44 protein-coding genes (1 of these 44 running past the window's edge) are annotated in these 57,671 nt (G+C 67.3%); 28 read left to right on the top strand and 16 right to left on the bottom strand.

Annotated elements, in window-relative coordinates:
• The 9 genes from DB30_RS32580 to corA form a co-directional block, all read left to right on the top strand.
• Window positions 1-552: the 3' portion of an NAD(P)/FAD-dependent oxidoreductase gene (locus DB30_RS32580; RefSeq protein WP_052556425.1), read on the top strand. Its footprint begins 537 nt before the window's first position; 552 of the gene's 1,089 nt are visible here — the last part of the coding sequence; its start codon lies beyond the left edge, outside the window; the stop codon is at window positions 550-552.
• A 99-nt stretch (window positions 553-651) separates the two neighbouring features.
• The gene (locus DB30_RS32575; RefSeq protein WP_146661635.1) at window positions 652-1,842 is read left to right on the top strand and encodes an FKBP-type peptidyl-prolyl cis-trans isomerase; all 1,191 of its coding nucleotides are present in this window, start codon (window positions 652-654) and stop codon (window positions 1,840-1,842) included.
• A 93-nt stretch (window positions 1,843-1,935) separates the two neighbouring features.
• Complete coding sequence (locus DB30_RS32570; protein ID WP_052556423.1) at window positions 1,936-2,949, top strand: DUF2169 family type VI secretion system accessory protein; 1,014 nt, start codon at window positions 1,936-1,938, stop codon at window positions 2,947-2,949.
• Window positions 2,950-3,093: 144 nt separating this feature from the next.
• The gene (locus DB30_RS32565; protein WP_052556422.1) at window positions 3,094-3,618 is read left to right on the top strand and encodes a hypothetical protein; all 525 of its coding nucleotides are present in this window, start codon (window positions 3,094-3,096) and stop codon (window positions 3,616-3,618) included.
• Window positions 3,615-4,856, top strand: a complete 1,242-nt coding sequence (locus tag DB30_RS32560; RefSeq protein WP_240480385.1) for a DUF4150 domain-containing protein — start codon at window positions 3,615-3,617, stop codon at window positions 4,854-4,856. Before DB30_RS32565 ends, DB30_RS32560 begins: the two co-directional genes overlap by 4 nt.
• Complete coding sequence (locus DB30_RS32555) at window positions 4,838-5,602, top strand: SMI1/KNR4 family protein (RefSeq protein ID WP_165704057.1); 765 nt, start codon at window positions 4,838-4,840, stop codon at window positions 5,600-5,602. Before DB30_RS32560 ends, DB30_RS32555 begins: the two co-directional genes overlap by 19 nt.
• Before the next feature lie 270 nt (window positions 5,603-5,872).
• Window positions 5,873-6,325, top strand: coding sequence for a hypothetical protein (locus DB30_RS32550; protein ID WP_052556415.1), 453 nt, complete (start codon window positions 5,873-5,875; stop codon window positions 6,323-6,325).
• A gap of 26 nt (window positions 6,326-6,351) precedes the next feature.
• Window positions 6,352-6,786, top strand: coding sequence for a hypothetical protein (locus DB30_RS32545; RefSeq protein ID WP_052556413.1), 435 nt, complete (start codon window positions 6,352-6,354; stop codon window positions 6,784-6,786).
• A gap of 39 nt (window positions 6,787-6,825) precedes the next feature.
• Window positions 6,826-8,082, top strand: coding sequence for a magnesium/cobalt transporter CorA (corA, locus tag DB30_RS32540; RefSeq protein ID WP_052556410.1), 1,257 nt, complete (start codon window positions 6,826-6,828; stop codon window positions 8,080-8,082).
• Here the strand turns inward: corA and DB30_RS32535 are convergent.
• The 3 genes from DB30_RS32535 to DB30_RS32525 form a co-directional block, all read right to left on the bottom strand.
• A complete protein-coding gene (locus DB30_RS32535) occupies window positions 8,077-10,194 on the bottom strand; it encodes a hypothetical protein (protein ID WP_052556408.1) in 2,118 nt (705 codons plus the stop codon). The genes corA and DB30_RS32535 overlap by 6 nt on opposite strands.
• Before the next feature lie 65 nt (window positions 10,195-10,259).
• Window positions 10,260-11,414, bottom strand: coding sequence for a site-2 protease family protein (locus DB30_RS32530; RefSeq protein WP_146661631.1), 1,155 nt, complete (start codon window positions 11,412-11,414; stop codon window positions 10,260-10,262).
• A 117-nt stretch (window positions 11,415-11,531) separates the two neighbouring features.
• Window positions 11,532-12,707 carry a hypothetical protein gene (locus tag DB30_RS32525; RefSeq protein ID WP_052556406.1) on the bottom strand — a complete coding sequence of 392 codons (1,176 nt, stop codon included), beginning with the start codon at window positions 12,705-12,707 and terminating at the stop codon, window positions 11,532-11,534.
• A gap of 201 nt (window positions 12,708-12,908) precedes the next feature.
• Between DB30_RS32525 and DB30_RS42550 the strand changes: the two genes are divergently transcribed.
• From DB30_RS42550 to DB30_RS32505, 4 genes are all read left to right on the top strand, one after another.
• Complete coding sequence (locus DB30_RS42550; RefSeq protein WP_146661629.1) at window positions 12,909-13,670, top strand: phosphoribosyltransferase; 762 nt, start codon at window positions 12,909-12,911, stop codon at window positions 13,668-13,670.
• A gap of 8 nt (window positions 13,671-13,678) precedes the next feature.
• A complete protein-coding gene (locus DB30_RS42545) occupies window positions 13,679-14,329 on the top strand; it encodes a dienelactone hydrolase family protein (RefSeq protein ID WP_146661627.1) in 651 nt (216 codons plus the stop codon).
• Between the two features lie 479 nt (window positions 14,330-14,808).
• Window positions 14,809-15,897 carry a hypothetical protein gene (locus DB30_RS32510; protein ID WP_052556400.1) on the top strand — a complete coding sequence of 363 codons (1,089 nt, stop codon included), beginning with the start codon at window positions 14,809-14,811 and terminating at the stop codon, window positions 15,895-15,897.
• A 183-nt stretch (window positions 15,898-16,080) separates the two neighbouring features.
• Window positions 16,081-17,169: a hypothetical protein gene (locus DB30_RS32505; protein WP_146661625.1), complete on the top strand. Its 1,089-nt coding sequence runs from the start codon at window positions 16,081-16,083 to the stop codon at window positions 17,167-17,169.
• 18 nt (window positions 17,170-17,187) lie between these two features.
• On the opposite strand, the gene DB30_RS32500 is transcribed toward DB30_RS32505, so the two are convergent.
• Entirely contained in the window at window positions 17,188-18,261 is a 1,074-nt protein-coding gene (locus DB30_RS32500; protein WP_240480384.1) for an AgmX/PglI C-terminal domain-containing protein, read from the bottom strand.
• Between the two features lie 223 nt (window positions 18,262-18,484).
• Here DB30_RS32500 and DB30_RS32495 point away from each other — a divergent pair, with 223 nt between their 5' ends.
• Both DB30_RS32495 and DB30_RS32490 read left to right on the top strand, forming a co-directional pair.
• A complete protein-coding gene (locus DB30_RS32495) occupies window positions 18,485-20,038 on the top strand; it encodes a hypothetical protein (RefSeq protein ID WP_052556392.1) in 1,554 nt (517 codons plus the stop codon).
• A 238-nt stretch (window positions 20,039-20,276) separates the two neighbouring features.
• A complete protein-coding gene (locus DB30_RS32490) occupies window positions 20,277-21,794 on the top strand; it encodes a hypothetical protein (protein WP_165704055.1) in 1,518 nt (505 codons plus the stop codon).
• Window positions 21,795-21,906: 112 nt separating this feature from the next.
• Here DB30_RS32490 and DB30_RS32485 read toward each other — a convergent pair whose 3' ends face one another.
• Together DB30_RS32485 and DB30_RS32480 are read right to left on the bottom strand one after the other, a co-directional pair.
• The gene (locus tag DB30_RS32485) at window positions 21,907-22,821 is read right to left on the bottom strand and encodes a M14 family metallopeptidase (RefSeq protein WP_052556431.1); all 915 of its coding nucleotides are present in this window, start codon (window positions 22,819-22,821) and stop codon (window positions 21,907-21,909) included.
• A 131-nt stretch (window positions 22,822-22,952) separates the two neighbouring features.
• Window positions 22,953-23,954: a terpene synthase family protein gene (locus DB30_RS32480; RefSeq protein ID WP_052556387.1), complete on the bottom strand. Its 1,002-nt coding sequence runs from the start codon at window positions 23,952-23,954 to the stop codon at window positions 22,953-22,955.
• Between the two features lie 251 nt (window positions 23,955-24,205).
• Here DB30_RS32480 and DB30_RS32475 point away from each other — a divergent pair, with 251 nt between their 5' ends.
• The 4 genes from DB30_RS32475 to DB30_RS32460 all read left to right on the top strand — a co-directional run bounded on the left by DB30_RS32475 (window position 24,206) and on the right by DB30_RS32460 (window position 26,279).
• On the top strand, window positions 24,206-24,484 hold the full coding sequence (locus DB30_RS32475) for a hypothetical protein (protein ID WP_052556385.1): 279 nt from the start codon (window positions 24,206-24,208) through the stop codon (window positions 24,482-24,484).
• Window positions 24,485-24,532: 48 nt separating this feature from the next.
• On the top strand, window positions 24,533-25,207 hold the full coding sequence (locus DB30_RS32470) for an RNA polymerase sigma factor (RefSeq protein WP_240480383.1): 675 nt from the start codon (window positions 24,533-24,535) through the stop codon (window positions 25,205-25,207).
• A gap of 207 nt (window positions 25,208-25,414) precedes the next feature.
• Window positions 25,415-25,900, top strand: a complete 486-nt coding sequence (locus DB30_RS32465) for a hypothetical protein (RefSeq protein WP_146661617.1) — start codon at window positions 25,415-25,417, stop codon at window positions 25,898-25,900.
• A gap of 85 nt (window positions 25,901-25,985) precedes the next feature.
• Entirely contained in the window at window positions 25,986-26,279 is a 294-nt protein-coding gene (locus tag DB30_RS32460) for a hypothetical protein (RefSeq protein WP_146661615.1), read from the top strand.
• Window positions 26,280-26,475: 196 nt separating this feature from the next.
• Here DB30_RS32460 and DB30_RS32455 read toward each other — a convergent pair whose 3' ends face one another.
• Window positions 26,476-28,056 carry a sodium bicarbonate transporter family protein gene (locus DB30_RS32455; RefSeq protein WP_146661614.1) on the bottom strand — a complete coding sequence of 527 codons (1,581 nt, stop codon included), beginning with the start codon at window positions 28,054-28,056 and terminating at the stop codon, window positions 26,476-26,478.
• Window positions 28,057-28,230: 174 nt separating this feature from the next.
• On the bottom strand, window positions 28,231-28,515 hold the full coding sequence (locus tag DB30_RS32450; protein ID WP_146661612.1) for a hypothetical protein: 285 nt from the start codon (window positions 28,513-28,515) through the stop codon (window positions 28,231-28,233).
• Between the two features lie 219 nt (window positions 28,516-28,734).
• On the opposite strand from DB30_RS32450, the gene DB30_RS32445 reads away from it, so the two are divergent.
• Window positions 28,735-29,610, top strand: a complete 876-nt coding sequence (locus tag DB30_RS32445; protein ID WP_052556374.1) for a calcium-binding EGF-like domain-containing protein — start codon at window positions 28,735-28,737, stop codon at window positions 29,608-29,610.
• Window positions 29,611-29,944: 334 nt separating this feature from the next.
• Here the strand turns inward: DB30_RS32445 and DB30_RS32440 are convergent, their stop codons facing one another.
• Entirely contained in the window at window positions 29,945-30,304 is a 360-nt protein-coding gene (locus tag DB30_RS32440) for a hypothetical protein (protein WP_146661609.1), read from the bottom strand.
• Between the two features lie 120 nt (window positions 30,305-30,424).
• Complete coding sequence (locus DB30_RS32435) at window positions 30,425-31,051, bottom strand: RNA polymerase sigma factor (RefSeq protein WP_052556372.1); 627 nt, start codon at window positions 31,049-31,051, stop codon at window positions 30,425-30,427.
• A 284-nt stretch (window positions 31,052-31,335) separates the two neighbouring features.
• Between DB30_RS32435 and DB30_RS32430 the strand changes: the two genes are divergently transcribed.
• The 6 genes from DB30_RS32430 (at window position 31,336) to DB30_RS32405 (ending at window position 43,898) form a co-directional block, all read left to right on the top strand.
• Window positions 31,336-32,340, top strand: a complete 1,005-nt coding sequence (locus tag DB30_RS32430; protein ID WP_052556370.1) for a hypothetical protein — start codon at window positions 31,336-31,338, stop codon at window positions 32,338-32,340.
• Window positions 32,341-33,213: 873 nt separating this feature from the next.
• Window positions 33,214-36,522, top strand: a complete 3,309-nt coding sequence (locus DB30_RS32425) for a WD40 repeat domain-containing serine/threonine protein kinase (RefSeq protein WP_165704056.1) — start codon at window positions 33,214-33,216, stop codon at window positions 36,520-36,522.
• A gap of 95 nt (window positions 36,523-36,617) precedes the next feature.
• The gene (locus DB30_RS32420) at window positions 36,618-39,644 is read left to right on the top strand and encodes a carboxypeptidase regulatory-like domain-containing protein (RefSeq protein WP_052556367.1); all 3,027 of its coding nucleotides are present in this window, start codon (window positions 36,618-36,620) and stop codon (window positions 39,642-39,644) included.
• Window positions 39,645-39,687: 43 nt separating this feature from the next.
• Window positions 39,688-40,044 carry a DnaJ domain-containing protein gene (locus tag DB30_RS32415; protein ID WP_052556364.1) on the top strand — a complete coding sequence of 119 codons (357 nt, stop codon included), beginning with the start codon at window positions 39,688-39,690 and terminating at the stop codon, window positions 40,042-40,044.
• Between the two features lie 13 nt (window positions 40,045-40,057).
• Window positions 40,058-41,665 (top strand): Eco57I restriction-modification methylase domain-containing protein, encoded by a 1,608-nt coding sequence (locus DB30_RS32410; RefSeq protein WP_052556362.1) that lies wholly within the window; start codon window positions 40,058-40,060, stop codon window positions 41,663-41,665.
• Window positions 41,666-41,999: 334 nt separating this feature from the next.
• Window positions 42,000-43,898, top strand: coding sequence for an anaphase-promoting complex subunit 10 family protein (locus DB30_RS32405; protein ID WP_052556360.1), 1,899 nt, complete (start codon window positions 42,000-42,002; stop codon window positions 43,896-43,898).
• A gap of 437 nt (window positions 43,899-44,335) precedes the next feature.
• On the opposite strand, the gene DB30_RS32400 is transcribed toward DB30_RS32405, so the two are convergent.
• The 4 genes from DB30_RS32400 to DB30_RS32385 form a co-directional block, all read right to left on the bottom strand.
• Window positions 44,336-45,172, bottom strand: coding sequence for a sterol desaturase family protein (locus DB30_RS32400; protein ID WP_052556359.1), 837 nt, complete (start codon window positions 45,170-45,172; stop codon window positions 44,336-44,338).
• A gap of 77 nt (window positions 45,173-45,249) precedes the next feature.
• The gene (locus tag DB30_RS32395) at window positions 45,250-48,177 is read right to left on the bottom strand and encodes a protein kinase domain-containing protein (protein WP_146661601.1); all 2,928 of its coding nucleotides are present in this window, start codon (window positions 48,175-48,177) and stop codon (window positions 45,250-45,252) included.
• 169 nt (window positions 48,178-48,346) lie between these two features.
• Window positions 48,347-49,942, bottom strand: coding sequence for a low-density lipoprotein receptor class A repeat-containing protein (locus tag DB30_RS32390; protein WP_146661599.1), 1,596 nt, complete (start codon window positions 49,940-49,942; stop codon window positions 48,347-48,349).
• 29 nt (window positions 49,943-49,971) lie between these two features.
• Window positions 49,972-50,952 (bottom strand): hypothetical protein, encoded by a 981-nt coding sequence (locus DB30_RS32385; protein ID WP_153258437.1) that lies wholly within the window; start codon window positions 50,950-50,952, stop codon window positions 49,972-49,974.
• A 221-nt stretch (window positions 50,953-51,173) separates the two neighbouring features.
• Here DB30_RS32385 and DB30_RS32380 point away from each other — a divergent pair, with 221 nt between their 5' ends.
• Entirely contained in the window at window positions 51,174-51,677 is a 504-nt protein-coding gene (locus DB30_RS32380) for a hypothetical protein (protein ID WP_052556350.1), read from the top strand.
• Between the two features lie 73 nt (window positions 51,678-51,750).
• On the opposite strand, the gene DB30_RS32375 is transcribed toward DB30_RS32380, so the two are convergent.
• Window positions 51,751-52,548, bottom strand: coding sequence for a hypothetical protein (locus DB30_RS32375; RefSeq protein ID WP_052556348.1), 798 nt, complete (start codon window positions 52,546-52,548; stop codon window positions 51,751-51,753).
• Window positions 52,549-52,914: 366 nt separating this feature from the next.
• On the opposite strand from DB30_RS32375, the gene DB30_RS32370 reads away from it, so the two are divergent.
• Window positions 52,915-53,994: a sigma-54-dependent transcriptional regulator gene (locus DB30_RS32370; protein WP_052556346.1), complete on the top strand. Its 1,080-nt coding sequence runs from the start codon at window positions 52,915-52,917 to the stop codon at window positions 53,992-53,994.
• A 3-nt stretch (window positions 53,995-53,997) separates the two neighbouring features.
• Here the strand turns inward: DB30_RS32370 and DB30_RS32365 are convergent, their stop codons facing one another.
• Window positions 53,998-57,435, bottom strand: a complete 3,438-nt coding sequence (locus DB30_RS32365) for a P-loop ATPase, Sll1717 family (protein WP_052556344.1) — start codon at window positions 57,433-57,435, stop codon at window positions 53,998-54,000.
• Between the last annotated feature and the right edge of the window lie 236 nt (window positions 57,436-57,671).

Genomic DNA, 57,671 nt, shown 5'->3' with positions numbered 1-57,671 from the left:
ACGCTCGAGATGATCTGGGATCCGCTGACCCTGCCCTACTACGGCTGGCTGTTCCCCGAGACCTCGACGCGGGTCAACATTGGGATCACCTACGAGGACGGGACCGAGCGAAAGAACCCGCGCGACCTGTTTGCCGCCTTCTTGCACAAGCACTACGCGGCGCGGCTGTGCGGCGCGACGCAGATCGGCAAGTGGAAGGGCCACCCGATCGTCTACACCTACCGGACCGGCCCGCTGTCGAGCCCCGGCCGCGTGATCGTGGGCGAGGCCGGCCGCATGACCCATCCGGCGACCGGCGAAGGGATCAGCCAAGCGATGCGCTCGGGCATGTTCGCTGCCGATGCGATCGCGGAGATCACCAGCGGTGCCGCGAGCGAGCGGCAGGCCCTTGGGCGCTACGATCGTCGCTGCGCGAACAGCTTCATGCCGTCGTTCTGGGCCGGGGGCCTGTTTCGGAGCGTGCTTCGCACACCGCTGCTCGATTGCTTGGTGCGGGCCAAGAACATGCCCGTGGTCAAGGCTGCGACCGCGCGGATGCTCGCGCATATGTGAGAAAAGCCCGGCGACCGCCAGGTTTGCGGGGTCCTGGAGGCCTCCCAAGCGGCTGCCCACGGTCGTGACACGGACGAAAATTCTGTATCTTGCGCCGCAATGAGGAAGCTCGAGATTCGCGTCTTGTCGCTGACCGGCGTGTTCGCCACCGCGCTGTTGGGGACCGCCTGCTTCACCCCCGCCGACTTCGGCGCGGACGTGGCCGCCGAGCACGGCGACCCCGAACACCCGGACGCCGCTGGTGCCCACGAGGCCGGCGCCGAAGCGGGTCATGACGCGGGTCATGACGCGGGCCACGAGCACGCCGAGGCCGAGTACATCATCGAGGGCATCCAGCCGGGCACCGAAGGGCACAAGCTCGAGATCAAGGCGGCCGAGATCCCCTACGAGGCCCCGTTCGACGGCAAGCCGCTGAGCTCGAAGACCCTCGCCAGCGGCGTGGTCGTTGACGATTTCGTGCTGGGCAGCGGCGCCCCGGTCGTCGACGACATGGTCATCGAGTTCAACTTCAAGGGCTACGCCAGCGCCAACGGCCGTCAGGTCATGGGCTCGCGCGGGGCCCCGGCCAAGCTCGTGATCAACCAAACGACCCGCGACCAAGATCCAATCGCCAAGTCGATGGCCGAGGGCCTCGCCGGCATGAAGCCCGGCGGCAAGCGGCGCATCAAGGTCCCGTCCGAGATCGTCGAAGAGGGGGCCCCTCCCGGTCGCCCAACCGTGGGCGACCTCATCATGACCGTGGAGCTCATCGGCGTGTCGGAAGCGATCGCGCTCCACCCAGCCAGCGACTTCGAGGGCGAGCCAATCGCCACGAGCAAGCGCCCCGACGGCCTGACGATCTACGACTACGCCGAAGGCGAGGGCCGCGAGTCCAAGGCGGGCGATCAGGTCGTGACCCACTACATCGGCCAGCTGACCGACGGCACCGTGTTCGACAGCTCGCACACGCGGACCGAGGGCATGCCGGTCGTCGTCGGTGGCGGCGGCGTCATCAAGGGCTTCGGCGACGCGCTCGAGGGCGTGCGCCCGGGGATGCTGCGCAAGGTCGTGATCCCGCCCGAGCTTGGCTACGGCGACCGCGACCAGGGCAAGATCCCGCCCAACTCGACGCTGGTGTTCATGCTGCAGATCATGGAGGTCAAGGACGGTCCCGTTGGCGGACAGGCGCCGATCGACATCCCGATCCCCAAGCCCGAAGCCAAGGGCGACGACGGCAAGGGTGATGATCCCAAGCCGGCCAAGCCCGCCAAGCCCGCCAAGCCGGCGGACGAGCCCGCCGACGGGGAGTAGCCCGTTCGGCTGGGGTCGCGCGCCGCAGCTGCTCGCGCGACCCCCAGCAACGAGCTCGCTCAGCCGCTCGGAAGGCTGATACCGTGGGGGCGCGTGTGGGCCCTCCACAACCAAACCGCGTACGCGGCCGACCGCAACTGGACCCGCGATGAGCATGGTGTCCACTGGTGGGTGGTGGCCGTCCGCGCCACGTTCATGATCGCTGCTGACGGCAAGCTGAGCCTGTCGGACGAGCAGCTCCCCCCACTCCTCGCGCCCGAGCACTACGGCGTACCAGGCGACTCGAGCCTTCGCTACGACTCCGAGCTGTTGGGGCGCAAGCCCTCGACCGACGTAGTCGTGCTCGGCAGCGCCCACGCGCCCGGAGCCAAGCCGGCCCCAACGGTCCCGGTCACCCTGCGGATTGGATCGATCGACAAGACCCTGCTCGTCCACGGCGCCCGCATCTACCACCACAGCTGGGGCGGTCTTTCGCTCACCGAGCCACGCCCGTTCACCAGACAGCCCATCCGCTACGAAGTCGCATTTGGTGGAAGGGACAGCTCGGATCCAGACCCGCGTCAACACAGCCTCGATGAGCGCAACCCGATTGGGCGTGGCTTCGCCCGCCGCAGCGCGTTGCTGGCCAACACACCCGCTCACGCGATCGAGTACCCGCGCGGCAATCCGGCAACAATGGGCCCCGCGGGCTTCGGGCCGATCGATCGCCACTGGCTGCCACGCCGCTCGCTCGCCGGCACCTACGACGCCGCGTGGGCCAAGACCAAGCAACCGCTGCTGCCTGACGACTACAACCCGCACTTTGCCATGTGCGCCCCCGCCGATCAGCGCACGTCCACCGCCCTGCGTGGTGGCGAGCGCTTGGGCTTGTTCAACCTCAGCCCGCACGGCGCGTTGGTGCTCGAGCTGCCCCACATCCAACTCGTGCTCGAGAGTCACTTCGGTCAGCGCGTCCACCCCCACGAGCCCCCCGTGCTCACGACCGTGCTCGCCGAGCCCGACGACGGCCGGCTCTCCCTCGTCTGGCAGAGCGTGCTGCGTGTCCCCGCAAGCGACACCGACTATCTCGACGAGACCAGGATCGTCGAAAAGAGCGACGCGACATGAGTCATTCAATTGAGGTTGTCGCTATTGGTGCACGAACCCCGGTGGGCCTGGTGGCGGAGACGGCGGCCGCCGCGGTACGTGCGGGCATCTGTACAATCTCCGAATATCCATCCAGAAACCCTGACTTGGCTCGAGCATGAGCGCGTGTTTGGCCCCGACGCCCGCAACGGCTTTCACCCGGGGGAAGCCGCCGGCTGCTTGGTGCTCGTCAGTCCGCGGCTGCGTCACGCCCTGGGTGTGCCTTGCCTGGCCACGATCACTGGCGTGGCCACGGCGCAAGAGCGCCGCCTGCCGGGCAGCGAGACCGGCTCGTTCGGCGAGGGCATGGCTCGAGCCTTGCGCGACGCGGTTGCGGGCTTGCGGTTCCCCGACCAGGCGATCGACACGGTATATTGTGACATCAACGGCGAACGATACCGTAGCGAGGAGTGGGCCTTCGTGAACCTCCGCGAACCCACGGTCATTCGCGCGCCAGGCTACGAGGCGCCAGCCGATTGTTGGGGTGACGTCGGAGCGGCCAGCGGCGCGCTGTTCGGCGTGCTCGCCGTACGTGCCTGGGCCCGCGGGTATGCTGCCGGGCCGCGTGTGTTGGCCCTGACCGGTTCGACCAGCGGACTGCGCGGGGCGATACTCTTCGAACAACCATCGCGCCAAGGACCAAACGCGTGACCGTATCGATCAACCCTCCCAAGACACCGGTGACTGCCGGCAGCGGCGGTATCGCTGCGGCCACCATCCCGAACGTGTGCAAGATGCCCGGCCCGCCCGCGCCCTTCGTGCCCACGCCCTTGCCCAACATTGGCAAGAGCGGCGACTCGCCGAATAATTTCAGCAAGAGCGTGGTCATTGGGGGCAAAAAGGTTGCGATCAAGGGCGCCACGTTCAAATCGATCGGCGACGCCGCGAGCAAGGGGACCGGCGGCGGCGTGGTCTCGGCCACCACGCATGGTGTGACCAAGTTCGTCGGGCCCGGCTCGATGAACGTCAAGATCGAGGGCAAGAACGTCCAACTCCTCAGCGACCCCATGCTAAACAACTGCGGGCCAAACGGCACACCGAGCAACGCCGCGACGGTGGTCGGCATCATACAGAAAACCGGGCTCGTGACCGCGGTGGAGGCCCAAAAATGCGTCGTCTGCCAAAAGGAACACGAAGCACTCGAGGAGACCGAGGTCACCAAGACCAACGTCGGGGTGCTCCGGACTCAGTTCGAGGCCCAGATCAAGGCCCTCGAAGCTCGGCGGGCGATTGAGAAGGCAGCGCTGCGGCTGGAGTGGTTGGCGAAGCGCGACAAGGAGCCGCCCGCGGACATGATGAAATCGAAGGTCAGCGTTCGAACCATGCTTGGGGTGGTCAGGTGCCAGTGCGGCAAGATATATGCCGATCAGTCGGGGATGACGACTGTCGAGTTGTGCGCGGCTGCGGCGAAGTCCGGCATGCGTCACGCGAACGGCGTCACCGCGTCCTACGGAAGCGGCAAGAAGGCCAAAGCACACGCGCGGCAAGCTCAGAGTTCGGCCGTCGCCTTGGGCTTGCGCCGCTTCACGGGGAGTGCTGCGCAGGTCTTATCGCGCTGGCAGAAGGCCGAAGAGCACGCTGAGGTGAGTGATCAGACTCGTGACAGCGCGGCATCCTACCCGCCCGGAAACTGCGCCGCGCAACGGGCTCTGTTGCTAATGATCAATGACAACGCGCTGCCGGCAGCTATGACGGAGGAATGGTATCACGATCAAGGCCAAACAACCCAATCGCCGGTAGAGTACATCGATGCAAGGGGCGCCACGCGCAAATTGAAAACTGAGCGATTCGCGGATCGCGATACAGTCCCTCCCTGCAAAACTTGTAGCATTCTGGTCCCGATGGCGATCTGCTCACAGGGAAAGGCCGCATGCAACCACCAAACCTAGAACCGGAGATGGAGGCGCTGCTCCACCGTGTGCATCCCGGATTCGACGATCAAGTCGAGGGAGCATCGCCGGAAGAGATCGCTGCTGTCCGCGCCATCGTGGGTCAACCTCTCCCGCATTTTTATGAGTGGTTCCTCAGCCGAATGGGGCGCAGCATGGGCCCGTTCGCGTACCCTCGTCACGACTTCAGCGCAAGTCGCGTGATATGGTGTTACGACCAGGGCTTGGCCACACCGGATCCCGAAGATCTCCTGATAGGCTACGATGCCTCCGGCGACCCCGCGGACCTCCACCTGTTCTACGATTTCACGCAACCGTGCCGAAATGACGCGGGAATCGGCAAGGGTGAACCTGATGCAGGTCCGGTCTATCCCAGGTTCGAAACGTTCAGGGAACTCCTGGCATGGGGCTTGGTACTGACGCACGTGGTGATGACCTCACGATCATACTGCAATGGCATCGTTCGGAGCCTCACCCACCTCAACGCTGTGGACCAACTCCGCCAATTCATGCTCGAGCGTGGGTTTGAGCAACCCGTTCCCACGGGCGACCATTGCGCGATCTTCATGCGAACAGATATGACGATGATTTGTTATCGAGGGCTCCTGGTAGAAACCGACAACACTGCCTTCCGCTTGGGCGGGCAGAGTCAGGCTTGGCTGCGACGTTTCTTGGGTGAAATCGCACTATCAGACGAAATGGAACTAGATGAGAACTCACTCGAATGGGGCGGGTCGCAAGGGTGAGGCTACCTCGTCAGGCCCGCCCCTTGGCCGTCCCCGGGCACTGTCAGCCCGCCGCGCGAGACCATCGCAGCCCAGTGCGCGGATCCCTTGCTCGAGCACCGAACGGACAGACACAGCTCATCCTCCAACTGCTCGCAGTCCCAAACTCGCGCAGCCTCGCCAAGGGCGACGCTGCCACCAAGACCCCCGACCCCCCTCCCGGTGAGCGCCCCCGCGCTCGCAAGCCACGAAAGTGTTGAGCTGTCAGGTCGCATCGCGTAGGCTAGTCGCATGGATCATGCCTGCCGTGCCTGCGGATCGCCGTCTGGCGGCACCTACGTGTGTCACTACTGCGGCGCCGCGACCCAGTTGATGAGCGATCCGGCTCAAGAGCGCATGGCCCTCGACGAGCTCCACGGCCGCCTCGCCTCGGGGGGCGAGAGCGAAAAGATCCTCCAAAACGCGTTCGTGCCCACCAGCACAGAGGTCCTGATCGAGGCCGGCCTGCGCCTGCTGCCAGTGCTGGAAAAGGGCGTCGCAGAAGACGGCGCGGCCGGTCGGATGCGGGCGATCATCATCAAGCTCGAGCTCACCGGCCACGACAAGTCCGCGACGATGGCCGCCGCCCAGCTCAAGCAGGCGCTCGAAGACTACCGACGCAGTGACCGGGTCACGGGCTACTGGGTCATGGCGCTGTTCTTCGCCACGCTGGCTGCGATCGGATACTGGATCTGGGGCGATTGAGCGGCGCGTTTGGGGTATCAAAATCCATGGCCGAGGTCGTCGACATCGCAGCACGCATTGCCCCGTATTTTCCGCTTGGCGGGCGGCCGTTCTCACTCGAGGTCGTGCCCGGCGCGACCGGCCAGTGGGTCAGCACGACCGAGCCGGCCGCGGTCGCGGCGATCCGGTTGGTCGTGTGGGACATCGACGACGCTGGCGTCGAGTCGATCCGCGACGTCAAAGAGCAAGAAGTTCACATGGGCTGGCCGGTCTCCTACGACAATGAAGCGCGGGTCGCCGCCTTCTTTGCGGCGTGTGCCAAGCTCATCGATCTGATCGGGCAGACCGCTACAGAGTTCGATTCGCTGATGCCCGCAGATCTGATTCACATCGACGCGCTGGGGCTGGCGCGGGCGAACACGGCAGAGGAGTTCGAGGCGGCGCTGCGCGCCAAGGGCCGCTTGGGTCGGCTGCTCGGATAGCCGGGTTTGCCGCGCAGATCTGGCCTATAACAGCCGGGTATGGCCGTCGACCCCACCACCGGACTCGTCAAGCTCGTCGACCGCGCCGTCGGCAACGTCGCCGCGGTCGGCCGCGCGCTGGGAACCGTCCTGCGATTGCCCGGCTCGAACCGCCCCGTCACCTCCGCGTATCACCAGCCCGGCGCCCCACCAGGTATCGAGCATCTCCCGGACATCGAGATCCGCCCCGAGCCCGGTGAGGTCCGCGTGCGGGTATTGCAGTTCTCACCCAGTCGGGTCGAAGCCGTCTCGGTCCCAATCGACGAGCTCGAGTCATGGCTGGCCACGCCAACCCCCGACTGGGTCAGCGTGCGCTGGATCAACGTCGACGGCCTGCACCCGTGGGCGGTCGAGCGGCTGCGCAAGGCTCTGGGCTTTCACACCCTCGCGGCCGAAGACGCCCTGCACGTGCCCCAGCGCCCAGGTGTCGAGGCCTACGACGAGCACCTGTTCGTCAAGACCCGCCTGTTGATGCTGCAAGCTGCAGCCGACCAAGCGGCCGCCGCCGCGCGCTCCCAAGCCAGCCCGAAGGTCACCACCACCCCCGACATGCCCGAGGGTCTGCTGGTCTCGGAGCAGGTCTCGATGTTCGTGTGGCAGGACCTGCTGCTCACGATCCAAGAGCGCGCGGGCGACGTCTGGGAGCCGCTGCGGTCCCGGATCTGGCGTGACGGCTCGCGCGTGCGCCAGGCAAACGCGGGGTTCTTGATGTACGCGCTGCTCGACGCCGCGATCGACCACTGCTTCCCGCTGCTCGAGCACTACGGCGATACGCTCGAGGATCTCGAGGACCAAGTGCTCGAGGATCCCGAGCCCGAGACCCTGCTCCGCGTCCAACGAATTCGCCGCGAGCTCAACGCGATCCGCCGGGTCATGTGGCCAACCCGCGAGCTGATCGACGGGCTGTTTCGCGACGAGTCCGGGCTGATCTCCAGCGACACCCACACCTACCTTCGCGACGTGCACGCCCACACGATCCAGCTGCTCGACATCATCGAGGCCCAACGTGAGATGTGCACGAGCCTGACCGATCTCTACATGTCTGGGGTCTCGACCCGCATGAACGAGACGATGCGGGTGCTGACGGTGATGGCCTCGCTGTTCATCCCGATCACCTTCTTGGCTGGGGTCTACGGCATGAACTTCGAGCACATCCCCGAGCTGAAGTGGGCCTGGGGCTACCCGGCGTTCTGGGGGATCTGCGTGGCGGTCACGATTGGCTTGTTGCTGCTGTTTCGCCGCAAGGGCTGGTCATAGGGCGAGCGCCACCAGCGTCGCGCGGGTCGCCTCGATCCGCGAATCAACCGTGACCTTGGCGGCCGCGAGCTCGCGGCGGCGGATCTGCAGCTGGTCTTCGGTGCTGAGCAGGCGCGTGACCAGTGGCCCCTTCTCGCCGGCGCTGTCGCCCGACATCGCTTGCAAGTGCCCGCGCAGGCGCTCGATGTCGGCGGTGATCGTGGCGATCTCGGCGTCGAGGCGGGTGACCTCGGCCTCGGCCGCGCGCAGCTCGATGAGCTTGGCCTGGGTCGCCGTGATCGCCGTGCGCTCGGCCTCGGTCAACGAGCGCGCCGTCGACAGGCGCTCGATCCGGGGCAGCGAGAGGCTGGTGACCGCGTTGGTGCGCGACAGCCCTTCTTTGATCACCAGCTTGCGCGCGTCGATCCGCCCGTTCGGCGCGAGCTCGAAGATCGCCACGGGCTGCCCGCGGTCGACGTCGAAGTCCACCTTGTCCGCGCCTTCGATCGTGGTGTTGCTGCCGGCGGCGACCAACACGTGAACGTGCCGGGCCTGCCCGCTGCGGTTGGCGAGATCGAGCGTGATCGTGGTGGTCCGCAAGAAGTGCTCCTGCAGATCCCCGTTCCCCCCCTCCAGGTAGACCAGCTGCTTGGGGAGGTCGTCCGACTCGCGGTCGACGATCGTCAGCTCGGTGTCGGGATCGTCGCCGATCTCGAGGAAGCGCCGCTCGCCGGGCTTGAGCCGCGGCAGCACGGTCTCGCCCGCGAACCCGCCGTCGCCGAACACCGACAGGGTGCCCTCGGGCAGGGTCTGCGAGGTGCTGTTGAGCACCTGGACCGCGTGGCGGGCCGGGCCCGACGAGAAGCCACCGAACCAAGTCACCGCCGCCGACTCGAGCGAGGACTGAAGAAACGGCACCATCGCCGAGCGGCCCGCGGCCAGATCCAGCGGCTCGCCAGCGCCGTACACGAACGCGGTCTTGGTCTCGCGGCCCTGCCCAACCGCGAGCTCGGCGAGGTTGCCAACCGCGACCAGCTCGCTGTTGCCCAGCTCGATCCGGGCCCCGCGACCGCTGGACCGACTGCCAAGGCTGCCGTGCCCGCTGCCGTAGCCGTAGCCAGTGCTCGTCCCCCCGCTGCCGTAGGTGACCAGATCCGTGTCCAGAAAGTCGCCCCACATCGCGTCCGGGGTGGTGTCGAGCAGCTGCGGCACGCTGGACAGCTCACGATCGGGCACGACCAGATCCCGCCGCTCGTAGCGAGGTGCGGCGAGCGGAAACAAGAACGAGTCGGGCCGGCCGTTGACCAGCTCGAGGGTGATGTCGTCCCAGTCTTCCTCGGTGTCGTTGTGGACCAGCGCCCAGCCCTGCAGCGCGCTGGGCTTGCTCGGGTCGAGCACCAGGCGGTAGCTGGCCCGCCACACCGGAGACTCGGCCAGGTAGCCCAGGCGCACCGACGCGCCCTCGCCCTCGACCTCGAGCTGCCCGCGGGCGTTGCTGTGCAGGGCCACGGTGGCGTCGAGCGCCGCCTGCATGCGCGAGCGAACCCCGGGGTCGACCGGGGTGATCTCGTGGATCGTGGCGACGTCGACCCGGCGGTAGCGACCGGTCGCGGTGACCACCAGCGCGAAGGTCTTGTCTGGCGTGGCGCCGGCCTGCTCGGCGGTGGTCGGGCCGGGGTTGTCTTCGGTTGGCTCGACGCCAAGGCGGTCCGCGTCGGGGACCCCGATCACATCGACGAGGCGGCCACGCACGCGCTTGCGACCGCTCGTGAGCACGAGCTCGTGGCCGCGCAGTCCCAGCAACACATCGTGCACGCGGATCGGCGCGTCCGACTCGGGTGGCAGCCCCGCGCGGGCCCGCGCGACGGCCGGGCTCTGGCGGCTATCGAACGCGATCGAGCGCACGCTGCCGTCCTCACCAAGCACGACCAAGCTCTTGAGCGCGTCGTCGAGGTGCCCGGACGGGACCGGCAGTGAAGCGCCGCTGGGGCCACCGAGCTGGCCTGCGCGCTCGTAGTAGCCGACGCCCGTCTCGTACAGGCGCAGCTTGGTCAGGGGCAGCGGGCGCTCTTGCGAGAGCGTGGCGCAGCCACTGACGGCGAGGATGATGGACAGACTTGCGAGGCGGCGCATGGGGATTCACGGGGTGCCCGCTTTGGCGATGCACCCCGCCACACTGTGCCACAAGATCCGCGACCTCAGCCATCGACCGCCATCTCGAGCATGCGCACGGCTGGAATGTCCGACAGGCCGACGCCTCGGGCTTTGCGATCGTTGATCGCCTCGCGAACCAGCAGCAGCTCCGCCACGCTCTCGCTGGTCAGCACGCCCACGAGCCGCTCGCTCGCGTCGATCACCGGCAGCGCCTCACCGCCGGTCAGAACCTGCAAGAACGCGTCATTGAGATCGTCGCTTGGATGCAGGCGCTTGGGCTCGCGGCGCATCACCGCCCCGATCGGGACCTCTGGCCCATGAGCCGCCAGCGCGCGCAACATCGCGTCGCGCCCGAGCATGCCCACCACCCGGCCGTTCGCGACGACTGGAAAGTCGTGCTGAAAGGTCTCGAGCACCCGACGCAGCGGCACGGCGACGGGCAGCTCGGGGCTCACGGCCTCGAACTCGCGGATCATCGCGGCGGCGACGGGGACCCCCTGCGCCACGTACTTCGCCTCCGCCAGCCGCGCCTCACCCGACGCCCCCATCCACAAGAACAGCGCGATGAACACCAACACCGGGTTGATGAACAGACCCACGATCCCGAACATCAAGGCCATGCCCTGGCCAAGGCCGGCGGCGATCCGGGTCGCGCGAATGTCAGAAAAGCGCAGGGCCAACAACGCCCGCAGGACCCGGCCCCCGTCCATGGGAAACGCCGGCAGCAGGTTGAACGCGCCCAAGGCCAGGTTGATCCAGACCAGCTGGGTCACCAGCGACGCCGACCCAGCGCTTGGACTCAACATGGCCGCGGGCGCCAGCGGCTTGCCAAGCAGCAGCGCGACCGCGGCGAAGAACCCCGCGAGCGCGAAGTTGACCGCCGGCCCCGCGATCGCCACCAGCAGCTCTTGGCGGGGTTCCTCGGGCATGCGCTCGAGTGACGCGACGCCGCCGATCGGCAACAAGGTGATGTCGCGTGTCTTGATGCCAAATCGCCTCGCCATCAGCGCGTGGCCAAGCTCGTGCAAGATCACGATCGAGAACACGACCAACACCAGCAGCACGCCGTCGATCGCGGCCGCGGCGGTGTCGGTTGCCGCATAGCTAACCCACGCAATCCAGCCGAGCAACGCCAAGAATGTCACGTGGACGCGGACGTCGATTCCCGCGATTCGGGCGATGCGCCAGGCCCACTTCATCGGGTTCCCAGTGTGGCCCAACTCCAGTTCGCAGGCCGGGCGTTGCCCTCAATGCGCAAGCATTGCGCATTGTGCCTATTCGCCGTCATCCCTGTCCGCCGTCATCCCTGTCCGCCGTCATCGCAGTTCCATGAACCCATCTGGCACCAGCGCCGTAGCCAGCATGACCGCCTCGATCTCATGTGACACCGGGTCGCGACGCCGCGATCGCACCCCACGCCAAAACCCGACGATCTCGCTGTGCAGTGACTGGTAGGGGGCGAGTCGATCCAGGCCCGGCGTTGGGTTGCCGCGCCCGGTTGGCCGGCTGCGCGCGACCACGGGCAGCGCCGCCAGGCCGATCGCCAGCTCGAGCTCACCGAACGCGGTCCGCCGCTCGGGTGGCTGGGCGAGCGCGTTGGAATCTGCGAATTTGCACAATCCAGCTCGCGCCGATTCGAGCAGTTCTTCGAGCAGGCAGCCGGGCTGGATTGCGTCAATGACATCCAGGAGATCGGCCGCGTCGATCGCATCGAGCGCACAAACTGCGTCGGCGCCCACGAGCTGCGCGACGCGGCCCGCGTGTATCAGCAGGTCACCTATCCCCAAGGCGTCATCGATCGCCCACGAGGCCCCAACACACAGCGCGGCGGCGTCGTGAATCTCGGCCCGTAGATCTGGCCCGCCCCCGGACGGTGAAGACTGCAATTGGCAGTAGGTGATCAGCGCATCGAGTGGGTCATGCTGGGCGATCGAGGGTGACATTGCCATGACCAGCGGACGCTCGAGGTCAACGCTCATCTTGCAAAACATTCGCCCGGCCGCGGCGTCGCGGATGAATGCGCTATGCGCAGTGCACGCCAACTCCCGCGCCCAGCGGTGATAGATCGGGTCACCCGTCTGCGTGCCCATTTGATTGAGCGCATGCATCCACTTGGTCAAATCATGAAAACACTGGCCGTCCCGCTCCGGATCGCGCTGCGGGTCCTCGATCCGCAGGCCCCCGACCGTTGGCTGTTGCTCCGCGTCACGCACCGCCAGCGCGCTGAGTGGGCCCCGATGCAGGTCATCCTCACGGTAGTAGCCAAGCCGGCGATGAACCTGGCCAACCAACCGACCCGCGAGCTGCAAGCAGGCCCCACGTAGCCGCCAATGGCCCCGCGCCAGCGCCAAGAAGTTGCAGACGGCAAATGCGTCGGTCCACAAGTGCCGGATCGGCGACGGGCGCTCCGGTGCCAGCCCCGTCCGTGCAGCAAAGCTGCTCATCAGGGTCTGGGCCTCGTCAAGCTCGGGCCTCGCACTTGCACCAATCATCTGGAAAAATCTGCAACCCAATTACGCGGGTGCAACCCAAATATTGCGGCACAATTCGGCACAGTCACGAGACACCCCGAGCCACGCAATGAAGGCTCATTTGTTTGGTCCGCCGAACCCATGAGTGCTAGATTTCATGTAGTTCGTGAAACCCACAAACACAGAACAACGCGTTCAGAGCCACTTTTCAGGGGGGCGATGATGCCCCCACTGACAGACGGCCCCGAAGAGGACGGCGCCCAAACGCGACGCGACTGTGGCCAGCGAAGTACGAAAGAAGACGACGGGCTCATCGGGTTCAAGGAAGCCGAGCTTCCCTTGCGTGACCGCAGCGCCGCCGGGCGGGCGCTCGCCAACGCGCTCGCCTGCCACTACGCCAACAAGAACGCGTTGGTCTTGGCCCTGCCACGCGGTGGCGTGCCCGTCGCGTTCGAGATCGCTGGCCGCCTCGGGGCCACCTTGGACATCATGCTGGTTCGCAAGCTGGGCGTCCCCGGTCAGCCGGAGCTGGCCGCTGGCGCGATCGCCAGCGGCGGCGTCCGGGTCCTCAACCCCGACGTCATCCGCGGCCTCGGGGTCTCGGAGCAGGCACTCGAGCAGGTCGCCGCCGCCGAGCAACGCGAGCTCGAGCGGCGCGAGCGAAGCTACCGCGGCGACCGACCACGACCCACCGTGACCGGACGCATCGTGATTCTCGTCGATGACGGTGTCGCGACCGGCGCGACCATGCGCGCCGCGATCGCGGCGGTTCGCGGTCAACACCCGGCGCGGGTGGTGGTGGCCGTGCCGGTCGGGTCCGCGGACACCGTGCGCGCGCTCGAGCAACAGGCCGATCACGTGATCTGTCTGGCCACGCCTTCGCCATTTTGGGCCGTCGGCCAGTGGTACCAAGACTTCAATCAGGTCGAAGACGAGCAAGTCCGTCAGTTGCTCGTCGAGACCGAGCGCGCCCCCCATTCATGAGCCTGAACATGCAGCGCACGCACCAAGCCGTCACGATCGCGGCCGGTGAGGTCGATCTCGAGGGCGACCTCACCCACGCGCCCGGGGCTGGCGGGATCGTGGTGTTTGCTCATGGCAGCGGCAGCAGCCGGTTGAGCTCGCGCAATCGCCTCGTGGCCGCCAAGCTCGCGCAGCGCGGGCTCTCGACCTTGCTGTTTGACCTGCTGACCGCCAACGAGCACAACGTGGACGAGCTGACCCGCGAGCTCAGATTTGACATTGGGCTGCTGGGTCAGCGCCTGGTCGGCACGATCGACTGGCTGCAATCCCAGGCCCGGACTCGCTCGCTTCGCGTCGGGCTATTTGGCGCGAGCACGGGGGCGGCGGCGGCGTTGGTCGCCGCAGCCGTGCGGCCCTTCGAGGTTGGGGCCGTCGTCTGTCGCGGCGGCCGGCCTGATCTTGCGGCCGCATATCTCCCGCGCGTGCAGGCGCCGACGCTGTTGATCGTCGGCGGGCTGGACGAACCGGTCATCTCGATGAACCAGCAGGCCGCGGCGGCGCTGCGGTGTGAGCATGAGCTGACGATCGTGCCGGGGGCTTCGCACTTGTTCGAGGAGTCCGGAAAGCTCGCTATCGTGGCGGATCTGGCCTGCGCGTGGTTTCTCAGCCGGCTGGGTTGACTGTCGCTATGGCCGGGCCGTGGACCCGATGCCGCGGCCACGCCGAACGTCACGCCGCGAGGCGCAGGCGCGTCACCAGGCACCACGAAGTGCCGCTCGAGGGTCTCGATCGCCAGCGCGCGCTCGGTCAGATCGGCGTAGGCGAAACCCAGCCCAACAGCACATCCGCGCCACAACTCTTGCGCCTTTTGGTACGCCGTCAGGGCGTCCTCCAGCTGCCCCTGATCTCGCAAAACGCGCCCGCGTCTAGTCTAGTGTGCAGCACGGAGTCCTCGGGGCTGGGTTTGATGGTGATCTCGAAGCGAGGCGCGCGGCATCGCACCACGGGTTGTAAGGCACTCATCTTCAGTTCGTTGCTCATTTCCGGCACAATCTTCCGGGCAGAACTACCCTGAGCGACCTCGAAGCAGATGGTCAGTATCCCAGCAATCAACGGCTATCCCAGCCCCATCACGATCGCTATCACTCTGGTGTGACCCATGCGACCCCTCACCGACCTCATCGCGTTGGCTGTGCCAACCCTACTCATCGGATGCAAGTCCGAGTTGCCTCCGCTGGAATTCCACGGTGAGCGCGTCGTGGTCGGCTCGGACGTCGTCGACGAGATCTGCGCGGGTACGCTGGCCCGGCTGGATCGCGAGGTGATGCAGATCGAGGATCGGCTCGATCTCAGTCACGAACGCGCGCCCTTGCACGTGTATGTAGTCTCGCCGGAAGCGATAGCTGCCCATTGTGATTTCGACAACTGCACCATCATTTCGAACCGAGATGAGCCGTTCGCACTCGTGAACCACCGTTCGTTCGAGCGCGTCGTTGTGCATGAACTCACCCACGCGCGACTCGCCCATCGCCGTCCCGTACCCCTGCTCGAAGAGGGCGTCGCGGTGGCAATGTCGCCGCCGCAGTGCCCGGTGACAGTCCCCCTGGACCTCGGCCTCTTCGAGCTCCTCGACAAGCAGGCAACCGAACTTCTAGCGCTTGGGGTAGGCTACTACATCGCTGGTGAGTTCGTCGCCTGGCAACTCGAAAGATTCGGGCCGAGTAGCTTCATGACCTTCTACGCGAACGTCAAGCTGGACTCTTCCGCGTCTGCCCTGCAAGCCAAGTATCGCGCTCACTTCGACCGTGATATCGAAGACGACCCCTTTGCCTACATCCGCACGCTCGAGGATCTCGAAGAACTCGAGGCTCTCGCGCCCGAGAACTTTGGATGTGTCGCTCCGCCCGCCCCCACGAATGGGAAGGTGATCTCGCTGCAAGCGACTCTATCTTGCGACTCGGATCTCGTTCAAACTGATTTCGGCGTTGCGGGCAACGGCTTTATCGAGTGGACGCTGACACTCGAGCATGTGCAGACCTTCGAGCTCGTCGGATCCGTGCCAGAGTGGACGAGCCTGTCGCTGCAGCGTTGCGGTTGCGTCCCCAACCGCGGCTCCGTAGCCCACCTGCAGCTCCAGCCACGGCCAGTCAAACAGTACGAGACGCTCGAGCCGGGCACCTACCGGCTGCGATGGGACGGCGCACTCGACGACGAGCTCATGCTCGACGTCCAATTGGTCCCGCGATAGCTGCGCATTTGGGCTCGCTCGACCACCACGACCTTCGCAGCGATTGTTCATGGAGTTCCACCACACATCAACCGCAGGTGCGCTCCATACCCCAGCCTGTGTGGCCCGCTGCCCGAAACTCAACTCATGAATGATGTGATCGAAGCAATCAACCGCTATACCATGACCGGGTTGGTGTGACCCATGCGAACCCTCACCGGCCTCATCGCGTTGGCTGTGCCAACCCTACTCATCGGATGCAAGTCCGAGTTACCTCCGCTGGAATTCCACGGTGAGCGCGTCGTGGTCGGCTCGGACGTCGTCGACGAGATCTGCGCGGGTACGCTGGCCCGGCTGGATCGCGAGGTGATCCAGATCGAGGTTCGGCTCGACCTCAGTCACGAACGGGCGCCCCTGCACGTGTATGTGGTCTCGCCGGAAACGATAGCGGGATATTGTCATTCCAGCAGCTGTGTGGTTCTGAACCGAGTTGAGCCGTTCGCCCTCGTGAACCACCGTTCGTTCGAACGCGCCCTTGTGCATGAACTCACCCATGCCCGACTCGCTCATCGCCGTCCCGTCCCCCTGCTCGAAGAGGGCGTCGCGGTGGCAATGTCGCCGCCGCAATGCCCAGTGACTGTCCCCCCGGACCTCGGCCTCTTCGAACTCCTCGACAAGCAGGGAACCGAACTTCTAGCCCTTGGGGTAAGCTACTACATCGCTGGTGAATTCGTCGCCTGGCAACTCGAAGAATTCGGGCCGAGCAGTTTCATGTCCTTCTACGCGAACGTCAGCCGAGACTCTTCCGCGACTGCTGTGCAAGCCAAGTATCGCGCTCACTTCGACCGTGACATCGAAGACGACCCCTTTGCCTACATCCGCACGCTCCAAGAACTCGAGGCTCTCGAGGCTCTCGCGCCCGAGAACTTTGGATGTGTCGCTCCGCCCGCCCCCACGAATGGGAAGGTGATCTCGCTGCAAGCGACTCTATCTTGCGACTCGGATCTCGTTCAAACTGATTTCGGCGTTGCGGGCAACGGCTTTATCGAGTGGACGCTGACACTCGAGCATGTGCAGACCTTCGAGCTCGTCGGATCCGTGCCAGAGTGGACGAGCCTGTCGCTGCAGCGTTGCGGTTGCGTCCCCAACCGCGGCTCCGTAGCCCACCTGCAGCTCCAGCCACGGCCAGTCAAACAGTACGAGACGCTCGAGCCGGGCACCTACCGGCTGCGATGGGACGGCGCACTCGACGAGGAGCTCATGCTCGACGTCAAATTGGTCCCGATCGACTAATCTGCGATCGCCGAGGGGTCAGCCAGGCGTGAGGTTGAACGGGTAGAGAACGGTGACGTTGCCGCCGCCGCGGGGCTTTGGAAACTTCCAGCGGGCGACGGCCTTGGCCATGCACTGACCCACGCTGGGATCCGGGAGATTGTCCTGTGCGACCACGGCCGATTTCACCGAGCCATTGCCACCGATCACGAAGTTGATGGCAACCCGGCCCTCGAGGTCGGGGTTGACGAGCAGTCCGTGGTTGTAGCAGCCCCGAATTTCGTTGATGTGAGCCCGCACGATGCGGCGGATGATGTCGCGGTCGAGCGCGCCCTGAACGTCCGTGTCGCTGCCGGCTGGCTCGGGCGTCGGCGGCCGATCCAGCGTGACGCCGACGCGGTCCTCTGGCGCGACGACCTCCGCGGCCTCGCTGCAAAGCCACCCTTGGACCTCGCCGAGCCCTCGCGCGCTGCGGTGCTCATGGCATGCGAGGTCGAGCGGACCGCCGTCCGGACCTGTGCTCGAACGTGTGGTCGCTGGCGCGTAGAAGCGGTGAGCCTCGGCGACCCGACCCGCGACCCGACCGTCGGGCCAGCGCAGCAGCACGCCCGCGGCCACGCTCGCCTGGACGGCGGCCTGGCCGGTTGCGGTGGAGTAGAGCCCGCTCTTCGACTCCCCGGCGGGAAGCGGGACCGACACGGCCCGCTCCTGCGCGGGCTCGAGCGCGAACAACTGCGTGCTCGGCAGCCACCCTTCGAGCTCGAGGATCGCCACGCCCATGGAGCTGTCGAAGCCAAGGGCCACGGCCTGGCGCGGGAGCACGGTGCGGACCCGCGTCCATCCGTCGCGCGCATCGACGAGCTCGACGATGCGCTGGGTCGCGCCGTCGAGTCCGGGGCCGAGCATCAACTGTTGAACCGAGGCGCTCGGATCCGCGTGGAGGGTGAACGTTGCGCTCACGCGGGCCCAGCGAGGGATCTGTGGCTCGGGCGCCACGGCCTCCGCTTCCGCTGGGGGCGACGGCGTGACGATCTCCGCATTGGGGAGACACGCGACGGCGGCGAGCGCGAGGGGAGCGAGTCGATGCAGTCTTGACGCGACAGCCTGCGGCATTGGACCAGCATAGCTCCCCGACGCACGGAGAGGGGGTTCTCGACCCCTGATCGGCGAGCCGGGCGAGGGCAATCCCGCCCAGGGGTGAGGGCAATCCCTTCCAATTCCCCGTAGCCATCGTGCTACGCGATTTCTCCGCACCTGCGAGAGACCGTGTCTGTCGTGCCCCGCGCCGGCAACGAGATAGTAGCGTGTGGCAGTCAGTCTCGTGGGAGCTCTTGTCATGACCAACGCCAAGCCTAGTGGAATCGCGGCCGCCGGCCTCACCCTCACGTCCATCCTGTTCCTCGTCGCTGGGTGCTCGACGCCGACCGACGAGCGCTTCAGCGCGGGCATCGACGACGGCACCGGGGACGGCGGCACCAACTCCACGACCAACACCACGACCGACACCAACAGCACGACCAACACCACGAACGGCGACGGCGACGGCGACACGGGCGATGGGGATCCAGACACGGGCGACGGCGACGGCGACGGCGACGACGATGACTCGGGATCGGGTGGCACCACCAAGTTCGACCTTGGCGTGATCGGGGACGCTGGCGAAGGCACGGGCGGCCCCGGCGGGCCCGGCTCGTGCCGCGAGTCCGAGATCTACGGCGCCGCCGGAGGCTTCCCGGCCTTCGAAGATCCGGCCTACGCAGATTTTCTGGACAAGACGATCGCCATCGTCACCCACCGGGTCCAGGGCGGCAACTTTGGCCAGCACTTGATGACGATCGTCGACATCTCGGGCGATCCGCCGCCGCCCAGCGTGAACTACCTCGCCCCGCTCTACACCCGGCCAACCTGGAACGAGGCCAACTTTGGCGGTCGGATCTTCGGGATCACCCTCGACTCGGAGGGCAACATCTACGTCGCCCCGTCAACGGTCTACGGCGCCACGCAGAACACCTCGACGATCAAGAAGGTCGACCGGATCACCGGCGAGATCAGCAACTTCGCGACCCTCCCCAACAATGGGCCGGCGATGGGCAACCTCAACTATGACTGCGTGAGCGAGACCATCTACGTCTCAAACCACGAAGACGGGCGCATCTACCAGCTCGACGTCTACACCGGCGACATCGTCAGCACCTACCACCACGGCACGGGCAGCGTGACCATGGGGCCCGCCAACGACGTGGGCGAGCCCAACGGGCAGTTCGCCCCGCTCGGCGAGCGGGTCTGGGCCGTGCAGTCGCACGCGGGCCGGCTGTACTACAGCGTGTGGTGGGAGCACTCGCAAAACAGCAACCAAAACAAGAACAACGAGGTGTGGTCGGTCGCCTACGCCAACATGAACGGCATCCCCGACCCGGGCACCGCAAAGAAAGAGTTCGACGTGCCCAACGGCAGCGGCACCTCGATGCCGGTGTCCGACCTCAGCTTCGCCCACGATGGCTGGATGCTGATCGCCCAGCGAACCATGTACGGCGACATGCAGACCAGCGCCCACCAGTCGACCACCTTCGACTACGACTACATCAACGGCGACTGGGTCTGGCAGGGCACCAACTACGTCGTGGGCGAGCTGATGCCCTACAGCGCCGCGGGTGGCGTCGACCACGACTTCGATCCCGGCGGCTACGTGTGGATGACCGGCGACGCCTTGGACTTCTACACGCCGGACGTCGTGTACGGCCTGCAAGGTACGCCCTACGGCGGCGGTGACATCAACACGAGCACCGTGATCGATCTGGATCAAGAGGTCACGCAGCAGGACAAGACCGCCTACGGTGATGTCGAGCTGCCGATCCCCGGCGACGTGTCGCCGGTGCCCCCACCCGGCTGATCGCTCGGGTCGGCTCCGCTCTGACCAGGCGACGCGCTGCTCCAGCGTGTCGCCTTGCTTGCGCGAGCACGTGTTCGCGAACGCTTGGATTCGAGCGGGTTGCCCCTGCGGCCGTGCCCTTCGGGCTGTCGGGGTCGACCTCGGCGCGGGCCTGCGCGTGGTTTCTTCGCCAAATGGGGGTTACGCGTGCGGCGACGAAGGAGTAGCGTGTGAGTGTCAGCCTCTGGGAGTTTTTGTCATGACCATCGCCAATAGTAGTGGAATCGCAGCCGCCAGCCTCACCCTCTCTTCCATCTTGTGCCTCGTCGCTGGATGCTCGCCGTCACCCGACGAGCGCTTCAGCGCTGGCATCGACGACGGTACGGAGGACGGCGGCACCAACTCCACGACCAACACCAACAGCACGACCAACAGCACCACCAACGGCGACGGCGACACAGGTGATGGGGATCCAGACACGGGCGACGGCGACGGCGAGGGTGACGGTGACGGCGACGGCGATGACTCGGGATCGGGTGGCACCACCAAGTTCGACCTTGGCGTGATCGGGGACGCTGGCGAAGGCACGGGCGGCCCCGGCGGGCCCGGCTCGTGCCGCGAGTCCGAGATCTACGGCGCCGCCGGAGGCTTCCCGGCCTTCGAAGATCCGGCGTACGCGGACTTTCTGGACAAGACGATCGCCATCGTCACCCACCGGGTCCAGAGCGGCAATTTTGGCCAGCACTTGATGACGATCGTCGACATCTCGGGCGATCCGCCGCCGCCAAGCGTGAACTACCTCGCCCCGCTCTACACCCGGCCAACCTGGAACGAGGCCAACTTTGGCGGTCGGATCTTCGGGATCACCCTCGACTCGGAGGGCAACATCTACGTCGCCCCGTCAACGGTCTACGGCGCCACGCAGAACACCTCGACGATCAAGAAGGTCGACCGGATCACCGGCGAGATCAGCAACTTCGCGACCCTCCCCAACAATGGGCCGGCGATGGGCAACCTCAACTATGACTGCGTGAGCGAGACCATCTACGTCTCAAACCACGAAGACGGGCGCATCTACCAGCTCGACGTCTATAGCGGCGACATCGTCAGCACCTATCACCACTCGACCGGCAACGTGACGATGGGGCCCGCCAACGACATGGGTGAGCCCAACGGCGCGTTCGCGCCGCTTGGCCAGCGGCCCTGGGCCGTGCAGTCCCACGCGGGTCGGCTCTACTACAGCATCTGGGGCGGCAACGGGGCCAATACGGTCTGGTCGGTCGCCTACCAAAACGCCAACGGCGTGCCCGACCCCGCGACCGCGAAGATGGAGTTTCAGGTGCCGGGCTCGCAGCCGGTCTCCGACCTCAGCTTCGCTCACGATGGTTGGATGCTGATCGCCCAGCGGACCATGAGCAGCGACATGTCGACCGGCGCCCACCAGTCGACCACCTACGACTACGACTACATCAATGGCGACTGGGTCTGGCAGGGCACCAACTACGTGGTCGGTGAGCTGATGCCCTACAGCGCCGCGGGCGGGGTCGACCACGACTTCGATCCAGGCGGCTACGTGTGGATGACCGGCGACGCGCTCGACTTCTACACGCCCAACGTGGTGTACGGCCTTCAGGGCACGCCCTACGGCGGTGGCGACATCAACAACAGCACGGTCATCGATCTCGACCAAGAGATCGTGTCGCAAGACAAGACCGCGTACGGCGACGTCGAGCTGCCGATCCCCGGCGACGTGTCGCCGGTGCCCCCGCCCGGCTGATCCGGTCTACCTTCGCCCCCCGCTCACAAGGCGACACGCGAGTCAGGCGTGTCGCCTTTTGTCGTTGATCGGTCGCGAATGGATCGCACATGCTCGAGAAAGCCCGCGCCGTTCAGACCCGAGCGAGCGCGTGATCCAGGGCAGCGCGGACCGCCGCGACCTGAGCAGCGTTACACTGCGCAGCCGTGACCTTCGGGCTGTCGGGGTAGACCTCGGTCGTGGTCGTGAAGGTCGCGCCCGTGATCCCAGCGCACAGACCCAGCGCCACGAACGGGTAGTGAATCACGCCGTGCTGCATGACCGGGGCCCCGATGATCTCCCCGTTGGCGTCGGGCGGCGCGATGTGGGTCACCGCCTCCACGCCGGCCACGATCGCGGCCTGAAAGTCCGGCTGCGGGTTCTCGCTGTCGCCGACCGTGTAGAACCCATCGGGGATCAAGCCGGGCTCGAACGCCTCGCCGTCGCGCGCGGCGAGGGCCGGGCGAAACTCGCCCTCGTCGCTGTCGGTGGTCTCGTGCAGATCCATGTGGACCAAGAACTCCACGCCAAGCGACGCGACCAGCTGCATCAGCGCCGCGGACTCTTGCGCCGGGCTATTCGCGACAAACGAGCGGTTGGGATCGATCGCCTGCGGGTTCCACCGGTTGATCACCTCGTAGCCCCACGGGCTGACGCAGGGCACCACGACCAGGTTGATCCGCTCGGCGTAGCCCGCAGCCGCGGTCTCGAGGAACGCCAGCGCACCTTGGACGCCGCTGGTCTCGTAGCCGTGCACGCCGCCGGTGATCAGCGCCCACGGTGCGCTTGGCCCGGCCTCGGTCGCGCGCACGCACAGCAGCGGGTAGCGATCGGGGTCGAGGTCGAGGGCGCCGTACTGCTGGACTTTGAACGAGGGATCGAGCCGCGCCAGCTTGCTGCGCACTTCGTCTTGGTAGCTGCGCTGGACCTCGCGGCGCTCGTACCACGCGGCCTTGTCAGCTTCGGTCCACGGGGTTCCTGGGGTGCCAATTGGGTAAAATCGATTCATGGTCACGGTGCGGGCCTACCCACGTTTTGCCATAGGGATCGGCCAGCGCCAAACCTTCTTTAGCAGCCCGCTCGATCGAATAGTTGTCATCTCCGCGCGCCCCCATCTCCCCTGCTTGCGCCGGCAAGGGGCTACGCGTCCTCGCTCCGCCGGTAGCGGGCGCTCCGATAGTGCCACTCACGACTGCCCGCGAGCCACGCCTCGAGACCCACCAGGTACATCCTGAGCTCGGGGGTGGCGAGTGTGGAGAGGTCGCTCGCCTGTTGCTGGAATGCGGCGTAGAGGTCGTTGTGCAGGCGGACACCTAGGACGTGCGCCTCCTCAAAAGAGCAGCCTTCCTCGTGCGCAATCGCCTCGCGCACGCCGAATTGATCGACGCCGGCGTCCTTCTCTTTTTCCGTCGAGACCAGGTCATTGACCAAGACCGAGATCAGGCCTGCCAGCTTCACCGCACGGCGCACCTGGGGGAGAGAATAGAGGTTGTGGGGCAGCTCGTAGCCGTCGATCACATCAATGAGGGTCATACACGGCATGAAGCTATTGATTTGACGGCCGCCCAGGTACTCCCACACCGGGGCGATGTGCTTGTTCGTACGCCAACTGGCTTCCTGGCACATGGCCACGAACAGGCCCAGGTCTTCATGGCGGACCCGGGCCACCTGTTGGGGCGTGGCGTACCTCGCTGTCCGCGCGATGTACTGGCGCAACGCGACCAGGACGGGAGCTGACTGCATGGCGTGGTGCGTGGCCTGGTCGTACTCGCTGGTGAGATAGGGCTCATCCAGGGCAGACATGCACAGAGACAGGTTTCGCCCGACCTGGTCGAGGGAGGCGCCCGATCGGCTGTCGTCGACGTAATAGTCGTCCAAGGCGAACAGCGCGACCATCGACTGCCCGACCAGGAAGAGCCGATCCCGATCGTCTGTATTGGGATGGGTGAGCATTGCATACCGACCGAAGTCACAGGCTTCGAGGTAGTCCAGGTGTCCGGCGTACAGGCCGATGTCCCCGGCCCATGAAACCAGCATCGCGTTGATCTCCTTGCCCAGCGGCTCGTCGATGCGGAACGCAGGCCGTCCATGAAGCTCAGAGTCCGTGCGGGTCCCTGCGTTCCACGAACCGGCCTGGCCCATGGCGTACAGCCTCGCAGCGTGGGTCCCCAGGCCCGACGGGCCACCTAGCAGACGTGCAAGAACGCTTGACGATGCGGTGCTCCTCTGTGTCTGAGCCATGGTGCGTCACAGTCGCATGAAGCCGCGCAGTAAGAAAGTGACCCCGTAGAGGACCGCCGCCAGGCCGTATCCAGGTCGGTCAGCGCTCGCTCGGCGGTCAGCTCGACATCTCGGCCCGCGCTGCGCTCGGGCCCGAGTCGACCCGCGAGCGGTTGCTCGAGCTGCTGATCTCACTGGCGTTCACTGGCGCCGCCATCGTCGACTCGCGGGCGCTGGAGCTGTACGCCAAGCTCCTCGCGACCACGCCGCGCGATCGCTATCGTACGCTGACCGAGCTTGCTCGTGACATCCCGGATCCGATCACACGCATGCGGATCGGCTCGCCGTTCGAGGCGCTGCACGCCGCGGTGCTGGCCGGCGAGCAAGCGCTGACCGACCCGACTTGGCCGCAGGTAGCCTGCGCGCCGCTCGCCATCCGCGCGCCGATTTGAATGTAACGAAACGCCGCGTCCGGGCCTCTTAGTAATATGGGTCTCCCCTTGCGTCGCCTCAATGCGCTCGACGACCAACTCACCGACGCCGAGATCATCTCTCGCGTGCTGAGCGGCGACTCTCGGGCCTTCGAGGATCTCATGCGCCGTCACAACGAGCGGGTGTATCGCGCCGTGCGATCTCGGGTCCAGAACGAGGCCGACGTCGAGGAGGTCATGCAGCGCGCCTATATTGCGGCCTTTCGCGCGCTTGGGGAATTCGAAGGGCGGGCGCGCTTCAGCACGTGGCTCGTGCGCATCGCCCTCAACGAGACCAGCCGCGTCCTGCGGCCCCGCGGCCCCCGCCTCGTCGCGTCCGAGGAGGAGGGCCAGCTCCCGGGGCAGGTCACCGGGGGCGAGGACCCCGAGCGCGCGGCCCACTTCGCTCAGATGGCGACCCTGCTCGAACAGGCGGTGGATCGGCTGCCTGATGCGCTGCGCACCGCCTTCGTGCTCCGGGCCGTGCAGGGGGAGTCGACGCGAGAGGTCGCGCGGACCCTCGGCATCTCACAGGTCGCGGTCCGGGTGCGAGTACATCGGGCGAGGCAGCAGGTGACGCGGCGGCTGCGGGACGTCGCCGGCGGGGCGGTCGAGGAGATGTTCAGGTTCTATGCCCCACGCTGCGATCGGGTGGTCTCTCGAGTGCTCGCAAAGATCGAGAGTCCAAGCGCGATTGATTCGTAACGATCGGGCTTCATCGTGACTCTAAACCGATGACGCTCGAGACCAGACAATCAACGGTATCGAACTCGAGCAAGTGCTGACGAGCTCACTCCCCGAGGAGCGAGTCATGCCGCGGCAGGACCCCCGTTTAGACTCACGCCTCCAAACAAACAAACAAACAAACAAACAAACAAACAAACAAACAAACAAACAAACAACAAGACACACATGAATCACGCACTCAATGTTCAGAATCGCCGGCCTCGTGCCTTCATCGCCCTCGCGCTCGGCAGCCTCGTGTTGCTGGCGTCCTCGACCGTCGAGGCCCGCGCTTGCGGTAGCTCCGCGGCGGACTGGATCGGTACCAACGAAGACGCGCTGTTCGAAGGCACCAACGAGGTCGATCCGAATGGCAGCTCGATCAGCATCGAGTTCGACCAAGGCCGGGCGACGGTGACCACGATGGCTCCGGGGTGGTACGGCGGGTGGGCGTCTCCGGGCCTGCTCACGCTCACGGACACGCTCTACCAGTTCGAGTCGTCGACCACGTCGATCGCCTGGGACAGCCCGAACCAGGGCTACTTCTACGAGCTGTCAAACCCGGTCTGCCAGCCCGGCAGCACGAAGGTCGAGTCGGCCGATCTGTTGATCGGGCGGGACTGGTTTGGCGGCTTCTCCGAGTTCTACGGATCCGGGACGGTGACCCTGCAATAGTCAACGTAGCGAGGCCAACGCGCCCGCGGGGTTTGAGCCTGTGGGGCGCGTTGGCAGCAAGGCCGCGGGTGGTACGCTCCCGCCCATGGCCGGCTTGTTCACCCACCTGTTCGACAGCGAGTACCGTCAGCGCGAAGACATCGACACCTTGCGCCTGGACGCCGAGCTGGACGCCGACAACATTGGCCGCCTCGGCCGCGAGCTGCAGGCAACGACGCAGCGGCTCGATCGCACCGAGCTGGTGCTCGAGGCCATGTTCCTCTACCTCGAGAACCAAGGCCTCATGAACCGCGAGACCCTCGCTCGGCTGGTCCAAGAGGTCGACGAGCTCGACGGCAAGCGCGACGGCCGAGCCCGCGTCAAGCCAACGGATGGCTAGCTAGACCCGAATCAAGCGCTGCGCGCTCGACTCGGGCCTACTATGTCTTCAAGGGGGCTTTCAAAAGCCCCCTCGCTTCGGCGGCGGAGCCCCCTTCGCTCACCCCAAACGCTCGCCTGTCGGCTCGTACTAGCCCCAAATCACTCACCTTTTCCAATTCAGCGCTTGATTTGGGGCTAGACCCGAGCCCGGCGGGTCAGGCGTGGAGGTCGCCCGCGAGCATGTGATCGATCTCGACGTCCTCGGCGGTTTCTTCGCCATCGAGCGCCTCGAGCTCGTCGTCGGTGAACCACCGCTTCAGCGCCAGCCGCAGCGGCACGAGCAGCGCGATCAAGATCGGAAACAACAGCCCGAGCGGGCTGGTCTTGAGCACCCACAGCGCGACCAAGCCACCGAGCTGGATAATCGTGAACAGGTGGATCTTGCGACGCGAGACCCGGCGCAAGTAGTGGGTCTCGGGGTAGAGATTCCTGTCGGTGAACCACAACACGGCGCGGTCAGCCAGCTCGTTGCCCGTGAGGGTCGCAAAGCCCATGTAGAGGAACAGCCCGAACAGCACCGGCATCGGGATCAGCTTGATCAACGGCAGGATCAGGATCGAGCCGGCGATCAGCACGTGGATCATGAAGGGTGAGACCCGGTTCTCGCGGACCGACACGATGCGCTCGCTGATGGCGCCGCCGTCGGCGACGATCTCCGTGGTTGCGAGGCTCTTGACGTGGTTGAGGGCATGTACGGTGGCCGCGACGATCCACGGCAACCCGAAGATCGAGCACACGCCCGTGATCACGCCGACGACCGCGAGATCGAGGTGGAAGCCCGGGCCCTTCTTCAGCTTGTGGCTCTTGGCGTTGACGAGGCGGGTCGAGATGTTCTGATCCAAAAACAGCAGGATCGTGGCGAGGATCGCCGGCCCCACCGCTGCGAAGATCGCCCAGGTCGGGAGCGCCAACAGATCGACCTGCCATGGCCGACCCGTCGTCGTTGACAGGGTCTCGGGGATCGCGGCGACCTCGAGCTCGACGTAGGGGAACAGCAGCGCGAAGCCGGTCATCACACCGATCGCCAGGGCCGGACCAAAGTCCGACACCAGCTCACGCACGCGCCGGTGAAGGAAGGGCGTGTGAAGGAAGCCCTTGAGGCTGCGCGCGATCAGGTAGGTGCCCACCGCCAAGATCAGCGAGAGCAGCCCCGTTGCGACGAGCGAGCCCTCGTCTGTGAAGGCCACGACCACGGACTTCACGGCTTCGACGATGAAGATCACGGCGATCAGCGCGGCGAAGATTTCATCGGTGAAGCGCGTGAAATAGCGCATCAGGAAGCTGGCGTCCGTGATCGCCAACAGCAGCAAGATCAGCCCGGACCACAGCCCGACCCACGCGTAGACCGGCAAGAACGGCAGCCCGAGCTGACCGCAGGTCGTGTACAGCAGCCCCGTGAAGATCACGATTGGCCCGGTGCCGCCGAGGATCGTCAGCGGCTGCCCCGAGAACAGGGCAAACGCGATCCCGCCCGCCGCCGTGGCGACGATCATCTCGAGGGTCCCGATCTCGCCGCCCGTGACCAGCCCGGTCAGACCGCCAAACGCGATCGCGTTGGCGAGGCAGGCGAAGAACAGAAACAGCGTCGAGCCGGCGACCTTGGGGTGCAGCCCGTCGCGCCAGTCACTCAGGTAGTGGGGCAAGCGGCGGCGCAGGTCGTTGCGCAGCCCGCCCGCGAGGCGCCCCGTTCGGGTCATGCCATCGTCTTCACTCAGGTCCAATTGATCTTTTGCCATTGTATTTGCTCCTCCATTCACACGCGTTGGCGATCGCAGGGCCACGAAGGCCATGCGCTACGACTCACTCGAGCTCCCCCCCTCCTCGGAACCGCCGAGCGACGCTCGGGCCAAGGGTTGGGGACTCGGCGACGCGATCGAGAACAAAGATGATCCCGCGCGTCGGCGAGCCAATCAGGTGTGCGCGGCTCGAGGCGGACGAAAGGGTGGCCGGTCATGGCCAAGCCCGAGCGGCGGGTCGCTCATGGAGAACTTGTGCGCGGGCGTCTTGGCGACGGCGGCGACGATCTTCCGTTCGAGGGGAAGGTCATCGTCGTCCTCGCTCGCGACGCGCTCCGCGGTGTCCTTCGGCTCTTCTCCAGCGTCCTGCTCGCTGGTCACCAGCGGCGCGTCCTCGGCGCCGAGCACGTTGGCCCTCAGCGGGATCGCCATGCACAGCAGACACGCGAGCCAGACCACCGCTGAGAGATACACCCGCAAGCCGGGGGATTATTACGGGCTGCGCCGACGGGGAGCAACCCCATGGACTCGTCGTCTTTCGAGCAGATGCGCGAAAACGATGAGATCGAGCCCGAGGTCGACGTGTCCGGGGTGCTCGACGAAGACGACGACTTCGACGGAGGCTGATACTCTCGCCGCCACATGACACCCAGGCGCACTGACGTCCTACCCGTTCTCTTGCTCTGCACACTCGGAGCTTCGGCCTGCGGAGGTGACGACGGCGCGAACACGAGCCAATTCGCTAGCCTCGGCGAGGCCGGATTCGAGAGTGGCGACGGTGACAGCGACACGGGCGACTCAGGTGACGGCGACGGCGACCCAGGTGACGGCGACGGCGACCCCGGTGACGGCGACGGCGACTCGGATCCTTGCGCAGACGTCGACTGCTCCGGCCATGGCGACTGCGTCGTCGTCGCAGGCGAAGCGACCTGTGCGTGCGATCCAGGCTACCTCCCCGACGCCCTCGAGTGCATCGCCTGCCCGTTCGTCGACCCGCAAGACCTCGACTTCGTCATACCCAGCGTCAGCGTCAACGGCGAGGCCACGATCACCGGCGTTCCCCACAACGACTACGACCACGACGCCGTCATCTACCTCGTCGACACCGTCACCCAGGATCGCTTCTTCCTCGCCGACACGGTCGGCGCGTCGTACACCACCCACGTCATCCCCGGCATCTACGACGTCTACTACGACCGCGACAGCGACTTCGGCGACTTCCCGGTCCCCGCCAACAACAACGCCAAGCTCATGACTGGCGTCGACCTCACCCAGTCGACCTCGCTCGACATCGTCGTCAACGGCGTCAGCGTCAGCGGCGAGGCCTCGATCACCGGCGTCCCCCACAACGACTACGACCACGACGCCGTCATCTACCTCGTCGACACCGTCACCCAGGATCGCTTCTTCCTCGCCGACACGGTCGGCGCGTCGTACACCACCCACGTCATCCCCGGCATCTACGACGTCTACTACGACCGCGACAGCGACTTCGGCGACTTCCCGGTCCCCGCCAACAACAACGCCGCGCTCATGTGCGTGCAGATCCGCTGAGGCGGGACCGCTGCAACACGATTCATCGCCACCAGCTCCTGCAATCGCTGGGCAGGCGTGCGTGCGAGGTTAGCCTCGAGCAGGGTCACGTCGATGCCGAAGTCGATGGCCTCTTGCTTCACGTCCCGATCCTAGCGCTGCCGGGGTCTGCTGGGGGGTGAGCTCCTGCAATCGCCAGGCAGGCGTGCGTCATTCGAACGCCGGCTGCGGGCTCGGCTCGTGGCGGCGTGCTGCGAAGCGCTCTGCGTCTGCTGCGATCGTCTCGTCATCGAGGTCCCGTACCTCGGCCGATGGCTGGCGAACGGGCGGAAACTACACCAACGGTCAGTGAACGCTACATCTCGGAGTCGACAGGCCCCTGGGTCGCAAACACGACCCGCAGCCCAGGCTCTCCAACCATCACCAGCAGGTCATTCGAGAACATCACGTTGGCGACATCGAGCTGCCTCCCCGGCGACCAGCTCTCGGGGGGCGCGACGTCGTGCCAGCGAGCATCCGTGTCTCGATACAACAGCGCGTCACCGACACGAACCCATAGCCCACCTCGCTCGTCGGGCCACATGGTCTCGGGTGGCTCCGCGCTCGCGGGCAGGGCCTCGAGGCTCCATCCGTGCTCGGGATCGTAGTGGAGCAGGTGGGGCGCGCAGGCTTCTGCGTGGACCAGGATCGAGTGGCCTTCGTCACCTCGTGGCACGTCGGCCGGGACCGTCCAGCTGCCCAAAGTCGCCGCTCGCAGCCGTGGGAGGCAGCGAGCGCGAGCGCGAGCCACAGGGGTCTCAGTTGCGATGGCCGGAGCATGAAGCAAAACATCAGATCAGTCCGAGCCCGCGCCGTCGACCAGCGCCCGGATCTCGCGTGCCCATGCGTCGAGGTTGTCGCCGCTGTCGGTCAGCGCGACGCCGAGCGAGCGCCCCACTCGCCCCAGCGCCTGCTCGAGCGCCTGCCGGGCCTTGCGGAGCCGCGTGCGGATCGTGCCCTCGGGGACGGCGTAGAGCTCGGCCAGCGCAGGCCCGCCGAGCTCCTCCCAGTAGTAGAGCTCGAGCAGGATCTGGTCTTCGACGGGCAGCCGCCGCAGCGCCTCGAGCAGCGCGCGATCACGCTGGCGTCGGGCGATGATCGTCGTGCCGCCCACGAACAGATCCGCGACCGAGCTGACGTCGAAGTCGAGCTTGTCGTGCTTGCGCGCGCGGGTTCGGTAGTGGTGAAGGAGCACGTTGCGGGCGACGCCGAGCAAGAACGGCGCGAACCGGGCGTCGTCGCGCAGCTGATCGCAGCGCTCGAGGCAGGTCAGCATGGTCTGCTGGATCAGGTCGTAGATCTCATCGCCAACCTTGTTCTTGAAGAAGCGCGCGAGCCGGGCGTAGTGCCGGTCGAACAGCTGCGAGCCGGCCCGGGTATCACCGTCCCGCCAAGCTGCGAGGAGCGCGGCGTCTGGGGTCACGCGGGCAGGATAGCGCAATCGAAGCGCTTCAATTGCCCCGGACCGGCCAGGAACCGTTCGCGCGCGTGGGCAAGGCCACGTCCCAGTCGCTACAGCGAGAGATCTCGGAGATCAGCCGAGCTCTCGGCGGACGTCTGCTCCGATGGAGACTTCCTGACTCGGTTCCATTCGTCGCGACGCTGTCTCGAATCTGGCCATCGACTGTCCGATTTTCGGACACCGCAGAGCCACAGGTTCCATGCAAAGCTCCACACGAATACGGCGACATTGCCAAGGAGGACACAATGGGAAAATGGAAGAAGCTGAAGAAGACCGCGAACAAGACCGTGGATAAGGCCGAGGATGTGGCCAAGGACGCGGGCAAGGTCGTCGACGACGCCTCTAAGTCAGTCGGCAAGTCAGCCGGCAAGTCCGTCGGCAAGCAGTACAACGCGGCGACCGGGGCGCTAGTGGGCGATCTCGACGAGGCGTTCGACTACAACCCGGGCGAGTACAAGTCGGCGGTAAAGTACGCCGGGAAGAAGTTCAAGCAGGGCGCCGACTGGATCGAGGATCTAGCCCAGGATGCCATTCAGGCGGCCTACCAAGACGCCTATCGGAAGTATCTCGAAGAGTACATCGAGATCGTGCTGCTGCTCGGCGAGGCAACCCACGAGATCTGCAAGAGTCCTGACAACGTGATCGGGGGCCTGCGCGATGTCCTCGTCGACGGAGAGTTCTCCGAGGCCGAGACGGGGCTGCTCGAGATGCTCGATCACAAGCTCGTCCAAAAGGCGATCGTGAAGGGTCACAAGATGTTCGGCACCTGCTTCATCATGGCCGTCGACGTCTCTGTCGGCCTGAGTGGCAGTCACGTCGCTGTGGGCGGCGGCGGCTCGGTCGGCGTCGTGCAGCTGCTCGATAACCACGTGCGGCACAAGTACAAGTCCGCGGTGTTCACCGCCGGGGGCTTCTCGGCCGGGCTCACAACCTCCAAGGATCCGTCCCTGGGCGTCGAGGTTGGCGTCAGCATGGGCTTCTTGTCGAAGGACCCCACCAACATCAAAGGGTGGTTCGTCGACGGCTGCGGCTCGGGCAGCTTCGAGCACGGCTCCTACGGCCTGACCCTGTCGTGGGCGCCACCAAGCAAGAAGGCGCCGTACGTGTATCCCGCTCCGGTCGCCGGCGTCTGTCGGTTTGCGCTGGGCAAGGGCACCGGAAAGTACACGGGCCCGGACATCACGGCGACGATCGGGGCCAGCTATACGAAGATCATTCAGAAGATCAAATCCGAGGTCTACGAGGGCTGAGCTCCGATCGCCCCCATGTTTGGCTGCGGAGGTGATCGCGGTCGAGCTGGGATCGTCTACCCGCGCAGCCCGGTTCGTGCTTGCAGGCCTTCTCGTCTCGAGCCTCATGTTCGGCTCGGTCGCGGCGGGCCTGCGAACTTGGTTTCGGGCGACTGGGTCTACTTCACTGGCCACCCCAACTATTCAGTGGATTTGGCCTCTACTCCAGCACGTCGCAGACCAAGACTCATGAGTCGATCAGGCGGTCATTGCTCCTGGCCGCAACAAACGCGCACGGGCGGGCCAACAGCACCGCTCCCCCGCCCAAACTCGAGGAGATCCCGGGTCTGGATCGCTAGAGCGCCGATCAGTTTGGAGTCGCGTCGTCAGGTGCGTCTGGGGCCGTTCCTGCCTAGGAGCGAGGCCGAAGCTGTATCCGGCATACTGCGAGCGCCGAGTCGACAACGGCAGGAGCGGCCCCAGATGTGCCTGGCGTCGTGAATTCAAACTGGTCGGTGCTCTAGCAGGTGGCAATATGGGCAAGGCGATGGTGTCGTCAGGATCGAGGTTGAAGCCCGAGGTCGGTTGGCGTGGGTGCCGCCATGACTCGAAGTCGACGCGCTGCTCTCGCATCTCACAGCTCCCCCGTAAACTCCGCCACATCGTCGCAGTGGGCCAACGATGCGCCGTGGGCCGCCGCAAGCCCGCGCCCGGGCAAGAGAGCGCGATCGAAGTTTTTTCAATTGCCCCAACCCCAGCCGGGAACAGGTCAAATGAGGCCCAAGACCCATGCAGACACGAACACATGACGCCGCGGCGTGCGATCATCGCCACCGGAGCTCCAACGCGGGATCCATGCAGCAAGAGACAACAGCGCGCGGCACAGTCCGGGACTTGGGAGCGTCGCTCGGCCGCCAGCTGCTGCGCCAGCGGATGTTCCCCGGCGAGACCCCGGTCGAGTCGATCGGTCGCTACGTGGTCCTGCGCTTCGTCGGCGCGGGTGGGATGGGCCAGGTGTTCGCGGCCTACGACCCCACGCTGGACCGCAAGGTCGCGATCAAGCTGCTACCCACCACCTTTGGCAATGATCTCGACCAGCGAACCCGGCTGCTGCGCGAGGCCCAGGCCCTGGCCAAGCTCTCGCACCCCAACGTCGTCCAGGTCTACGAGGCCGGCGAGCACGAGGGCCAGGTCTACGTGGTCATGGAGTTCGTCGAGGGCCAGACCCTGGCCGAGTGGACCGCGGGCGAGCAGGCCGCGGGCGCGCGCCCCAGCGCTCACTCGATCCTCGACAAGTACGTTCAGGCTGGCCGCGGGCTGGCGGCCGCGCACGAGGCTGGGCTGGTCCACCGTGACTTCAAGCCCTCGAACGTGATCGTCGACGACCAAGGCTGCGCGCGCGTGCTGGACTTTGGTCTGGTCGCCGGAACAGGCGAAGCTGCACAGATCGGCCTGGTCGCAGACGCGAGCACGCAGACGCGGGCGCTCGACGTGGAGCTGACGACGACGGGGACCTTGCTCGGCACGCCGGCGTACATGGCCCCAGAGCAATTCGCAGGCGCCAGGGTCGACGCGCGCACGGATCAGTTTGGGTTTTGTGTGGCGCTGTTCGAGGCGCTGACGGGGTCGCGCCCGTTCGCGGGCGACAGCGTCGCGGAGCTGAGCGTCAACGTCAGCGAGGGGCGACGCGGCGCGCCGATCACCGCGAGGGTCCGGTCGCGTCGGCTCGCGCGGGCGCTCAATCGCGGGCTCGCGGCGGACCCGGATCAGCGCTGGGCAACGATGCAGGCCCTGCTCGACGCGCTGCAGCCTCGCGCGCGCTGGCAGCTCGCGGCCGCGACCGCGGCGGTGGTCGTGCCGATCGTCGCAATTGGGGGCTTGGCGATGATCGATGACTACGAGCAGCAGCTCGACGCCCAGGCCGACGTGATCGCGAGCGAGGCCGAGCGCGCGGATCGTCTGGCGTTCGAGCGCGGCGTCCTCGACCAAGCTGGGCGCGCCAACGAGATTCAGATCGCCGCGCGCACACCCGGCCGCGAGCTCGAGGCGCTCGCGCTCGGCGTGGAGTTGCTCGGCGCGGTGGGTGACGACCCCGCCGATGTCCCCCAGGTCGCCGTGCAGGGGCTCGCGTCGGCGCTGACGTCGGTCGTGCCCGTCGCTGACCTCGCGTCGTCGCAGCGCCTGGTCGCGTCGGTCCAGTTCTCGGCCGACGGCTCGCGGCTGGTGACGACGCCCTCGCACCCGAAGCGCGGGGTTGAGCGCGAGCAAGCCGCTGCGCCTGCGGGCGTGCTCGAGGTCTGGTCGACCCAGCCCGCGCAGGTGCTGCATACGATCGAGCTTGGCGAGCTCGACGTTGGCTCGCACGCGCCGGCGATCAGCCCCGACGGCCGCGTGGTCGCGGTCAGCTCGGCTCGGCGCTGCGTCGTGTTCGAGCTCGAAGCCGGCGAGCGGGCCGCCGAGCAGGTCCACGCGCTCGACGGGTGCACGGATCCGGCGTTCTCGACCGACGGTCAGACCCTCTTCGCCCAGCTCCCCTGCCCCGACGAAGCCGACGCGAGCACCTGCGGCGTGGCAGCGTGGGGGATCGACGACGGCGCCCAGCGATGGTCTCGGTCGATCCCGGACTTCGCGGGCGCGATGCTGGTCCACCCCGACGGCGAGCGCCTGATCGTTCACTCCGCCCAGGGCAGCAGCGCGGCGATCGAGCTGCTCGCTACCGCCACCGGCGAGCGCGAGGCCCTGCTCCCGCGCCAGGGCGCGCACCCCAACCCCGCGCTCGCCAACTCGACCCGGTCCGGCCACGTGACCTTGTCGGGCGATGGACGCAAGCTCGCCTCGGTCGAGGCCGACCGCGACGCGCTGGTGATCTGGGACCTCGAGACCCGCGAGGGCACGCAGATCGATCTCGAGCCTGCGACCTGGGGGTGGTTCTTCAGCCTGCCGCTGCTGTCCCACGACGGCAGCGAGCTGATGCTGCAAGGCCGCGGCGCTGGCCTGACGGTGTTCGACGTGGACGCGGGCCGGTTGAGCTACATGCAATCCAGCGGCTCGGCCCAGGGCGTCGCGCTGCCGCATGGCTGGCTGGCGGTCAGCGAGGGCGAGTGGTTCGAGCGACCGAACACCCGCCCACGCCAGGCCGCGGCGGAGGCCGAGGCGCTCGTCGCCAGCCGTGATGGCCGCTTCGTCGCGTCGGTGGCCAACGGCAGCGCGCGGCTGTGGAGCCCCGCGCCGCACCTCGAGCTTGACCGCTTCGTCGCGCCAGAGCGCGAGACCATCCGGGCGTTCTCCGACGAGGTGGTCGTGACCCAGATCCGCTACGGCGCGATCCAAGTGTACCCGCGCGCCGGGGCCAGCACGCCAAGCGTGGTCGACAGCAAGTACGAGGGCACCCAGCCGCTCGGCTTTGCGACCGACCGACCCACGCGCGTGGCCTACGAGGCGGATCAGCACTACGAGGTCCTCGAGCTCGGCGCGGCCGACCCGGTGTGTCGGATCGACGCCCGCGACAGCGAAGGCTGGGCGCTGAGCCCCGATGGCTTGGTGTTCGCTAGCCTCGACGGGGCGGGCGTCGTGCAGATCTGGGACATCGACACCTGCCGCGCGCGCGAGCACTTCACCGTTCCCGAGGCCAAGGGCCAAGGCGAGATGCGGCTGCACTTGCGCTCTGATGGCGCGCTGCGGCTCCGCACGACCCTCGGCCTCAACGTCATCCGCGACGCATCAGGCCAGACCTTCCGCGTTGACGAGCAGTGCCCCAGCGAGGACGCCGGCTGGTCGCAGCTCTCGCCCGACGGCCGACTGCTGCTGTCGTCTTGCAACGGACTCGCGACCGAGCACAACCCCGGCCAACTGTGGGACACGGCGAGCGGCGGGCTGATCCGCGAGCTCGACCTACGCGGCTACGACCGCGAGCCGCAGCTGTCCAGCGACGGGCAGCTGATCCTGATCAACGCTGGCCCCCGCGAGATCGCGGTGCTGCGGCTCGCCGATGGCCGCGAGCTGTTCCGGGTCCCCGGCCGGCTGTCGCCGACGCGCCCGGCCAAGACCCGCGCGAGCGAGCACGGGCTGGTCCTCGAGATCGTCGGCGACGACGGCGGACTGGTGACGCTGCCACTGAGCGTGCCGGGTCTGGTCGATGCAGCCTGCAAGCTGCTCGCGCGCTCCGAGCTGGCCGAACGAGCAGCGCCGCACTGCCGCGGCTGAGCCCGTGTCCGCGCCGCCGGGGAAAATCCATGGCGGCGCGCCCGCCTACCACTGTTACGATCTGCTGCGGCCCCAGGGCCTCGATTGGGTATCGAATGACTGACCGAAAAAACTCGAAGCTGGGCATCTTGGCCCTCGTCGCCGTCATCCTGGGTCTGGCCGGGTGGTGGGTCTCCCGCGGCCCGACCCCAGACCCCAGCGCGGGCGCCGACGAAGCCAGCCCGAGTCAGCTGCTCGAGCGCGCGAACGCGGCGAAACAGCGCGGGCCGATCGACAGCACCACCAAGCTGCTGGGCGCGGACAAGGCCGTGATCTCGGGGACGATCCGCGACGAGCGAGGCCAAGCGATCGCCGGCGCCAACGTGTGCGCGTGGGCGGATCAAGCGAGCCTGCGCGGCGCCGGAGACGGGCGCCCGCGCTGCGCCTTGTCCGAGCACGACGGCCACTATCGCCTCGAGCAGCTGTGGCCGGTCGAGACCTCGATCACCGCGAGCGCCCCCGAGTTTCGGCCTGGGCACTGGAGCGAGCGCGTAGACGGGCAGCGGCGCGATGAATTGCGCCTCGCGCCGGGCCAGGAGCGGCGCGAGGTCGACGTCACCCTCGAGGGTGGCGGCGTGGCTGTCCGCGGGGTCGTCAAGGACATCAGCGGTGGCGTCATCGACGGTGCGCTGGTCAGCGCGAGCCGGGGCTGGCGATTCAACTCGGCGGCCCGGGCGGTTGCGCTCAGTGATGACGAGGGGCGCTTCGAGGTGTGGGTTGAGCCGGGCGAGACCTACCTGACCGCCCAAGCTCAGGGCTACGCGGCCTCGGGCACCAGCAGCGCCGCGCCGACCGAGCTGGCGCAGATCTTCATGACCCCCGAGTCGACGATCAGCGGCACGGTCGTCCACGCCCAGACCGGCGCGCCGGTGCCGGGCGCCACTGTCGTCACGCGCGCGCCTCGGTTTCAATCCAGCGGCGGCGGCAGTGGCAACGCGATCACCAACGACGAGGGCCAGTTCCGCATCACCGGGCTCGAGCCTGGCATCTATGATCTGGTCGCAACCACGGACGAGCTCTACGGTGAGACTGTCGAGCAGATCCACCTTGGCCTCGCGCAGGACGCCGAAGACACGCTGGTGACCGCCCACCCGGCGGTCTCGCTGACGGGCAAGATCGTCATCGCCGAGACCGGACAGCCATGCCCCGAGGGCCGGGTCAGCCTCGAGGCCAAGGAGCTGCGCCAGACCGGCCCCGTCGACGCGCAGGGCGGCGTGCTCGTGCGCGCGCTGCTGCCTGGCGAGTACGAGGTCCAGATCCGCTGTGACGGCTACACGCCCGAGGAGAGCTACGAGCCGATCGTCGTCGCGGACCAAGACCTGGTCGACTTCGAGTGGCGCGTCCACACCGGCCTCGCGATCCGTGGCGTCGTCGTTGACAGCAACGGCAACGGCCTCCCGCACGTCAACGTCCGCGGCCGGCCCAAACCCAAGCCCGGCGAAGATCCCCGCGGCCAGCGAACCTCGAGCTGGGGCAGCGAGACCGAGGCCGACGGCGCCTTCGAGCTGCGCGGGTTGCTGGCGGGCAACTATGAGCTGACGGTCGGCGGCGCCGACTACCCTGGCCTCGACGAGCCAGAGATCGTCGAGCTTGGCGAAGCCGCCGACCTCGAAGGCGTGCGCTTGGTGCTGCCCGCGACGGGGCGCTTGGTCGGCATCGTCCGCGATGAGTCCGGCGTGGGCGTGGCCGGCGTCTCGGTCTCGGTCAACCCGGTCGACAGCTGGTCACGCGAGACCGCGCGCACCGGAGACGACGGCCGGTTTGTGTTCGAGCGGCTCCTGACCGGCAGCGCCCGCGTCCGCGCCCAGATCGATTGGTTCAGCGACCTGCGCGCGCCCGGGACCTCCGACGATGACGTTCAAGGCGAGGTCGTCGAGATCGTGCAAGGCCGCGACGCCGAGATCGAGCTGGTCGTCGAGGGTCGCGACGGGACGATCAGCGGCCAGGTGGTCGACAGTGACGGCGCCCCCGTGACCGACGCGTTCATTGACGCCACCCGGGTCTCGGACAGCGCCGCGGCAGGGTCGTCGCGCTCGCGCGGCTCGCTGCGTTGGGGCTGGGATCGCAAGCCCGTGCTCAGCGATCACGACGGCGGCTTCGAGCTGCGCGAGCTGTCCGAGGGCACCTACATGCTCCGGGCCTACCGCAAAGGTGGCGGCGAGGCGATCGTCGAGGGCGTCGAGCTGGGCTCGAGCGGCGTGGTGCTGACGATCGTCGAGACCGGACAGATCGCGGGCAAGGTCGTGTTCGCGGACGGGCAGATCAGCCCGGAGCGCTTCGAGGTTCAGGTCACCAACAAGGCCGCCGCGCTCTCGCGTGGGGACGCCTTCTTTCGGACCCAGGGCGCGTTCGCCATGCGCGAGCTGCCCCCAGGCACCTACGAGATCAACGTCTCTGCGACCGGCGGTTCGGCCGCGACGACCGTCGAGCTCGCGCCCGGGGCGTCGATCGATGACCTGACGATCGAGCTGCAGGCCAAGATCACCGTCAAGGGCCGACTGATCGACGCAGACACCCGCGCGCCAGTGGCTGGCTACCGCGTCAACGTCAACGCTCGCAACGGCGCGCCGTCGTTCCGCTTCGACTCGCCGGGCGAGAACAAGGACGTGAGCGACAGCGATGGCCGCTTCGAGCTCGAGGACGTCCCAACCGGAGCGGTCGACGTGATGATCATGTATCGCGACTTCACCGCCGACTCCGACTATGACTGGAGCCGTCGCAGCCTTCGGCTGGCCGCCAAGCCCCTCGTGCAGGATCTTGGCGAGATCGAGCTGATCGCGTCGCGGCTTGGGCAGCGAGAGACCGGCGGTGACCTGGGCTTCAAGACCAAGTCGACCGGCCCCGAGGTCGAGCCCGAGGACGAGTACTTCGAGGTCGCGGTGATCCGACCGGGCGGCCCCGCCGACCAGAGCGGGCTTGCAGCTGGCGATCGCATCACCGAGGTCGATGGCCGCGGCGTCACAGGACTCGACAGCCACCGCTTCAACAAGCTGACCCGCGCCCCGCCCGGCACCAAGATTCAGCTGACGATCGAGGGAAAGCCGGCAGTCACAATCGTGCTTGGCCCCCCAGTGGAGTGGTGATTGGTTTGGAAACGGTTGCAAAGGTGTTATTGAACACCTTCGAATGCCCCGGCCCGACTACTATGAGCTCCTCGGCGTCGGCCCAGAGGCCGACACAGATGAGGTTCTGCGGGCCTACCAACGAGAACTCGCGAATCGCGACCCCGACACGCCAGACCCCGCGCGTGCGCGACTGGTCGACGCGGCGTTTGCCGTGCTGAGCGATCCCGTCGCGCGCGCCGAATACGACGCCACCTGCGTCGGCCACGATCTGATCGACGAGACAGCCGCGGCGATCACCAAGGTCGGTCCGCCGGTCTTGGGGCCGGGCGGCCAGCCGCTCGGGCCCCGCGACCGCGAGCTGCTCGACGATCTGCGGCGCAAGGCCGCAGCCGCCCGGCGAGCCCGCAAGAAGTCCTGATCCGCCTGCTGGCATGCGAAGGCCGCGGTTTGCGTGTACCGTCGTCGTCGAGACCTTGGCCGCCGTGAACCACCGCCAGGACGTCGTCACCCACGCAGTGCAACGCGCGCGGGCGCTGGGCCTGGCGTCAACGCGGGCCCACAAGAAGCAGTGGGGGCAGTTCTTCAGCCCCGCGGCGCTCGGCGTGTTCATGGCGAGCTTGGTCGAGCTCGACCCACACGACGGCGAGGTCCTGCGAATCCTGGATCCGGGCGCGGGGACCGGGGTCATGGGCCTGAGCTTGGCCACGCGGGTGCTCGAGCAACACCCAGGCCGGCGCGTCGAGCTGGTCGCGGTCGAGTCCGAGCCCACGGCGCGCGCGCAGCTCGAGCGCAGCTTGGCGCTCGCGGGCGAGCTGCTGGGGTCGCGGTTCTCGAGCAAAGTGCTGAACGAAGACGTGCTCGAGCTGCAGGATCGGCCGGTCGGGCGGTTTCACGTCGCGATTGGCAATCCGCCCTACTACAAGCTGCCGCCCTCGGATCCGCGGGGGGGTGACGCGCCAAACATCTACGCCCGCTTCATGGAGGTCGCCAGCGCGCTGCTGCACCCGGGCGGCGCGCTGTGCTTCGTGGTCCCGCGCAGCTTCGCGTCTGGCTGGTACTTTCGGCGGTTTCGCGCGCGCTTTCACCAGAAGATGCAGCTGCGCCGCGTCCACGTATTCGATTCGCGCGCAGACGCGTTTCGCGGCGACGCGGTGCTGCAAGAGAACATTGTGGTCGTGTACGCCAACCACGCTGCGGCGCGACCTGAAGTCACGATCTCTCGCTCGCGAGGGCTGCGCGATCTGGCCGCGCTCACCTGCCTGCGGGCGCCCGCGCGGGACGTGATCGGCGAGCGCGACGACGCGGTGGTCTCGCTGCCGACGAGCCCAGACGAGCTCGAATTGTTGCAAGCGGTGCGCGGGTGGCCGAACGTGTTGGCGGATCTGGGCCTGCAAGTGTCGACCGGTCCAATCGTGCCATTTCGCTCCACGCAACATCTTCGGCGCGCGCGCGGGCGGACCACGGTGCCATTGTTGTGGTTACAGCACGTATCTGCGAATGGCGTGACCTGGCCGCTGGGCCGGCAGTTTCGCAAGCACGAGCACGTCTGCAGGTCGATCGGGCCAGCCCGGCTGCTCCCCAATCAAAACTATGTATTGCTGCGTCGATTCTCGGCAAAAGAAGACGCCCACCGGATCACGGCGGCGGCCCACTTGGCCAGTGAGCTCGAGTGCCCGGTGTTCGGGCTCGAGAATCACGTCAACTTCGTGCACCGCCCTGGGGGGATGACAGAGCACGAGGTGATCGGCTTGGCGGCGCTGCTCGGCTCGAAGACGATCGATGCCTACTTTCGGATCTCGAGCGGCAACACCCAGGTCTCGGCGGCGGAGCTGCGATCGCTCCCGCTGCCTGGGTTGCCGGTGATCGAGGCGATCGCCCAGGCGGTGGCGCAGTCCCGCAAACACCCGGCTGCCCCGCTCGAGCGCTCCGAGCGGCTCGAGTCGATCGAGTCGACCGAGACGATCGACTCGATCATCGCTGACAGCCTGCGCAACCAATCCAGCGCGCTCGGGCCCACCGCGCTCGGGCGCGCGAGCTGAGCCGGCCATGCGCGTCGCCATCGTTGCTTGGGTCTCGCGTCGGTGCTGAGCAGCGCCGGCTGTACCCGCGAGCCCGCCCCTTGGTGCTGCTCCGGCCGACACCGCCCGCGAGCAGGTCGACCACCACCAACGACAGCCCCGTGGGCGGGGCACCTACGTGCTCGACGACGTCCAAGCCTGCGCGCTCTCGAAGTCGTAGCCCGGCCCCACCACGTGTAAATCGAGCAATTCCCCACCCGCTCGACCCGCACGGAGCAGGGTCCAGCGCAGGTTGAGCCCGCCTGCATGGCCCAAGTGCGAAACTTTCTGTGGAGGTCTAGACTCCCGGCGAGCCATGGCCTCCCCGCGCGCACTCGTCCGCCCTCCCCTGCTCTCCACCCTCGCGCTCAGCCTCGCGCTGACCGCCGCGTGCAAGTCGAACAGCAACGACGCCGCGACGACCAGCAACGACTCGACCACACCCGACGCTGAGGGATCTGGCGCGGATCCGCAGCCGACACCAAGTGTCGACGACACCGGAGCGCAGCCCACCGAAGAAGAACCCGACGATCCACGCGCGGTCGCGGTGGCGATCACCCAAGCCACGACCGCCGCGAGCACCACCGCCAAGGGTGCCAAGGGCCTCGGCTTTAGCATCGACAAGATCACCCATCTGTTCTCGCTGATGGCCACCGTGAAGCTGCCCGTGTGGGGCGCGGCCGGCTCCGGTGACGCCAAGCTGACGCGCGACGATGATCTGGACACGGCGTGGACCTGCGAGTTTGGCCAGGCCAAGCCGTGCGTGCTTGGGCTCGCGCTGCCCGAGAAGGCCAAGGTCGAGGTCGTGCGGCTGTACACGGCTGGCGGCCCGCGCTACCGCGACTACAAGGCGCACCCGCGGGTCGCCAAGGTCCGCATTCACACCGACGCCGGCTACCTCGACTCGACCGTGCCTGACGGTGCGGATCACGGCTACGTGCGCTTCGACGCCCCCGTCGAGACCCAGAGCCTGGCGATCGAGGTGCTCGAGCTGCACGCCGGCAACAAGGACCAGCAGATCCAGCTGGCCGAGGTCGAGGTGTATGGCACCGACGGCGTCGCGCGGCCGCCCGTGATCCTCGACCCGGCGCTCGCGTGGGCGGGGTGGGAGACCACGGCTTGGGGTGGCGACGATCGTGACCACACGATCCGGCAGGTCTTCATCAACCTCACCCGCCCCGGGCCCTCGGGCGAGGACGGCCCCGCGCGGCGTCGGTTTGGTCGGGCCAGCGCGGTGTTTGGTCAGGTCGGTGACGACTACGCGCTGTTCGAGCGGCTGCACAGGACCACCTGCAGCGCGTCATCGGGCAACTACATGCTGTTGGACAAGCGCAACCGCATGTCCTACGCGCTCGGTGAGCTCGGCGGCGCGGGGGCCCAGGTCTATCGCCACGCGGAAGGCCACGGGTTCGCGGTCGGCTGGATGAACGCGGACGGCCAATTCACGATCAAGGGCATCGTCGAAGAGGGCGGCAAGCTCAAGTGGAAGCGCCCGCCCCCAGAGGGATCTGAAGACGGCGCGACGCAGCTGCGCGCGTGGGGCTTCGACCCCGATCCGCTGCCCCGCGGGATCCCGCTCGAGGGCGGCGTCGCCGGCTGCCATCGCGGCGGCGCCGGCGAGCTCGCGCCTGTCATCGCAGCAGCCAAGCTCACCGCAGCCGATCAGCTCGACCCTGCGCAGTGGATGATCTGCAGCGTCGGCACCGACACGCTCTACGCCTCGGCCCCGTGTGACGGCAAGGCCCGCGCCTACCAGCTCGACGCCAGCGGCAAGATCATTGGCAAGCACGAGAGCAAGCTCGCCGACGCCCGCGGGCTCCGACTGCGCCGCACTGGCGACAAGCTGTTCGTCGAGCTCTCGTCCAAGCGGGGCGACACCGCGTCCTTGTACCTCGCCGAACCCGGCATGCTCACCGAGCTCGAGAGCAACGGCGCCCTGTTCGTGCGCCCGCCAAGCTCTTGCACGCCCTGCACCGACGTGTGGATCAACCCCGACGCCTCGTTGGTCGATGGCGAGGGCGACGAGGGTGAGTACGGCGACGAGGGCGAGTACGCCGACGAGGGCGAGCTCGACGAGTTGGACGACGACGATGGCGGCGAGGACGAGGGCGACATCGACGAGCCCGAGCCCGAGCCCGAAGACGAGCCCGAAGACGAGCCCGAAGACGCCCGCCCGGCCCCGCCACCAAGCCCAACCCCGCCCGGTCCGGGCTGAGCACGCGGACGTCTTCACGTTGTCGCCCCTGCTGGCCCCAACCTCGGCCGCGAACTGCACTGCGGACGAGCTAGGTGCCGCACACCCGAAGTTCGTTCCGGGTATGCACGGCACTGAGGCCCAATGGCAGTGTCGCAACTCCTGGCAGTACGCCCGCACACGCCCCCCGCGTGTTCGGATCGGAGCCACCCCCGTCGAAGGCAGAGCGCACAAAGGCCGCAGACTGCTTCAACCCGGCGTATCTACGCACGTGGAGATTAGCGAAGAGAAGCGCGGCCGGGCCAGTGAGACGAGACCAAAGGAAGCGGGGTCACGAAACTGAAGTAGACCGCAGCCGGGCTGGAACAGTCTGCAGCCCGTGCGCGGTCCCCCGCCGGCACACCAACCACCGAACACAACGTGAATTTGTAGCACGCAACATCAGGCCTCAGGCCGCCCTACTCAGCGGCCGCGGCCAGATCCTCACGCAGATCCGTAGGCCGAGGCGCCCACGGCCCGACCAACTTCCCGGGCCCATCCTGCCACCGCACCACCACCCCCTCGGGCACGTCCTCGTAGCATAGCTCGGGGTCTTTGTAGGTTCCGGCCAGCCGATCCCACACGGTCGTGAACTGCCCAAAGTTGTACTGGTAGTACCAATGGTGAAGCGTGTGGTGGCCTGTGTAGTTGATGAATTTCCAGCGAACCAGCGAGACTCGATCATGGATCACCACGGACCACGCCGTCACGAAGCCGACCATGACCAAGTACATGATCGCGTGAACCGGGAACAAGAACGCACACAGGTGATGGGGTAGCGCCTGCGCGAACGAGTCGATCGGGTGAAACGCGGTGCTGACCCACGAGGTCGTGACCCGAAACTGATGGTGACGCTTGTGCAGCCAGTTGTAGAGAAAGTCCGAGTGCAGCGCGCGGTGGGTCCAGTAGATCATCGTCTCGGTCACCGCGAGGTACAGAAAAAAGCTCGCAATCAACCACGGCCACCCGTAGTCGCTGACGTCCCAGTACAGGTGCCCGTAGCCATGCGAGAGCAGCCAGTGGAACGGGACCATGAACAGCGCGTTGCCAGCGACCGACACCGCGCCCCAGAACCGGGCTTTGCGGTTCTCTTGCGGATCCGCGACGTAGTCCGGGTGGAAGCGCTTGCGGCCCCACACGAAGAACAACAGGTAGCTAAGTCCTGAGGCCAGGAAGTAGGCCAGCAGACCGCTGACCGTGAGGACCAAGAAGATCGCGAGGGGCGCGTCTTCGATGCCGAGCAGCTTGATGAGCATGAGATGTGGGGCCGAGAAGGCGCAGAATCCTAGCAGCGTGGGCGAGCGCCGCTGCGACCAAGATCACGGGTCGCGATCTACAGGGGATTCGCCGCCGCCCACCGGTTGTGCTCGTCCAGACACCGGCGCAGGTACGCTGGCTGCTGCACGGGGATCCCCCCCCGCCGCGCGTGCGCTTGGTCTGCGTCGTGCGCCCGGCCCAACGCCCGGCTCGCGTCCTCGATGCCCAGCAGCACGTCGGCGCGGCATCCATCGAGGTGCGGGGGCCAAGCCTGGCCCGCGGGCGGCGGCTCGAAGCCCGGTGGCAGGCTCGTGCCCGGGACCTCGTCGAGCAAGCTCAGGGCCTGCGTGAACACACCCAGCGCGTTGCGATGCTCACCCGCGGCCGCGAACAATCGCGCGAGTCGCAGGAGATCCGGGACCAAGCGAACCCGTCGCTCGGCCACGACCGCAGCGCTGGCCGGAGCCTGCGGGAGCTCGAGCGCCGCGTCCCGACGCAGCACGATCTCCAGCCCGATCGCGACCCCGGCGACCGGATCACCCGAGAACAGGTGCACGTTCGCCAGGTTGACCAGCGACTGCAACACCAGGGCGTGATCGGGCGGGTACACGCGCTCGCGGATCTCGACGGCCCGCCAGTAGTGCACGAGCGCGTCCGCGTAGGCGTGGCGATCCGTCGAGACCACCCCGATGTTGTTGTGCATGGTCGCTACCGATGGGTGCTCGGGTCCGTGCACGCGCTCGAGGATCGCCAGCGCCCCGCGGTAGGCCGCGACCGCTTCGTCCTTGCGATACTGCATGTAGACCGCGACGCCGAGGTTGTTGAGCGCGTCCGCGACGTGGGGGCTGTCCTCGCCGTAGAACTCGCGCAGCCTCGCCAGCCGCTCGCGCGCGTGGACCTCGGCCCCGGCGAAGTCCTGCTTGGCGAAGTGCAGCTGCGCCCGCGCGTGGAGTAGATCGGCCGCCAACGCCAAGTCCTCGCCGTGCGCGAGCGCCAGCGCCTTCGCCAGCTCGTCCGCGTAGCCCAGCCAGCTGTGCGCTTGGTCGAGCTGCCCCGCGCGCACCAGCCCCCGGGTGAGCCGTGACCAGCTGCGCGCCGCGAGCTGCTCATGGCCACCGCGCAGGGCCGCGATCGCGGCTTGGTGCAGGGTCTCGAGCTCGGCCTCGAGGTTCAGCTCCACGTCGGCGCGGTGGCGACCGATCTCGAACAGGGCCTCGGCCTCGAGCGGGGCCCAGTCGAGCTCCCGGGCGAGCTCGAGCACCGCTCGTGCGCGACGCAGCCCGTCCTCGAGTTGGCCGGAGCCAAAGCTTGCCCGGGCGGCCGCGAGCTGATCCAGGGCCCTCACCACGCGCAGGCGCCGGCTTCGATCGGCGGGCTCCGGCATCAGCTCGGGGCTCTGATCGCGCTCGCACGCGTCGATCGGCGTGAGCGAGGAGACCGCCCGCGTCGCGTGCTCGACGGTGCGCGCGTCGCCGCGCCCCAGCTGTGTCGTCAGCCCAGCGAGCTCTCGCCGACGCGCCTCGAGGCACGCGCGCCGACCCTCGAGCCAGGTGGCGTCGTGCTCGTGCCGCAGGTGCGTGGCCTCGCAGGCCGTGACCTCGGCCGCGAGCCAGCGCTCGGCGTAGCTGTCGAGCCCCGTGGAGATCCGCGCCCAGCTGTCCGGGGCGTAGGTCAGCTCGCTCGCCGCGATCGCGGCCGCGACGTCGGCCCGCACGGCGTCGTCCCACACCCCCGCGAGCTGCTCGACCGGAGCCGCGCATGGCTGATCCTCACCGCGCGCAAACACCGACCAGACCACCACCGCTGCGATCAGCGTGACGCCGACCAGCGCCACCGTGGGCACCAGCCGACGGCGCCGCTCGCCAAGGCTGGCCTCGAGCTCGGTCAGCAGGTCCTGCATGGTGTGGAAGCGACGGCTGCGGCGCGGGCTCAAGCCGCGCAACAACACGCTGCGAACCTGCTTGGGGACCCGCAGGCCCCGGCTCGACTCGCGGATCTGCAGCTTGCGCTTGCGACGAGCGAGGACCTCGGACCGGCGCCCCGAGAAGGGCCGCTTGCCGTACAGCGCCTCCCACAGGCTCACGCAAAACGCGTACTGATCCGAGCGCGCGTCGACGGTCGCGTGCTCGTGCTGCTCGGGCGCCATGTAGGCCGGGGTTCCCAGCACGGTCCCTGCCATCGTGATGTTCGACGGATGGACCAGGAACGAATTGGGCCCGGAGTCTGGATTGGCTCCGCTGGAGTCCATCCCCGAGTCCAGCTCGCCGATGGCTTCGGGGCCCGAGGGCTCTCGGGCCGCCCCGGTCCGAGCTTGGCTCTCGGACGCCGCGCGCTCGAGCGCCCGGGCGATCACGGGCTCGGTCTCGGCCCACTCGCGCGCGCGCGGACGATCGTCGCGTCGGCTGTCGCGCGCGAGCCCGAAGTCGACGACCTTGACCTCACCGGCGTGTCCGACCAGCACGTTGTCGGGCTTGAAGTCACGGTGGATCAGCTCCATCGCGTGCGCGGTCGCGAGGGCATGACCGGCGGCGACGAACACCTCGAGCACATCGCGGACCGAGCGGTGATCCGCGCGCAGCCACTCGCGCAGGCTCTGACCGTTGACGTGCTCCATTGCGATGAAGACTTGCCCGTCGCTGACCCCCACGTCGTGGACCTTGACGACGTTGGGGTGCTCGATCCGCGCGAGCGCCTGGGCCTCGCGCAGCAACCGGGCGCGCTGGGTGTCCCCCTCGGTCCCCCACGCCGGTCCAAAGTTGACCAGCTTGAGCGCGATGCGGCGATCGAGCTGGGGATCCCAGGCGGCATAGACCACGCCCATGCCGCCTTGACCGATCGTGTCAACGACCACGTAGCGCCCAATCGTCTCGCCGCGCTCACGCAGACGTGGCGGCCCCGCTTGGGTGCGCGGCTCGGGCACGGACTCAGCCGCCGAATCGACCGCCGAGTCTACCGCTGTGATCGGGCGCGAGGGTTCGCCCTCCATGTCAGCGTCCTCGACCACGGACTTAGCATAAGCGCATGCGAATCGCTTGTCCCCAGGGCATCTCGGGAGGTGGCGGTCGCTTCAAGCCGCAGCCGCGACCGGTCCCCCACCGGTCCCCCACCCGTGCCCCACCCGTGCCCCACCCATGGATGAGGTCGAACGCGAGGGGCGACCGCCGCGGGTGCGCTCAGTTCGAAGCGTTGGCCGTCACCAACAGCCGCACTTCGCCGGTGCTGACCTCACCACCCGGCTCGACGGCCGACACGATGTCCGGGGTCGAGTCGCCGTCGGCGTGAAGCACCCCAAGGGCGCCGCGCGGGGCCCCGTCGCTCGCGTAGATGATCGGATCCTCCGACAACAGCCCGCCCGAGCCATCGCCAAGGTACACGCGGACCTCGGCCGGGCTGCCCACGTTGATCAGGTAGTCGGCGTTGCCGTCGCAGTTCATGTCGGCCAGCGTGAGCCCAGAGACCTGGCTGCCCTCCACCGCCGGCAGCGGCGGCTGCGGCATCAACGTGCCGTTCTGATTGATGAGCGTCCGCAGGTCGCCCGACATCGTGTCGAGGATCACCACGTCGTCGGACAAGGCCATGGTCGACGAGAACCGCCCCACGGCCAGCTCCCGACCCGGAAACGGCAACATCACCTGCGCGGGCGCGTCCCACTCGACTTCGCCTTCACCGTCTTGGCCGCTGCGCCGGACGACCCACAGCACGCCCTTGCCATCGGTGATGCTCGTGACCAGCAGATCGCTGTCGCCGTCGTTGTCGAGGTCGGTCATCGCCGAGTCCAAGAAGGTCTCGTAGTCGAGCGCGAACGACTCGAGCGGCGCAAACTCGAAGAAGGCCCCGCCCCCCTCGCCAGCGGCCGAGTCGCCGACACCGACGAACGCCCGGCCCTTGACCGCGCCATCGACGATCAAGACGATGTCGCTGGTCTCGTCCCCGTCGAAGTTGCCTAGCTCGATGCCCACGATCTGCGCGTCGAGCAGACCCGGCAAGGTCGAGGGCGCCCCGACGAGCTCGGGCGGGGACATCGGCGAGGCCCTGGAGAACACGTAGACCCCCGCGTCGGTGCCCTCGTCGTCGGTGCTGGTGGTCGCAACCACCAGGTCGAGCATCGGATCACCGGCGAGCTCACCAAGCTCGAAGTCGACGATCTTGCTGGTCCCAAACCCTTCCAAGATCCGCTCTTGATTGGGGTCGGTCTCGTCAAATGACACGACCCTGAGCTCGTTGCCAAGATCGCCGCGCACGATCGCGTCGTCACTCTCGGAGCCGATGAGGTTCGCCAGCAGCATCCCGCGTGGATCCGGCATGGCCTCGCGGGCGGGGCCAAGCTCGTAGCCAAGATCGCCGCCGGCCGCCTCGCAGCTGTTCACGCCCACGCCCGCGCACATCACCGGGGACTCGTCGCTGCCGTCCGCGCAGTCGGACGTGTCGTTGCAGATCGACTCCAGCGGGACAACGCCCCCGTCGTCACACTCGAAGGGCTCGGCGTCGGCGAAGCACCGCTCGAACGCCTCGTCGGAGCCGTCTGGGCAGTCGACGGTGCCGTCACACAGCGCGTCCTCGCTGATCCGCTCGCCGTCGTCGCAGGCGAACAGACCGCCGCAAAACCCCTCGATGCAGCTGCTCTTGGGCCCGCATTGGTTGTCGTTGGTGCACGGCAGACCCGCGGCGTCGAGTCCGTCGAAGCAGGCCCCAAGTCCAAAGCTGGCGGCAAACGCTGCCAACGACGCCAAGATCCTGAGACTGGATTGAATGCGTAATTTATCACTCACGTGCGTGTCTCCTACTCGGTCGACGTTGATCAGAACCGCCCCGAGATCGCCAGGCCACCACCGCTGGGGCTCACGCTCGGGACAAATCGAGGCAGCGCCGCGCTGCGGCGGTCAATTTTCTTGTTGCGCAAGACCCCGACCACGACCAACGCGAGGCCAGTCGGCACCAACACCCCGGCGCCAACCGAGCCGACGATCAACATCGTGTTGCCTGCGCGCCCGGACGCGAAGCGATCCTCGCGACCGCTGAGGTCATCGGGCGCGAGATCGCTGATGTCGTTGGCGTTGCTTGCCATCAACCCGCCGACGATCCCCACGACCCCGAGCAGCGCCCCAAGCCCCGCGACCGTGCCGCCAGCGGCGATCAGCGGGGTCCCGGAGCGGAGGTCTTCGTCGGCCTCGCCGCCGTCTTGCGCGGGCTCGACGGTTGGGGCCGGGACCGGGGTGGGCTCGCTCGCGGGGCGCTCGAGATCGGCGAGCATGCCCTCGATCTCTGCGATCCGAGCCTCGACCTTGGTGGTCTCCGTGGCGAGCTGCTCCTGATCTTCGTGGAGCAGCGAGAGGTTGGACCGAAAGCTCTGCAGCAGCTGCAGCGCCTGCTTGAGGTGGATCTTGTCTTTGTCGAGATCGAACGCCTTGAGGTGCGCCTGCGCGAGGTTGTAGATCAGCAGGGCCTTGATGCTGGCGTTCTCGGTAGAGGAGCCGACCAACGCGTAGGCGGCCGTCCACAGCTCGATCGCCCCGGCGTAGTCGGCGGTCTCGTACTTGGCTTGTCCCTGCCGAAAGATGGTCTCGGCGGTCTCCAAGTTGGGATCCACCGGCGCCTCGTCGGCCGCGGCCGGATCGTTGGCGTTGGCCGGCGCGAGCACAGCCGCCGCCGCCGTGCGTGGGGCCACGCTGAGGGCAAGCAGGCCAGCACCGGCCGCGAGCGCCGTAAACCGGGCGTGGAGCGGCCGCATGGGGACCACCGAGGAAACGGGAGGGGGGGAGGCGTACTCGAGCGCGGGCATGAGCGAGGTCCAGACAGCCTACCAAGCTTGGGCAAGCGAGTGTCAGCACCCCGTGCAAGACCCTGGCCATTGACCTTGGTGGGCCCTGGCACGGCATTGAGAGCGAACGGACTGTCCGCGACGACCGTCTGTCGGTCGCTGACGGTCACCACGACCGTCGGATGCTGTCGGCCGACCCGCTCGCCCTCGGCGCCTCACCCGTAATCTGGTAGATCGGGCCCATGCCGACCGTCGTCCATGCCACTCGCCGCGGCTGGGTCTACGCGCCGTTTACCTGCGAGCACTGCGGGCATGCAGATCACGGCGCCGTCTACATGCAGGCGAGCGCCGGCGCCCAGGCCGGGCTCGTGCAGGACCTCGACGACTCGCGGGATCTGGCCCTGGGCACCGCCCACGGGAACATGGAACAGGCCGGCGACGAGTTGATCGCGCTCGCGCCCTGCCCCGGCTGTGGCCTGCGCGACGAGCTCGCGGTGCGGGCGTTCGTGGCCAGGGCCAAGCCCTGGCTGGCTGGCGGCGGCGTGCTGGTGAGCGTGGGGTTGGCGGGGGCCGGATACCTCGCGAGCAAGGACGCGCTGTTCATGGGCCTGGTCGTGACCGGGCCGCTGCTGTTGATCGGCGTGGTCGCGCTGGTGGTCGGGCTTGCCAAGCGACTGCGATCGCTGCCGGGCGGCGTCGTGTTTCGCTCGGTCGATCCGCGCCCGTGGGCCGGCCTCCACCAGTGAGTCAAACAGGCGGCCCCACGCTCCCCGAGGAGTCGCGAGGCCGCCGCGATCTGAAGCGAATCGTCACAGAGCATCAGTAGTCGTCATCATCGTCGTCGTCGTCATCATCATCGTCATCGTGGCCCTTTTTCCCCTGCTCGTCGTCGTGACAGCACCAAAACGGCAGCTTCTCGTTCTTGTGGCAGATCCCTTCGAAGTCGGCCCAATCGGGGTCGCCGTCGTAGCTGATCCGCCGATTGCCACACAGCACGTAATTGTCGTCGGCGATGTTGCCAAGCCACTTGTTCTTTGGGTTGTAGTCCTCGTCGAGGTCCGAGTTCAGATACAGGTATGTCAAGTCTTCGTAGCTGCATACGTTGCTGCTGCGCTTGCGGCAGTTGTTGATCGCCCGGCGAAACCGCCTGGCCGGGCGCAGCTGCTTGCTGATACACAGCCGCGGGCCAGCCTGTTGAAAGCCCTTTCGGCAGCTCGACTTGGCGAAGCCGGCCTCCGGCTCGGGGCTGGGGCCATCGATCTCGTCTAGCTCGGGATCGGTCGCGGGGTTGCTGGCGGGATCGAGCATGTCGGTGTCGTCGCGCGCCTCGGTGACGTCTGGGAAGCCGTCGCCGTCGCGGTCGTAGACCCACAGCTGAAGCTCGTCGTCGAACCCGGCCGGGCTCAGGCCGTCGATCTGATCGGGGCTACGGCTGACCAGCGGCGGGGTGTCGGCGTCAGCGGCGACGGCGTCGTCGACGTCGAGCGCGGCGGCCCGGCTCTCGTCAGCGGTGATCTCGTCGGTGTCACACGCTGCAGCTGACATCAGCAACAACGCGAGACAGCCGAGCGAGGCGAACATGCGATTGTGAAGGGGGAGGTTGACGTGGCTGTTCATGCACAGTGTCAAAGCAACCTGCGTGCCGGCTCCAATTGGCCGCACATGTCCGCTATTCGCGATTGCGCCCGCGTGCAGCGTCCAACGCGGACGCGTGCCAACGTCCGTCGTGGACGCACTTGGCGGTCGATGCCTCGTCTGCGTGCGGGCGCCAACAGCTAAGTCTTCGCTGCCCCGGTAAAACAGATCGCCACATCCAAGCTCGAGTTCACAAGCGCGGCTGAATAGTCTGCGGTGTCAGCAAGGGTGACACGTCTGGCGCAACAGCCCCTTTGAATGGCAGTAAATGCCGTACACGGCGAGCCCGGAGCGAGCCCCATGCACCACACGCCCAGCGCCTCGACCACGTCGCGCCCTTTCGAGTCCATGCCGATCCCAACCGACCCTGTGCTGCCAGTGGTGGGCACGCGGATGCGGACGATTGTCGACCGCCTCGCGACCTACGCAATGTTACCCGAGACCTTGCTGATCACCGGTCCGACTGGCACCGGAAAGTCCTCGATCGCCCGCTGGGTCCATGATCATTCGCCGCGAACCCACGCACCGTTCGTGACCGTGGACTTGTTGGCGGTCCCCCGCGAGATGCAGATGAGCGAGCTGTTTGGCTGGCGACGCGGGGCGTTCACGGGGGCGGTCCGCGATCAAGATGGCGGCGTCACGCGGGCCGGCGCGGGCACCTTGTTCATTGACGAGGTCGACAAGCTCTCGCTGGCCTGCCAGGCCGGGCTGCTGCGCCTGCTCGAAGACCGTTGCTTTCGGGTGTTGGGTGACGACCGCCAAGATCGCCGCTGCCACGCGCGGATCATCGTGGGCACCAACGGCGACCTCGAGGCCGCGGTCGCCCGCGGGGAGTTCCGCGAGGATCTCTACTACCGCGTGCACGTGCTCGTCGCCGAGCTCCCCGCGCTCGACGCTCGCCGCGACGAGATCCCAGCGTGGGCCAACTTCATGGCCGCGCGACGCTGCGACGAGGCGGGCGGCTGCGGCTCGCGATCGCTGAGCCTGCGCGCCTGCGAGCTCTTGTGCGCCGCCGAGTGGCCGGGCAACCTGCGCCAGCTCGACAACGTGGTGCGTCGGGCCTGGGCGCTGTGTCTGGCGGAGCTGCCAGAGGCCAAGCAGATCGAGGCCGCCCACGTGTCGCTGGCGCTCACCTTCGAGTGCCACCACGGCCAAGCCAACGCGTCGATCCTCGGCGAGCTCGAGCGGGCCGCGGACGCGCTGATCGACGAGATGCTCGCGCGCCACGAGCACCTCGGGCTCGACGATCTCGACGTGTTTCGCGGGATCGTGCTCGAGCGCGCGGCCGCGCGGCTCGGCGGGATGCGTGAGGCCTTCGAGCTGTTCGAGGCCAACTCGACGATCGAGCGGCGCAACCAGGCGCGGGCGTTCAAGCGCGCGCAGGCTCGCACGCAGGTGCTGCGCAGCTGGCTCCGCGAGGATCCATGAAGGTCAGGCTTCGCCGCACTCGACCCACACCTCGGCCGGATCCTCGAAGCCCTTGATGCGAAAGGTCCCGACCCGCTCGAACCCGGTCCGCTCCGACTCGGGCAGCGCCTCGACGGCCGCAGCCGACAGCATCACCCGACCTGGCGTCGGCAGCGTGACCCCTCCTGGCGGCCCAACCCGCGTGCGCTCGGCGATCTTCTCGAGGCGAAACAATCGGTGGACCTCCGCCCCGTACACGTCGGCGGCGCCAACGTGGACCTCACCACAGTGCACGACCAGGCGCAGGCTGCTGCGATCTTGCAGACCCCCCAGCAGCGCCCGCGCGCCCGCGAGCGCGCCCGTGACCGAGTCGTACACGACCAGGTAGCCGTCGCCGACGCCCTTGATCACCCGCGGCGCCGCGTGGCTCTCGTGGGTCAAGACGTCACGGATGTCGCGCAGGAACTCGACCAACATGGTGTCGCCGTGGTGCTCGACGAACTCGGTCGAGGCGACGATGTCGATCAGCAGCATCGCGACCGCGGCCCGGTGGGTCGGGCCCATGGTCGTATCGGGACCGCTGAGATCCCCATGGTCCTCGTGGTCCAATTGATCGGACGAGTCTGGCGGGTCGGACGAATCGCGTGAAGCGGACGGCTCGTCGGCGACGAGCTCTCGCGCGCCCTCGGGGCTGCGCGGGGGCGTCACCACGGCGCCACGCGGGGGGCTGGCCGCGCGCCGGGGTGGAAACAGCTCGAGCAGCGCGAGGTGCAGGTCATCCCAGCCGCGACGCTCGAGCCGGGCCGTCAGCTCGGCGAACGCCGAGGTCGCCGCGACCAGATGTCGCGCGACCTCGATGCTCTCGCCCGCGCCCACGTGGGCGTCAAACCGAGCGAGCAGCTCGAACACCGCGTCTTCGCTGTCCTCGTCCCCACGCCCGGCGCCACGCTGAAGCTCGCGCTGGACCTCGATCATGCGCCCGTAGTAGCTGGGCCAGGGCTGCTGGTGTCCGATCACCACGTGCCGAAACGGCACGAAGCCGCCGCCGCCAGCGAGCTGCTGGGCCAGCGCCTGCAGGGCCGGGTGCAGCAGATAGTGGGGCGAAGGCGGCAGCTGTCGCCGCGACCCACCGACCGCGTCGCGGGGCTGGCGAAAGTGCTGGCTGCGTCGACCGGTCGCCGGATCCCGAACCACCACCCCGAGCAGCCCACAGTCGAACAGCTCGCGGAACGGGTGATACACGCCGTCGGCCTCGCGGCCGTGCAGATCGTAGTACTCGCGCTCGAACCCATGAAACCGACACCAGACGTCGACCAGATCATCGGGCGTCAAGATGTCGTTGTGCAGCAGCGCCAAGAACCGCCCACGCTCGTCCCGATCGCGCAAGATCTCCAAGAACACGCGCATCTCCAGGAACACGTTGGCGACCAACATCCCCGCGCTGGTCTCACGGATCACTCGCTTGAATTGTTGCTCGTCGATCGGCGCCCCGCGATTGCGCGAGATCTCGGACGCGATGATCACCAGGTCGCGCGGCCGCCCGAGCGTGTGGCGATAGATGAAGTCGAACGGCCGCTCGCCCCGGGCCCCGCGGGTCGTGGTGATGTGATCGAGGCGAACGAAGTCGCGCAGCTGCACGCGCTCGTAGAAGTAAGTCAGCTTCCCGAGCATGTCCTCGAGATCGCGCTTGGTGTAGCGCAGCGCGGTCGTGGCCCCATGCAGGTTGGCCTTGATGTCGGACTCGTACTCGGCGAACGCCTCTTCGCGGATCGTTGCGAACACCTTGACGTGGGCGTTGGTGCTCATCAGATCCCAAGCCGCCTCGATCATCCCGGCCTGCATGGCGATCCAAGCCTGGCGCGGGAGCTGGCGCAGGGCCTGGTCGAGCTTGTCGACGAACATGAAGGTGGGGCTGTGCAGCGAGCGAATCTTGTACTCGAGGAAGCTCTCGCTGCGATCCAGCATCTGCTTGAGCTCGCCAAACGACAGCGCCAGCAGCTGCTTGATCACAACCGTGGGCTCGGCCTTGCGGCCCTCCAACATCGCGCGGATCGGCGCCGCGAAGCGCAGCAGCTCGTCGCGCTCGTCGGAGCTGCCGCCCGCGCCCGCGTGATGCGACAGCGCAGCAACGCGAAACGCGAACGCCCACATGCGCTTGCAGCTGTGCAGCTCCGACATCAGCGTGGTCTCGGCCTTGCCCACGCTGGGCAGATCGCTCATCAGGTCCAGATACGGCCGGCCCTCGGGGATGAACTTGACCGCCGCGCTCTTGCGCTCGTCGCCACCTTGGTACTGCTCATGAAGCAGCGAGCGCTTGTAGGTGAGCAGCAAGGTCTTGCCGAGCCCCTTGCTGCCGACCACGAAGTACTTGGTCCCGCTCTCCAAGAACTCGGTGACCACGTTGTTCTTGAACGTCAGCAGGCGCAGCTCGTTGATATCGATCTGGTTGGCGTCCGAGGCCCAGCTGCGCGACGGCGGCGGCAGCGAGGCCCCCGCTTGCACGCTGGCCGCCGCGGGCTGCGACTTGCCGAGCGCGACCAGCCCCTCGAGCAGCTGCGCGACCGTGCCAAACCGACGATCGATCTCATGGTGGGTCGCCTGCGCAAACCAAGCGTCAAACCCCCGCGGCAGGTTGTCCGCGATCGTTGAAGGCACGACCCGCGCCCCGCTGGTCTCGCGGATCAGCTCCGCCAGCGACTTGGCTCGAAACGCCCGCTTGCCCGTCAGGCACTCGAAGCAAACCGCCGCGATCGACCACAGATCCGCCCGATGGTCGACGTTCTGCGCGTCCTCGGCCTGCTCCGGGCTCATGTAGGTCACGGTCCCAAGCGCGGTCCCGGCCATCGTCAGCGCGCGCGGCTCGGAGCTCTGGGTCCGGTCCATCGGGTCGACCGCCAGCGATTTGACGATCCCAAAGTCCAGCACCTTCGCCACCGACTCCCGCCCCCGCTCGAGCCGCCCTTCCAGCAAGAAGATGTTCGCCGGCTTGAGGTCCCGATGAATGATCCCCTTCGCGTGCGCCTCGGTAATCGCCGCGCACACATCGTTGATCACCGCCACCGTCTGCGCATGGCTCAGCGCCCCCCGCTCGAGCCGCCGCGAAAGATCCTCCCCCCGCAGCAGCTCCATCGTCAGGTAAGGCACCCCCCGCTCGCTATCAACCTTGACATCCAGGATCGACACCACGTTCGCGCTACGCAACCGCGCCGCCGCCTGTGCCTCCCGCAAAAACCGCTCACGCGCCGTCTGGGTCGCCACCAACCCCGGGTGCATCAACTTGATCGCAACCTCCCGACGCAGATCCAGATCCGTCGCCTGCCACACCCGCCCCATCCCACCACTGCTCAAGAACTGCTCGAGCCGATACCGACCATTGACAATATCCCCCTGCGCAAGCTCGACGTTCGCGGCCTTCAGCGCACCACCGCCGACCTTCGTCGACACCCGATCATCGGCCGCCATGCGCCGCAGACTAGATCATCAATCCCCCCCAGACATCGACATCCCACACATTGCCCCCATCCATCCCACCCAAGTTCGCAACCCACCCCCAACGCCCCCAGCTCAGAGGCCACCATCCACACCCCACGCCCCCAACTCGGAGGCCACCACCACCCCAACGCCCCCCAAGCAATCCACCCCACGCCCCCCAGCTCGGAGGCCACCACCACCCCAACGCCCCCCAAGCAATCCACCCC

The organism is Enhygromyxa salina, from assembly GCF_000737335.2.
Classification (GTDB): Bacteria; Myxococcota_A; Polyangia; order Nannocystales; family Nannocystaceae; genus Plesiocystis; species Plesiocystis salina_C.
This window is presented reverse-complemented; position numbering and strand designations above follow the sequence as displayed.

Bases quoted from the DNA above. Each gene is read 5' to 3' on its own strand.
- DB30_RS32575 (WP_146661635.1), top strand. From the start codon at position 652: ATGAGGAAGCTCGAGATTCGCGTCTTGTCGCTGACCGGCGTGTTCGCC.
- DB30_RS32555 (WP_165704057.1), top strand. From the start codon at position 4,838: ATGCAACCACCAAACCTAGAACCGGAGATGGAGGCGCTGCTCCACCGT.
- DB30_RS32550 (WP_052556415.1), top strand. From the start codon at position 5,873: ATGGATCATGCCTGCCGTGCCTGCGGATCGCCGTCTGGCGGCACCTAC.
- DB30_RS32545 (WP_052556413.1), top strand. From the start codon at position 6,352: ATGGCCGAGGTCGTCGACATCGCAGCACGCATTGCCCCGTATTTTCCG.
- corA (WP_052556410.1), top strand. From the start codon at position 6,826: ATGGCCGTCGACCCCACCACCGGACTCGTCAAGCTCGTCGACCGCGCC.
- DB30_RS32535 (WP_052556408.1), bottom strand. From the start codon at position 10,194: ATGCGCCGCCTCGCAAGTCTGTCCATCATCCTCGCCGTCAGTGGCTGC.
- DB30_RS32530 (WP_146661631.1), bottom strand. From the start codon at position 11,414: ATGAAGTGGGCCTGGCGCATCGCCCGAATCGCGGGAATCGACGTCCGC.
- DB30_RS32525 (WP_052556406.1), bottom strand. From the start codon at position 12,707: ATGATTGGTGCAAGTGCGAGGCCCGAGCTTGACGAGGCCCAGACCCTG.
- DB30_RS42550 (WP_146661629.1), top strand. From the start codon at position 12,909: ATGCCCCCACTGACAGACGGCCCCGAAGAGGACGGCGCCCAAACGCGA.
- DB30_RS42545 (WP_146661627.1), top strand. From the start codon at position 13,679: ATGCAGCGCACGCACCAAGCCGTCACGATCGCGGCCGGTGAGGTCGAT.
- DB30_RS32510 (WP_052556400.1), top strand. From the start codon at position 14,809: ATGCGACCCCTCACCGACCTCATCGCGTTGGCTGTGCCAACCCTACTC.
- DB30_RS32505 (WP_146661625.1), top strand. From the start codon at position 16,081: ATGCGAACCCTCACCGGCCTCATCGCGTTGGCTGTGCCAACCCTACTC.
- DB30_RS32500 (WP_240480384.1), bottom strand. From the start codon at position 18,261: ATGCCGCAGGCTGTCGCGTCAAGACTGCATCGACTCGCTCCCCTCGCG.
- DB30_RS32495 (WP_052556392.1), top strand. From the start codon at position 18,485: ATGACCAACGCCAAGCCTAGTGGAATCGCGGCCGCCGGCCTCACCCTC.
- DB30_RS32490 (WP_165704055.1), top strand. From the start codon at position 20,277: ATGACCATCGCCAATAGTAGTGGAATCGCAGCCGCCAGCCTCACCCTC.
- DB30_RS32485 (WP_052556431.1), bottom strand. From the start codon at position 22,821: ATGAATCGATTTTACCCAATTGGCACCCCAGGAACCCCGTGGACCGAA.
- DB30_RS32480 (WP_052556387.1), bottom strand. From the start codon at position 23,954: ATGGGCCAGGCCGGTTCGTGGAACGCAGGGACCCGCACGGACTCTGAG.
- DB30_RS32465 (WP_146661617.1), top strand. From the start codon at position 25,415: ATGAATCACGCACTCAATGTTCAGAATCGCCGGCCTCGTGCCTTCATC.
- DB30_RS32460 (WP_146661615.1), top strand. From the start codon at position 25,986: ATGGCCGGCTTGTTCACCCACCTGTTCGACAGCGAGTACCGTCAGCGC.
- DB30_RS32455 (WP_146661614.1), bottom strand. From the start codon at position 28,056: ATGGCAAAAGATCAATTGGACCTGAGTGAAGACGATGGCATGACCCGA.
- DB30_RS32430 (WP_052556370.1), top strand. From the start codon at position 31,336: ATGGGAAAATGGAAGAAGCTGAAGAAGACCGCGAACAAGACCGTGGAT.
- DB30_RS32420 (WP_052556367.1), top strand. From the start codon at position 36,618: ATGACTGACCGAAAAAACTCGAAGCTGGGCATCTTGGCCCTCGTCGCC.
- DB30_RS32415 (WP_052556364.1), top strand. From the start codon at position 39,688: ATGCCCCGGCCCGACTACTATGAGCTCCTCGGCGTCGGCCCAGAGGCC.
- DB30_RS32410 (WP_052556362.1), top strand. From the start codon at position 40,058: ATGCGAAGGCCGCGGTTTGCGTGTACCGTCGTCGTCGAGACCTTGGCC.
- DB30_RS32405 (WP_052556360.1), top strand. From the start codon at position 42,000: ATGGCCTCCCCGCGCGCACTCGTCCGCCCTCCCCTGCTCTCCACCCTC.
- DB30_RS32400 (WP_052556359.1), bottom strand. From the start codon at position 45,172: ATGCTCATCAAGCTGCTCGGCATCGAAGACGCGCCCCTCGCGATCTTC.
- DB30_RS32385 (WP_153258437.1), bottom strand. From the start codon at position 50,952: ATGCCCGCGCTCGAGTACGCCTCCCCCCCTCCCGTTTCCTCGGTGGTC.
- DB30_RS32380 (WP_052556350.1), top strand. From the start codon at position 51,174: ATGCCGACCGTCGTCCATGCCACTCGCCGCGGCTGGGTCTACGCGCCG.
- DB30_RS32375 (WP_052556348.1), bottom strand. From the start codon at position 52,548: ATGAACAGCCACGTCAACCTCCCCCTTCACAATCGCATGTTCGCCTCG.
- DB30_RS32370 (WP_052556346.1), top strand. From the start codon at position 52,915: ATGCCGATCCCAACCGACCCTGTGCTGCCAGTGGTGGGCACGCGGATG.
- DB30_RS32365 (WP_052556344.1), bottom strand. From the start codon at position 57,435: ATGGCGGCCGATGATCGGGTGTCGACGAAGGTCGGCGGTGGTGCGCTG.